This is a genomic window from Oscillospiraceae bacterium, assembly GCA_025757985.1.
In the GTDB taxonomy this organism is placed as follows: domain Bacteria; phylum Bacillota; class Clostridia; order Oscillospirales; family Ruminococcaceae; genus Gemmiger.
This window is the reverse complement of sequence record CP107210.1, coordinates 631417-688263: the sequence shown is the minus strand read 5'-3', so window position 1 is coordinate 688263 and position 56847 is coordinate 631417. Positions and strand designations below refer to the sequence as shown.

Sequence of the window (56847 nt, the reverse complement as noted above, 5' to 3'; positions counted from 1 at the left end):
CGCTGGCAGGCCCGGTCTGTGAGCTGCGGCCGATGTTTGAGGCAATGCAGGCACGCCCGGCGCTGGACTTCTGGGGCCTGACCCGTCACTATGCAATGAAAAGCCCGCGCTTCGGCGGGAATGTGCCGGAGCATATCCAGTCCCATTTCCTCGCGCTGCGGCCCCGGCTTTTCACCGGCGATGATTTCTGGCGCTACTGGCAGGAAATGCCCCTGCCAAAAAGCTACGAGGAGTCCGTTATCCGCCATGAAACGCGGTTCACGCCTTATTTTGCCGCCAAGGGGTATACATGGGATACCTATGTGCAGACGGAGGATATGAGGGGCGTCTTTGTCAACCCGATCATGGCCTGCCCACGGGAGCTGCTGGAAAAGCGCGGCTGTCCGTTCTTCAAGCGGCGCAGTCTGTTCACGCCCTACGGGGATGAGCTGCGCCGCACAGACGGCATGGCGGCGCGGGAGCTGTGCGCCTATCTCCATGAAAAAACCAGTTTCCCGCTGGATCTTCTGCTCGTGTCGCTGCTTAAGACCCAGCCGCTGGCGGCGCTGTCCAAAAACCTGCACTGGCGCTATGTCGTTGGGATGCCTACCCAAACGCAGGCTGACCCGGCTGTGCTGGGGCTGCGGCTGATCCGCTATGCGCTGCCAAAGACAGACCCGGTAACCGACTGGTATACCCGGCAGGCAGCCGCACAGGCGGATGCGCTGATGGAGCAGGCTGCCATCTGGTTTGAAAAGCAGCCGCTGCTCGGCATCCTCAGCCCCTCTGTGCCGCTGTACGCGGGCTGTGCTGCGGCGCAGCGCCGCCAATGGCTGGCGGAGAAAGAAAGCCTGCAAAGTCAGGCGAAGGTCCCTGTCGGTGAGGAGCCTCTGCCGGCACCCAACTGCGGCTGGATGCTGGTGCGGGAGTCTGCCTTCCCGCAGGGCATTCCGGACTGCAAAAACCAGCATGACGCCTGGCGGCTGGCCCTGATCGCACAAGCAAACGGCGCATACGCCGCCAGCTTTGAAACAGCGGCTCAGGCTGTGGCGCGCGCTGACATTCTCAATGTGTATGAAACAGCGGCTGCACAGCCGGCCGCTGTGGCAAAGCAGCTTGGGCGTCTGATCAAGCATCGGCTGCAAACAAAGTAAAAGGGGAGAACACCCATCAAAAAGCAACGCCTTTTTTATCTGGATCTGGTCCGTGCCGTGGCGCTGGGCTGCATCCTGACCGTGCATTTCAACGCCACGGTCACGGGGTATTTCACCCTGCCGCATAAGCTGTTTACCAGCACGCTGCCACTGGGCATCTATCTGGGGGATTTCGGCTCCACGCTGTTCTTTATCGTGTCGGGCGCTTCGCTGGCGCTGACGGTCCCGGAAAATCAAAGCCCTGCGCAGTTCTACAAAAAGCGTGCCGGGGCGGTCTACCCGCTCTTTTGGCTGGCATGGTTCGTTGTGTTCAGCTGGAGGTTTGTGACAAGGCCGGGCAGCTTTGCCGGGGCAAAGACGATCACGCTGGTGCTGACCTTCCTTGGGTTGGATAACTTTGCCGTGGCAGCGGGCTGGGTCGGTATGGATTTTGCCTGCGTGGGAGAGTGGTTCCTCGGCAGCATCCTGTTTTTGTATCTGCTGTTCCCGCTGCTGCAGCGGGCGCTGCGCAGAAACATCTGGCTGACCTGGGTCGTCACCCTTGCGGTGTGTATTCCGATCCATCTGCTGGGTTGGGATGCGCGTCTGGTCGCGGTGCATATCCCGGAATTTCTTTTCGGTATGACCTTTCTGATTATGCCGAAGCGTGCGCAGTACATCCTGCCTGCGGCGCTGCTGGCAGGTGCTGCCGCCGCCCGCAGCCTTGACGGCAAGATCACCTGCGCACTCGCCGGTGCCGCTGTTTTTATCCTGCTGGCGCTGGCGGCCCCGCTGCTGGACCGCCCGTGGCCGCGTGTGCTGGGCGCGCAGCTGGCAAAAATCTCCTACGCGGTGTTTCTTGTACATCATGTTCTGATTCAGGATATGGCCGCCCATTTTGATCTGGCGGCACTGTCCCGCCGGGATACGGCATTTTTGTATGTGGTCTATCTGGCCGCTGCGTTTGCGGCGGCGGAGGCCCTGCTCTGGCTGCAGAAGACCCTGCGCAGAGCTTTTGCTGCCCTGCGTCCTGTTTGATACTGTGTCTGCCCGCTGTTTTGTGAAAAACAGCGGGTATTTTTTTGCTTGTGTTCGCACGCGGCCTCTGTACAAAAACGGGCAATTACGGTATAATAAAACATAATGCTAAAAGAAAAGAGGCGTTCCACTGTGTCTGAGTTCTCCGTTTCCCTGGCAAAGCTGGCTGAGGAAGCCAACCTGACGATCGCCTACACCCCCTGTGAGCTGGAAAAGATCCAGGTCACGGCAACGGAGGTGTACCGCCCGGGCATCCTGCTGGCCGGTTACTATGAAAATTTCGACAGCAAGCGCATCCAGATCATCGGCCTGACCGAGATGTCCTATCTGGATGAATTGACCACCACCTTGCGCAAAACCCATCTGGAAAAGCTTTTCTCCTTCCAGCCGCCCGCTGTGGTGCTGAGCCGCGGCATGCAGCCGCTGTCAGAGATGATGCAGTACGGCAAAAAGTACGGTGTGCCGATTCTGATGTCTACCGAGATGACCTCCGCCCTGATGGGCCAGCTCATCACGACGCTGAACACCGAGCTGGCACCCCGCATCACCCGCCACGGCGTACTGGTGGAGGTCTACGGCGAGGGCATCCTGATCCTCGGTGATTCCGGTGTCGGCAAGAGCGAAACCGCCATTGAGCTGGTCAAGCGCGGCCACCGTCTCATTGCGGACGATGCCGTTGAGCTGCGCAGGGTCTCCTACCGCAAGATCCTCGGCACGGCACCCGCCAACATCCGCCACTTTATTGAACTGCGCGGCATCGGCATCATCAATGTTGCCCGCGTGTTCGGCATCGGCTCGGTGCGCTCCAGTGTGGAGGTTGAGATGGTCGTCCAGCTTGAGCCGTGGGATCGCACGAAGAACTACGACCGCACGGGTCTTGAGACAGAGTATTATGACATTCTCGGCGTCAAGGTGCCCAGTATGCTGATCCCCGTTATGCCGGGCCGTAATCTGGCGGTCATTCTGGAAACGGCGGCCATCAACAACCGCCAGAAGGAGATGGGCTATAACGCTGCCAAGGAGCTGCTGACCCAGCTGGGCCTGCAGGACGATATTACAAAGTAAAAAGAGGTTTTTTCATTCCATGCAGATGATTGCAGACCTGCACACCCACACGCTGTGCGCCACCCACGCCTACAACACCTTTGCGGAGATGGCCGCTGCCGCCAAGGCACTGGGCTATTGCGCCCTCGCCGTGACGGATCACGCCCCCGCGATGCCCGATGCACCGCATGCATGGCATTTCGGAAACTGGAGCGCCATGCCCCGCACCATGGACGGTGTGGTGATCCTCTACGGTGCCGAGGCCAATGTCATGGATACCAAGGGCGGGCTGGATCTTTCGCAAAGCCAGCTCAAGGCGCAGGACTGGGTCGTGGCGTCCATCCACAGCACCTGTGTGCCGGGGCTTCTGACCCGCAGGGAGGCAGATCGTCTCTGGCTGGCTGTGGCCGAAAACCCTTATGTGGACTGTATCGGCCATTCCGAGCAGGAAAACTACCGCTATGACTACGACCTTGTCACCAGAGCGTTTGCTAAAAACCACAAGGTCGTGGAGCTCAACGGCAACTCATTCAATGTCCGCAAGGACGGCATCCCCAATATGCGGGCGCTGTTGGCCGCATGCCTTGCCAACGGCTGCCGCATTGCGGTGGACAGCGATGCCCACAGCACATACCAGCTGCAGCACGGCCTGTGTGCCCTGTATGCCATGCTGGAGGAAATGCAATTCCCGCAGGAGCTGATCGTGAACGCAACGCGGGAAAATCTGGTTCGTGAATTACAACTGCACGGTAAGCCCTGTGCAGAAGAAGTAGGAGGAATTTTGTTATGAGCAAGTATACGATTGGTATTGATCTGGGCGGCACCACGATGACCGCCGGTCTGGTCAACGAAAAATTTGAGGTTGTCGGCAAGGTGACCTGGGCCACCCGTCTGCCCCGCCCGGCGCAGGATCTTGAGAAGGCTCTGGCAGACCTGTGCCGCACTGTGGCGCGCGAGAACAAGGTGGACTTTGCGGACATCCGCTATGTCGGCATCGGCACCCCGGGCAGCGTGAACTTCACCACCGGCTTTGTCGGCTTCAACACGAACTTCGGGTACTATGACTGGAACCTTGGCCCGGATATGGAAAATCTGCTGGGCTGCAAGGTCTATGTGGAAAACGATGCCAACGCTGCCGCGTTCGGTGAGTACATTGCGGGCGGCGCCAAGGGCTATCGTGATGCCGTCATCATCACGCTCGGCACCGGCATCGGCAGCGGCATTATCCTGAACGGCAAGATCCTGCGCGGCTTCAATTTTGCCGCCGGTGAGATGGGCCACAATGTCATCGTCAAGGACGGCATCCAGTGTACCTGTGGCCGCAAGGGCTGCTGGGAGCGCTATGCCTCCGCCAGCGCCCTGACCCGCGAGACTAAGAAGGCCATGCAGGAAAACAAGAACACCATCATGTGGCAGATGACGCAGGACATCGACCATGTCAATGCCAAGCTGGCCTTTGACGCCGCCGCCAAGGGGGACGAGACCGCACAAAAGGTCGTGGACAGCTGGATCGAGTATGTGGGCGTTGGCATTGCCAATGTCATCAACACCTTTGAGCCGGAGGTCATCTGCATCGGCGGCGGCGTTTCCAATCAGGGCGAGGTCCTGCTGGCACCTGTCCGCGCATATGCTGAGAATGAGACCCGCAACATCACCACCGGCAAGTTCCCGGCTATCTGTGCCTGCACGCTGCGCAACGATGCCGGCGTGATCGGTGCGGCGGCTCTGGAAAATTCTATTTGATGCAAGCGATTCTGACGGAGGACATCCATGCAGGAAAAGACGATCACAGCACTGTGCGATGCACTGACAAGGCAGCAGCTGCCCTTTGTGCAGGGGGAGCCGCTCGCGGCTCATACGACCTTTCGGATCGGCGGCCCGGCGGTGTTCTGGTGCGCGCCGCAGAATGCAGAGCAGCTGCGTGAAACGCTGCGCCTCTGCCGTGAAAACGGTGTGCGGGTCTACCTGCTGGGCAATGGCTCCAACACACTGTTTGATGATGCGGGCTTTGACGGCGCAGTAGTGGATATGCGCGGACTTTCCCAGATGGAATATTCCGATGCAGGCACCGATGTGGTGCGCATTACCGCCGGGGCCGGCCAGACCCTGGGCCGCCTGTGCAGCAAGGCACAGTCGCTTGACCTGACCGGGCTGGAGTTTGCCTGCGGCATCCCCGGCACGGTGGGCGGTGCCGTCTATATGAACGCCGGTGCCTACGGCGGGGAAATGAAGGATGTGCTGGAGAGCGTGACCTTTCTGGACGACACGCTTGAGCTGCGTGTGCTGTCGGCAAAGGATCTAGCCATGGGCTACCGCACCAGCGTGTTTGAACAGCACCCCGACTGGTGCATCCTGTCGGCTACGGTCGTGCTGCACCGCGGCAACGGTGCGGAGGTTCTGGCCCGGATGAAGGAGCTTCTCGGCAAGCGCAGGGAAAAGCAGCCCCTTGAGTGGCCCAGCGCCGGCAGCACCTTCAAGCGCCCGGCGGGGGCCTTTGCAGGCAAGCTGATCGAGGACTGCGGTCTCTGTGGCTTCACTGTGGGCGGTGCGCAGATCAGCGAAAAGCACTGCGGGTTTGTCATCAACCGCGGCGGTGCGACCTGCGCCGATGTGGTGGAGCTGACCGAGCAGGTCAGCCGTATCGTTAAGGAAAAGACCGGCTTCGTGCTGGAACGCGAGATCCGCGTGGTAAAATAAGAGAGCGGTGGGGAAGATGAATTTTCTGATCGTGACGGGGCTTTCCGGCGCGGGCAAGTCTATGGCTGTCAACGCACTGGAGGACATCGGCTTTTTCTGCATTGACAACATCCCGGTGGCGCTGCTGCCGCGTATCGTGGACTTCGCCCTGCAGGGCGAAAACCAGCTCAGCCGTGTGGCAGTTGTCATGGATGTGCGCGGCGTGCGCAGCATTGAGCAGCTCAAGGAGGCTCTGGCAGATCTGGACGAGAAAAAGATCGACTATGATATCTTGTTCTTGGATGCAAATGACGCCGTGATCCAGCGCCGCTATAAAGAGACCCGCCGCCAGCACCCCATCACCATCAGCGAAAAGGTCCCCATCACCGAGGCAATCGCCCGGGAGCGCAAGCTGCTGCAGCCGCTGCGGGACAAGGCAAAGTATGTGATCGATACCTCGCTGCTCTCGGCAGCGCAGAACCGTGAGCGCATCTGCGGACTGTTTCTGGATAAAGGGGAAAGCCCGATGGCCTTGACCGTGGTGTCGTTCGGTTTCAAGTACGGTCTGCCGCAGGAGGCCGACCTTGTGCTTGATGTGCGCTGCCTGCCCAATCCCTTCTATGTGCCGGAGCTCAAGCATAAGACAGGCCTTGATCAGGAGGTCGTTGACTATGTGATGGCATCGACCGACTCACAGGAGCTTCTGCGCCGCTATGAGCACATGCTGGAGTTTGCACTGCCGCTGTATGTCAAGGAGGGCAAAAGCCAGCTGATGATTGCGGTGGGCTGCACCGGCGGCAAGCACCGCTCGATTACCTTTGCACGCAAGATCGCTGCGTTTTGCGAAAAGCTGGGCTACGCCCCCAGTGTGCAGCACCGCGATGTAAAACGAAGTCTATAATAAGGAGTACACCGACTTGAGCTTTTCTCAAGAAGTGAAAAACGAAATACTGCGCCGTAAAATTGCAAAGCCCTGCTGTAACATGGCCGCCGCCTATGCGGTGGCCTGTTTTGGCAAATACTTTGATGACCGCGGTGTGGTCTTGCAGACCGAAAACGAGGGCGTGGCCGCCTTTGCGCAAAAGCTCTACCGCCGCTGCGGCGTGCAGAGCACTGTGCTGAGCAAGGAGCGCCCGACCGGCCCGGTATATGAATTCAGCGTCAAGGAGCCTGCCGAGGTGGCAAAGATGCTGGCGCTGTTCGGCCATACCGGCAAGGAGCCTACGCTGCGCATCCGGCCGGAGAATTTTAAATGCCAGAGCTGTATGCAGGCTTTTATCGCCACGGCATTCCTCTGCTGCGGCACGATGACCGACCCGGAAAAAAGCTATAATCTGGAATTTCTCTCGACCCGGCATTATCTGTCCCAGCAGCTGGAGGCTATGCTGGCCGAGCATGATTTCCACCCCCACCGCGCACTGCGCAAGGGCGCCAATACCATCTACATCAGAGTGGCAGATCATATCGAGGATCTGCTCACCTTCATGGGGGCGGGCGGCGCGGCCATGCGCATCATGGACCAGCGCCTTTACAATGAGATGCGCAATAAGACGAACCGCCTGTCCAACTGTGAAACGGCGAACCTCGGTAAAAGTGTACAGGCCGCCGTGCAGGTGCAGCTGGCTATTGAAAAGCTGCAGGCTGCGGGGGCTATGAACACCCTGCCGGAAAATCTGCGCCTGACGGCCAAGCTGCGGATGCAGTACCCGGACCTGCCGCTGGCTAAACTGGCGCAGAAGTTTGACCCGCCCGTCAGCAAGGCCGGGCTTTCCCACCGGATGAAGAAGATCCAGGAGGCGGCTGCCCGACTGGATGCTGCCGCAGCGCCCAATGAAAAGGAAACGACCCATGTCTGAAAACACCCCGAGACAATTTACCCACCTGCATGTGCATACCGAGTACAGCCTGCTGGACGGCGCCTGCCGCATTGACCGGATGTTTGACCGGCTCAAGGAGATGGGGCAGACGGCCTGTGCTATCACTGACCACGGTGTTATGTATGGCTGCGTTGCGTTTTTTGACGCTGCCAAGGCGGCGGGCATCAAGCCGATCATCGGCTGTGAGGTTTATGTTGCGACCCGCACTCGCTTTGATAAGGTGAACCGCATTGACGGCAACAGCCACCTGATCCTGCTGTGCAAAAACGAGACGGGCTACAAAAACCTGATCAAGATGGTGTCCGCAGGCTTTACCGAGGGCTTTTACTCCAAGCCGCGCATTGATAAGGAGCTGCTTGCGCAGCATCATGAGGGGCTTATCTGTCTGTCAGCCTGCCTTGCAGGCGAGATCCCCAGAGCGATTCTGGCGGGGGATTACGACCGTGCCAAGCAGACGGCGCTGTGGTATCGGGATCTTTTCGGCGAGGGCAACTACTACATTGAATTGCAGGATCACGGTCTGGAGGAGGATCGGGTCGTTTTGCCGCAGCTTATCCGCCTCGCGCGGGAAACCGGTATCCCGATGGCGGCAACCAACGATGCCCACTATATAACGAAAGAGGACGCCAAGATGCAGAGCATCCTGCTCTGCATCCAGACCGGCAAGACCATCAACGATGTGGATCGGATGGAATTTCAGACCGATGAGTTCTATCTGAAAAGCACCGATGAGATGTACGAGCTGTTCTCGATGGTGCCGGAAGCCTGCGAAAACACAAATAAAATCGCAGAGCAGTGCAACTTTGCATTTACCTTCGGCGAGACAAAGCTGCCGTATTTCAAGGCCCCTGACGGTATGGAGAATCAGGCTTACTTTGAGAAGCTCTGCTGGGAGGGACTGGAACGCCGTTACCCCGGGAAGGTGACCGATGCACTGAAGGAACGCCTGACCTATGAGATCAATGTCGTCAAGACGATGGGATACACGAACTATTACCTCATCGTCTACGACTTCATCAATTATGCCAAAAGCCACGATATTCCCGTGGGGCCGGGGCGCGGCTCCGGCGCGGGCAGCTTGGCGGCCTACTGCGTCGGCATTACCGACATTGACCCCATCCGCTATAACCTGATTTTTGAACGCTTCCTGAATCCGGAGCGCGTCTCGATGCCCGACTTCGATGTTGACTTCTGCTACGAGCGCCGTCAGGAGGTCATCGACTATGTAAACGAGAAATACGGCCGCGACCATGTAGCCCAGATCGTGACCTTTGGCACGATGGCCGCCCGCGCTGCGGTGCGCGATGTGGGCCGTGTTATGGGCATGGGCTATCAGGATGTGGATCGGGTGGCAAAGCTGATCCCGACGGATCTGAAAATGACGCTGAAAAAGGCGCTTGAGGTCAGCCCGGATCTGAAGGCGCTCTATGACGCTGACACGCAGGTCCATGATCTGATCGACACCTCGCTGAAGGTGGAGGGAATGCCGCGCCATGCGTCTACCCATGCGGCCGGTGTTGTCATTACCCGTGACCCTGCCACCGAATATGTGCCGCTTTCGACCAATGACGGTCTGCCTGTCACCCAGTTCAATATGGTGGAGATCGAGCGGCTGGGCCTTTTGAAGATGGACTTTCTGGGGCTGCGCACCCTGACAGTCATCCACGATACCGAGACGGCTGTGCGCCGCAAGCACCCGGATTTCCGCGTGGCAGGCATCGACTACGATGACCCTGACACCTACGCAATGCTTGCCAAGGGCGAGACGGAGGGCATCTTCCAGCTTGAATCCACCGGCATGACGCAGGTGCTGACCGGTATGCGGCCAAAAAATCTGGAGGATATCATCGCCCTGATTTCGCTGTATCGGCCGGGACCGATGGATTCCATCCCGACCTATCTGCGCAACCGCAAGGACCCCTCCAAGGTGTCTTACAAGACGCCCCGGATGGCCCACATTGTCGATGTCACCAACGGTGTTGTGATCTATCAGGAGCAGGTCATGCAGATCTGCCGCGAGCTGGCCGGCTTCAGCTTCGGACAGGCTGATAATGTGCGCCGCGCCATGAGCAAGAAAAAGCTCAAGGTCATGGAGGCCGAGCGGGAGCATTTTGTGCACGGCTGCAAGGAGCCCGGCAAAGAATGTGCAGGCTGCGTTGCCAACGGTGTGCCGGAAAATGTAGCAAATCAGATCTATGATGATATGATCAGCTTTGCGTCCTACGCCTTCAACAAATCCCACGCTGCCTGCTATGCCTATGTAGCGTTCCAGACGGCATACCTGAAATGCCATTATCCCCATGAGTTTATGGCGGCTCTGCTGACCAGCGTGCTGGATAACACCTCCAAGGTCATTGAATATACCACCGAATGTCAGCGCCTTGGCATCAAGGTACAGCAGCCGGATATCAATATCTCCCGCGGCGGCTTTACGGCGGACGGCGATCTGATCCGCTTTGGCCTGAACGCAGTCAAGAGCGTGGGCCGCGGCCTGATCGATGCCGTTATCAAAGAACGCGCGCAGCGGCCCTACCGCAGCCTGTACGACTTCTGCAAGCGGCTGCACGGCTCGGAGTTGAACCGCCGCGCCTTGGAAAATCTTATCAAGGCGGGTGCCTTTGATGCACTGGAGCCGACCCGGCGTGGTATGCTGGAAAGCGTGGAGGGCATCCTGAAAAGTGTGGAGACAGATGCCCGTCAGAATCTGGATGGGCAAATGGATCTGTTCGGCCTGATGAGCGGCGGCAATGAAAAGCCTGCCGATGATTATAAGGTGCCGGAACTGCCGGAATACGCCGCCTCCGAATTGCTGAAGATGGAAAAAGAGGTGTCCGGTCTGTACCTGTCCGGCCACCCGCTGGACGCCTACCGCAGTCAGATCGCTCAGGTGTCCACCTGTACGATCGCCCAGCTGCTGGGGGAGGATGCAAAGCAGTTCGACAACCAGAATGTCACACTGGTCTGCACCATCGTAAGGAACAAGATCATGACCACGAAATCCAACACGCTGATGGCGTTTACGACCGTGGAGGATCTGACCGGCAGTATGGAACTGCTTGTATTCCCGCGTATTTTGGCAGAATGCCGCGCCGCCCTGCAGGAAAATGCAGTTGTGGTGGCGAACGGCCGTGTCTCTGTCAAGGAGGATGAGGCGGCCCGCCTTATTGTGGAGGGCGTTCAGTCCATAGAGACCTATGACCCGGCACAGAGCTTCGGCCGCAACCGTGTGGAGCGCGTTAAGCGCGAAACGAGCGGGGGAGGGGCCGCCGGCTATTTCCTGACGGTGCCTGCGCGGGATTGCCCGCAGATGCATAAGGTGGAAAATCTGCTCTGCAACATTTTTGACGGGGGCACGGTAAAAGTTTATTTCCGCTTTCGGGATACGGGCAAGGCAATGCTGGCAAGGCACATGGCGGTGCGGGATGATCCGCTGCTGCGCGCAGAACTGGAGCGTATTTTGGGCAAGGACTGCGTAAAAATTCAAAATATTGAACAGTCTGCAAAATAAATCCATGTGTTTTGCGCGATTTATCCATAATTACCCGGGGCAAAGTGTGGTATAATGTGGGTAGTCACGAGTTTGTTAAAAAATTATTATAACGTGATGACCACGCCTGAATAAAACATGATGTTTCAGGCGGGTCCATAGTTCCCGAATAGGAGGGGCTCGCTTTATGGCTAAGGAAATCAAAACGATCGGTGTTCTCACCAGTGGCGGTGACGCACCCGGCATGAACGCTGCAGTGCGTGCGATTGTCCGTGCAGGCATCAGCAAGGGATACCGCATGATGGGTATCCAGCGTGGTTATAACGGCCTGATCAACGGCGAAGTGTATGAGATGAATGTGCGCAGCGTGTCTGAGATCATCCACCGCGGCGGCACGATCCTGTACACGGCGCGCTGCCTTGAATTCAAAACGAATGAAGGTCAGGCGAAGGGTCTTGCCCGCTGCAAGGAGCTGGGCATTGACGCACTGGTCGTCATTGGCGGTGACGGCTCCTTCATGGGCGCCCGTGCGCTGGCAAATCAGGGAATTCCCTGCATCGGCCTGCCCGGCACCATTGACAATGATATTGCCTGCAGTGAGTATACCATCGGCTACGACACGGCTATGAATACCGCTGTTGAGGCCATTGATAAGCTGCGTGATACCACCCAGAGCCATGACCGCTGCAGTGTGGTCGAGGTCATGGGCCATCACGCGGGTTATATCGCCCTGAATGTCGGCATTGCGACTGGCGCTGTGGCGGTTCTGCTGCCGGAGATTCCGTTCGATTTTGAGCGCGACATTCTTGACCGTATGCGCCAGACGCAGGTCACCGGCAAAAAACACTTCATCATCATTGTCTCTGAGGGCGTTATTGATGCCAACGAGTTGGCAAACCAGATTCAGGCAGCTACCGGCGTTGACTCCCGTGCTACGGTTCTGGGCCATATTCAGCGCGGCGGCTCTCCGACGGTCCGCGACCGTGTGAATGCGTCCCTGATGGGCTATCACGCCATTGACCTGCTGGACAAGGGCATCTACAACCGTGTGGTTGCTGTTTCCGGTGACAAGATCGTTGACTATGATGTTAATGTTGCGCTGTCCATGCACAAGACCATCGACCGTGACATGATCGAAATCGCCAACACGATTTCCATCTGACGAATCTTTACAGAGCTGTACTCCGAATGGAGTACGGCTCTGTTTTTGCAAGAACCGAAAAATGGGCAGGCAAAAAGCAAGGAAAAATATAAAGTTTTTTGCAAAAACCTGTTGACAATCCATGACAGCTTTGCTATAATAACAACCGTTGTCAGGAGCAAACGGCACTGACGGCGGCCAGCATGGGGGATTAGCTCAGCTGGGAGAGCGCTTGCATGGCATGCAAGAGGTCACCGGTTCGATCCCGGTATTCTCCACCACAACGACCCGACAGAGATTTCTGTCGGGTCGTTTTTGTTTATTTCGCGCGACAGGCAAAAAAACCATCGCCCTTGTCGCAGGCGGCATAGAACACCTCGCTGCGCTGTCCGATGCCTTCTGCGTGAAGGCGGGCATCAAGCCATCGCTCATCGCGTCCGGCTGCCCGCAGATTGTCCTGCATAAGCTGCCCATCAATGATAAGGTCATACCAGGCACTGGCGGCGGCAGGGTGCAACTGCATATCCTCCGGCGTCAGGGAACGGGCGCGGCTTTTGGGCAAAAAGCTGATCTGTCCGTTGGTTTCCAGAATCGCGGTCTCGATTTCGTTGGGGTCAAAGTATCCGGCCACACGGGCTTGGCCGAGGAATTCATTCAGGTCGATGGCGCACCGCTGCAGGTTGGCTTTTAAAATCGTGCCGCCGTCCATCAGAATCAGGCTGCGCCCGCTCCAAAAGCTGCGCATCCGGTTGCTTTTGCAGGCACTGTAGTGGACGAACCATGTCACAACACCGTATACGATCAGCGCGGAGAAGGGGCGCAGCCATTGCTCGAGATTTGTAGCAAGCTCCGCACCGATGGACCCCACCGTGACGGCATTCAGATAGTCGAACGGACTCATCTGGGCAATCTGCCGCTTGCCGCCAGCGCGGGTAAAAATGAACATGGCGGCCAAAGAGAGCAGGCTCGTCAGCACGACCTGCCCGATCTCTGTAAAAATGTCAGACATAAAAACACACCCTCCTGCGGGTAGCTTTTGCGCAGTTGCGCTTTTTTATACGGAAAACCGTTGACAAGACGGGCAAAACGGCATATAATAAGCCTGTAAAAGGAAAAATAGCGATGAAAGGGCCAATGCCGCCTCTCCGCTTCTTAGAGAGAAAACCGCACGGTGCAAGGTTTTCAGCGTGAGTACGGCAGAGCCACCCCGGAGCTTTCGGCGTAGAGCTGAGCGTACCTGCGGCGTTAACGCAGACACAAAGCGGCGGTGCGCAGTGCGTATCGCAAACTGGGTGGTACCACGGAAGCATAACAGCCTTCGTCCCTGCAGTGGGGCGTGGGCTGTATTTTTTTGTGGCGGCGCGATCGCAATTTTATGGATGGGAGAACAATACCTATGCAATGGACCGGATTGAACGAACTGCGTGAGAAGTACCTGCACTATTTTGAGACGAAGGATCATCTGCGCCTGGGCAGCTTCCCGCTGGTGCCGAAGGATGACCCCAGCCTGCTGCTGATCAACAGCGGCATGGCCCCCATGAAAAAGTGGTTCCTTGGTCAGGAGGAGCCGCCGCGCCATCGCGTGACTACCTGCCAGAAGTGCATCCGCACCCCGGATATTGAGCGTGTCGGCATCACGGCCCGCCATGGCTGCTTCTTTGAGATGCTGGGCAACTTCAGCTTTCAGGACTACTTCAAGAAGGAAGTTATCCCTTGGGCATGGGAATTCCTGACCAAGGAACTGGAGATCCCCGCTGACCGCCTGTATATTTCCGTGTATCAGGAGGATGACGAGGCTTACGACATCTGGACGAAGCAGGTCGGCATCCCCGAGGATCACATGGTCCGTCTGGGCAAGGAGGATAACTTCTGGGAGCATGGCTCCGGCCCCTGCGGCCCTTGCTCGGAGATTTACTTTGACCGCGGCCTGAAGTACGGCTGCGGCAAGCCCACCTGTGGTGTCGGCTGTGACTGCGACCGCTTCATGGAGATCTGGAACCTTGTGTTCAGCCAGTACGATGCTGACGGCAAGGGCAACTATGAGCTGCTGGCCAGACCCAACATTGATACCGGTATGGGTCTGGAGCGTCTGGCCGTTGTCATGCAGGATGTTAACAACCTGTTTGAGGTCGATACCGTTGCCGCTGTTCTGCACCATGTGGAGCGCATTGCAGGCAAGAAGTACGGCGATGACGAGAAGGATGACATTTCCATCCGCGTTATCACCGACCACATCCGCGCCACGGTCTTTATGGCATCCGATGGCATCCTGCCCTCCAACGAGGGCCGCGGCTATGTTATGCGCCGTCTGCTGCGCCGCGCTGCGCGCCATGGCCGTATGCTGGGCATCGACCGCCCGTTCCTGACCGAGCTGGTAGACACGGTTATCGAATCCAGCGAGGCAGGCTACCCCGAGCTGCGCGAGCATGAGTCCTATATCAAGAAGGTCATCGGTACCGAGGAGCAGCGTTTCGGCCGTACCATTGATGCCGGTCTGAGCATTCTGAACGGCATGATGGGCCGCCTGAAGGAGGCGCATGAGAAGGTTCTGTCCGGCGTTGAGGCATTCAAGCTGAATGACACCTTCGGCTTCCCCCTCGATCTGACCCGTGAGATTGCTGCGGAGGCCGGCCTTGCAGTCGACGAGGCAGCCTTCCATATTGAGATGACCAAGCAGCGTGAGCGCGCCCGCGCCGAGCGTCTGGCAAAGGATATTTCTGGCTGGAGCGCCGACCTGTTCGGCGAGCTGACGGCAGAGCCTACCCGCTTTGACGGCTATGAGACGCTGAGCGAGAAGGCCAGGGTGCTGGCACTGTCCGACGGTGAGGAGCTTGTGGACGCCATTGCCACCGATGAAGCCGGCGAGGTCAAGGAGGGCGTGCTTGTCGTGCTGGACAAGACCCCGTTCTATGCCGAGATGGGCGGTCAGGTCGCAGACCACGGCTACCTTGTCAGCGGTGATGCCAAGCTGAAGGTCACGCAGGTCAAAAAGACCCCGAAGGGCTACTTTGTCCATACCTGCGAGCTGCTGGACGGCACCATCCATGTTGAGGATGAGGTCACTGCCTCTGTGGACGAGAAGCGCCGCGCCGCTATCTGCCGCAACCACACGGCTACCCACCTGCTGCAGAAGGCTCTGCGCGAGGTTCTGGGCGAGCATGTCCATCAGGCCGGCAGCTATCAGGATGACCGCCTGACCCACTTTGACTTTACCCATTTCAGCGCTGTGACTCCCGCCGAGCTGGCCGAGGTCGAGCGCCGCGTGAATGAGAAGATCTACGAGGCCCTGCCTGTCACCGTGAAGAACCTGCCCATTGAGGAAGCCAAGAAGATGGGCGCTATGGCACTGTTCGGTGAGAAGTACGGCAATGTCGTCCGTGTTGTCGATGCAGGCGGCTGGAGCACGGAGTTCTGCGGCGGCACCCATGTGACCAACACCGCACAGATCGGCTGCTTCAAGATCCTGAGCGAGTCCAGCGTGGCCGCCGGTATCCGCCGTGTCGAGGCTACCACCGCTTTCGGTGTGCTTGACCTGCTGGATGACCGCACCGAGACGCTGGCCAAGACGGCGGTTGCCCTGAAGGCCAACAACCTCAAGGACGCTCCGGCCCGCGCCGAGGCTCTGGCCGCCGAGCTGAAGGAAACTGCCAAGCAGTTGGATATCCTCAAGGCACAGGTTGCTGCCTCCAAGATCGACGGTCTGTTTGAGGATGCCGCCGATGTGGACGGCGTGCGCATCGTTTCTGCCTATCTGACCGGTACCGGTGCCGATACCCTGCGCGATATGGTCGATAAGGTCCGCGACAAGGCCCCCAACGCCGTGACGGTTCTGATCGGCAGCGATGGAGCCAAGACGATGATGGCTGTCGGTGTTTCCAAAAATGCCATGGCCCGCGGCCTGAAGGCTGGCGCCCTCGTTAAGAAGATCGCGGCCATCGCAGGCGGCAACGGCGGCGGCAAGCCGGACTTTGCAATGGCCGGTATCCGCGATGCCTCCAAGATCGATGAGGCGCTGAACGCTGTGCCGGAGATCGTCAAGACCGAGATGAACCATTGATCTGGTTCTCATAAAATCCAATGCAAAGGAGGGATTCCGGATGGAGGATTGTCTGTTTTGTAAAATCGCCGCAGGCGAGATCCCCTCAAACAAATTGTATGAGGATGACACCCTGCTGGCCTTCTACGACATCGACCCGCAGGCCCCTGTGCATTTCCTTGTCATCCCGAAGCGCCACATTGCGTCTGCTGCGGCACTGACAGAGGATGATGCCGCCCTGCTGGGCCATATCTATGCCGTGATTGCGCAGCTTTGCCGCAAGCTGGGTGTGGATGAGAGTGGCTACCGCGTTGTCACCAATGTGGGTGAGGACGGCGGCCAGAGCGTGAAGCACCTGCACTTCCATGTGCTGGCCAAGCGCAGCCTCGCTTGGCCTCCGGGCTGATGGCGAAGGCTGCAGCGCATTTGTAAAAGTAAGGAGAGGTAAAACCATCATGGCAGATACCTATACATTGCATATCGCGGGCCTGACCCGTGAACTGCCCATCTGCAAGGTCAATGATCACTTGGACATTGCTGCTTTTATCATGTTCAGCGATGTGGAGCTGACCGAGGCCTGCGCCGCTGCTCTGCTGAAAAAGGCGCCGGAGTTTGATGTGATCCTGACCGCCGAGGCCAAGGGTATTCCTCTGGCCTATGAAATGGCACGCCAGAGCGGCAAATACTGGATCCCGGCACGCAAGGGCCCGAAGCTGTATATGCGTGAGCCGGTCATCATTGAGGACCAGTCCATCACCACCGAGGGCAAGCAGAAGCTTGTCATCGACAAGAAGGACATCGAGTATATGGATGGCAAGCGCATCCTGATCGTGGATGATGTCATCTCCACCGGCGGCTCTCTGCACGCGCTGGAGACGCTGGCGGCCAAGAGCACCGGCACCGTTGTGGGCTGCTGTGCCGCTTTGGCGGAGGGGGATGCCGCCAAGCGCACCGACATCTTCTTCCTGGAGCCGCTGCCGCTCTTCCTGCACTAAGCAATGAAACGAAAGCTCGGTTGGTTCGGTCTCGGCTTTGCCGGGGCTGAGCTTGCTGCGGCCAATCTGCCGCCGCTGGTCTGTGTGCCCGCGGCGGCATTTTTGGCATTGCTGGCATTTTGGAAAAGGCGCAGGGATGTAAGGACTCCTCTGCTGGGGGCGCTGTGCGGGCTGGCATGGTTTGCACTGTTTACGCTTATCTTTGTACAGCCATGCCGGGCGCTGGCGGGGCAGACAGTCACCTGTACAGCTGTGGTGGAGACAGACGCAGAGGCTTCCTACAGTGATAGCCGCCTGCGCGGCACATTGCGGCTGACTGAGATCAACGGTAAGCCCGCCCGGCTGCGGGTGCAATGCTCGTCCTTTCCCGGGGAAAGCGCGGGAGAGCGTTTTGAGGCAAGCTTTGCGCTGAGCAGTCTTCCGGACAACCGCTACCGCCTGAGCCGCAACAGCAAGGGCGTCTACCTGCAGGCGGAATATCTCGGCAACTACCGCGGCCTTGCGGCCAGCAAGGCGCCGCGATTTGCTCTTTTTCGTCTGCGGCAACGCTGGAGCGCCGTGCTGCGGCGCTGGCTGCCGAAGCGGCTGGACGGCATGGAGGCGGCGATGCTGCTGGCCGATAAAAGTCACCTTGAGAATGCCGTACAGCAGGCGTTCCGCGCCGCAGGGGTGTCGCACCTGCTGGCGGTGTCCGGGCTGCATCTGGCGCTGCTCTGCGGGCTGCTGGGCTTCGGCCGGCGGTGGCGGTTCTATAAGCCGCTTATCCTGCTGCGCGGTGCGGCGGCGCTGTTTTATCTGCTGCTGACCGGGGCACCGGTGTCGGTGCTGCGCGCGGGGCTGGTGCTGGCGGTAGCGCTGGCGGGGGAGTTTCTTCTGCAGCCTGTCGATCTGCTGACATCCACTGGCTTTGCCGCAGTCCTGATAGGATTGCAGAATGCCTACGCACCCTGTGATATAGGCTTTCAGCTGTCATTCTGTGCCGTGCTGGGCGTGCAGGCTGCGGCGGCTCTGACCGAGGCTGAGCGGCGTGCGGCGGCGCAAGGCAAGTCGGCCGCTTTGCGTTTGGTTTGCCGCCTTGCGGAGCCTGTACAGGTGGCGGCACTCGCCAGCCTTGCCACCCTGCCGGTGCTGGTAGCCCATGGCATGTCCACCAGTCTTGTGGGCATTGTCTGCAATGTGCTGGTCGTGTGGATGCTGCAGCCCGCCCTGCAGATGGGTATCCTGCTGTTGATTTTCAGTGCCGTGCCGTTTTTACTGCCGCTTGTAAACCTTACGGGGCTGGTACTCAGCTTTTGGCTTAAGGCAATGCTCGGAATCGTTGAGCGCTGTGCGGCACTGCCGTTTGCGTCTGTCTATTTACCGCAGCGGTACACGCTGTTTGTGCTGGCGGTGCTGGGCGCGCTGGCTCTATACTACTGGCATGGAAAAGGGATGCGGGTGTATCCGATTGCTGCGCTGATCTGCACAGCCGCCGCCGTTGTCATGGGGATATGGATGCAGCGGGATGTGGTGGAGATAAATCTTGTCGGCGCGTCCAACAATCCCTGCGTGGTCTGTGTGCAGAACGGGCAGGCAGTGGTGCTTTTCCGCGGCGGCGAAAGCAACCTGAGCGCCGTTGAGAGGTATCTTGCCGGGCGCAGCAGACAAGAACCTGCCCTGCTGGTGGATCTGCGCGCCAGACCTACGGCACTGGACTTTACGGCGGCGGAGGTCGTGACGATGCAGGCCCAGCCGGAATTTGATACCCGCACGGTGCTTGACGGATTGACGCTCGACCTGTATCATAATAAAAGCGCGAGTCTGGCGGTGCTGGGCATCGGCGACCGCCATATTGCGGTGGGGGCAGGCAGCATACAGTTGGCCGAACCGATCCGTGTGGATGTACTCTGTGCGCCGGGGGCGCTGTCCGATGCCGTGCAGGCAGACACGATCCTGACTGCGGTATGCCACCCAAAATGGCTGGATGAAATCGAAAGCTGCGAGCTGCGCTATGGCGATGAGGCGCCGGGCCTGACCCTGCGACCCGGTCGCAGCATGATCTGGGAGGAGGCACAGACGATTGCTATACAGTGAAAAAGAACTTGAAAAACGCCTGCAGTCCGGCTGCGCACTGTACTATTTTTATGCATCGGATGAGGCCCTTGTCCACGCCGCTGCACGGAAGGCCTTAAAATATCTGAACCGCGATGACCCGGAGACGACCGTGCTGGACGGCCCGACCCCCTCGGTGGAGGAGATCGTGCTGGCAGCGGGTACGATCTCCTTCTTTGGCGGCAAGCGGCTGGTGCTTATGCCGCTGATACGCCCATCGACCTACTCAGACAAGGACCTGCAGGAGCTTTGCGATACTTTGTCGGACACGGAAAATGCGATCTTTGTCATGACGGGGGTCGTAGAGGAGGCGTACGGCAAGCTGCGCCCCGGCAAGCGGGAGCAGAAGCTTATCGGCTGCTGCGAAAAGCTGGGGTACTGCGTGCAGATCAACCGTCCCACAGGGGCGGCGCTGCAGGCGATGGCCCGCGATTGGGCAAAGCAGGCTGGTGCTGCCTTTGCGCCGGGGGCGGAGGCTGCCCTGCTGGTGCGCTGCGGTGAGGATCAGTTCCTTTTGAAAAACGAGATCGAAAAGCTGGCGGCTCTGTCCGGCTACGGCACGATCACACAGCAGATGGTTGGCCAGCTGGGCACTGTGACGCTGGATGCGGATACCTTTGACATGGTAAAGCTGCTTACCGGCGGCCAGACCGATAAGGCACAGCAAAAGCTCAAGACGCTGCTGGCGCTGCAGAATGACCCGATCATGATCACGGGCGCGCTGATCAGCAACTATCTGGATCTGTACCGCGTGCTGCTGGGCCGCCGCAGCCGCCGCAGTCTGGGGGATGTAGCCAAGGATTTCGGCTATAAGGGCAACTGGAACTACCGGCTCAATGCAACGGAAAAAACGGCGGCGCGGTTCAACCGCAGCCAGCTGGAAAGCTGCCTGCGCATCCTGCAGCAGCTGGACACCGATCTGAAAAGCAGCAAGCTGGACGCCGACCTGCTGATGCAGAAGGCGCTGTGTGAGCTGGCACTGGCCGGGAGGAAAGCATGATAAAAGTAGAGCAGGCCCTGCTGGTGGAGGGAAAATACGATGCCGCCCGGCTCGCCAATATCGTGGACGGCACGATCCTGACAACGGACGGTTTCCGTGTCTTCCGGGACGCTGCGCTGCAAAAGCTGCTCAAGCGAATAGCCGCTGCGCAGGGCCTCATCATTTTGACAGATTCCGATGCGGCAGGCTTTAAGATACGCCACTATGTGACAGGTCTGGTAGGGGCAGAGCATGTCCTGCAGGCCTATGTGCCGGCGCTGCCGGGCAAGGAGGCGCGCAAGGCAGAGCCCGGCAAAGAGGGCCTGCTGGGCGTTGAGGGCGTACCCGATGCATTGATCCTGCAGGGGCTGACGACGGCGCTGGAGAGTGCTGTGCCTCGCGCAGACACCGCAAAAAGCCGCGCCATCACCTACACAGACCTGTATGACTGGGGTATCTCCGGCACGGCCAACAGTGCGGAAAACCGCCGTGCGCTGCTGCATCGGCTGGGCCTTCCGCCGCGGCTTAGCAAAAAGGAGCTGCTGCAGGTGCTGAACACGCTGTACACCTATGATGCCCTCTGCGCAGAAATCAAAACCCTATAAAAATATCCCGGAGTCAAAATGACTCCGGGATGCTTTTTTGCTGCAGTCAGATCAAACCTCGAGCTTTTCCAGCTCGGCCATCCACAGGGTGTTGCAGGCATCGCTGGGCATACGCCAGTCACCGCGGGGGGACAGCGTGACCGAGCCGACCTTAGGCCCATCGGGCAGGCAGCTGCGCTTGAACTGCTGGGCAAAGAAGCGGCGATAGAAGTTCTTTAACCAAGCCAGCAGAACCTCCGGCTCATACTTGCCGTCAAAGGCGGTGCGGGCCAGATGATAGATTTTTGCCGGGCTGAAGCCAAAGCGCAGCACATAGTAGAGATAGAAGTCGTGCAGCTCATACGGGCCGACCAGCTTTTCCGTCTGCTGGGCAATGGTGCCGTCCTCGGCGGTGGGCAACAGCTCGGGGCTGACTGGGGTGTCCAGAATGTCAAGCAGCACCCCGCGCAGCGTGTCGCTGCCGCAGGTGTCTGCTACATACTGCACGATATGCCGCACAAGCGTCTTGGGCACGCCGGCATTGACGCCGTACATGCTCATGTGGTCGCCGTTGTAGGTGGCCCAGCCCAGTGCAAGCTCGCTCAGATCGCCGGTGCCGATGACAAAGCCACCATTCTTGTTGGCGTAATCCATCAGCTCCAGTGTGCGCACGCGGGCCTGACAGTTTTCAAAGGTGACATCGTATTTGTCGGCAGGCTGACCGATGTCTGCGAAGTGACTTTTGACAGTCTCCGTGATATTGATCTCGGCGAAGGTCACGCCCAACGCCTCGCACAGAATCTCGGCGTTGGAGCGGGTGCGCTTTGTGGTGCCGAAGCAGGGCATTGTCAGCGCTACAATGTCCTTGGCATCGCGGCCCAGAACCTTGCAGGCGCGCACGGCCACCAGCAGGGCCAGACAACTGTCCAGCCCGCCGGAGATGCCGATCACCCCGCATTTGGCGTGGGTATGCTCCATCCGCTTGGCAAGGCCCTCGGCCTGAATGCGCAGGATCAGCTCACAGCGCTCGGCGCGGGTGGCAGCGTCCTGCGGCACGAAGGGCGTGCAGGAGACAGGGCGCGTCAGGGCAAGGCTGATCGGCGGCAGATCAAATTCTACCGTGGTATAGCCAGCCGTTTCCGGCATAAAGGTCGTGTTGCGCTGGCGCTCCTGCACCATGCGGCCAAGATCCAGCTCGGTCACGGCAGCCTCACCTGCAAAGGGGGCGGTGTCGGCCAGCAGACTGCCGTTTTCGGCAATCAGATTGTGCCCGGCAAAGGTCATATCGGTGGTGCTTTCCCCATGGCCGGCATCGGCGTAGAGATAGGCGCAGAGCAGCCGCGCACTCTGCCCGCAGACGAGCGCCCGGCGGTAGGCGGACTTGCCGACGGTCTCATCACTGGCGGAGAGATTTGCCACCACCGTGGCCCCGGCCAGCGCGTGGGCGCAGCTTGGCGGGACAGGCGCCCACAGATCCTCGCAGACCTCGGCGGCCAGCACAAAGGCAGGCATCTGCTTGCAGGCAAACAGCAGGTTGGTGCCGATCAGCGTCTCCTGCCCGGCCAGCTCGATGCACTCCGGCGAACGCATACCGGGGATGAAGTGGCGCTTTTCATAGAACTCACCGTAGTTGGGCAGATGCAGCTTTGGTACAAGGCCCAGCAGCTCGCCGTTGCACACAACGGCGGCGCAGTTGTACAGTTTGCCGGTGCAGCGCACCGGCAGACCGACCAGAACCACAAGGTTGAGGCCCTGACTGGCCTTTAAGATGGCAGCGAGGCCGTCCTCCGCCCCGCGCAGCAGGGTGTCCTGCAAGAATAGATCGCTGCAGGTGTAGCCTGTCAGGGCAAACTCCGGCAGGCAGAGCAGCTGAACATTTTTCTCGGCGTATTCGCGCATGACGCCGATGATCTGCTCGGCATTATACACACAATCGGCCACGCGCAGGGCGGGGCTGGCTGCGGCGGCGCGGATAAAACCGTTTTCAAAAGCGGGAAAGCTGTACTTCATAGCCAAACTTCCTTTATCATAGTATATAAAATTATCATAGCACAGCGCGCGCCGGGCCGCAAGTGCTGCTTTTACAAGCAAAAAATATCATTCAAAAAGTAATATATACTTGACATAATGTAAAGCACGCGATATAATAAAGCCACCGTAAGAAGAAAGGACAAGCGACATGGCAAAAAACTTGAAGCTGAAAGCCGCCCGCGCCGTGCGCGATATGACGCAGGCGGATCTGGCGGCGGCGGTAGGCGTGTCCCGCCAGACCATCAACGCCATTGAAAAAGGGGAGTATAACCCTACGATCAACCTTTGCCGCAGCATCTGCAAGGTGCTGGGCAAGACATTGGACGAGCTGTTCTGGGAGGAATGAGCGATGAACATAAAAGAATTTTTTAAGCGCGACAATCTTGATGAAATGCAAAAGCAGACCCTTTTAAAAATTGAGTCCTGCGGCTTCTGGGCGCTGTGGGTGCTGTTGCTGGCGGCGCTTATCATCGAAAGTCTGCTGGGCTTTACCCCGCGGGAGATGGCGGCAGAATGGTTTATCTTTATGCTGGGGTGCGCCTATGCGGTCATAAGTGATCTGCGTGCCGGTATCTGGGACCGCCACCTTAAACCGAATACGAAAACCAATGCCGTTGTGTCCGTTGTGGGCGGTGCTGCCGTGTTTGTGTGGGGGCTTATCAAATTTGCAGAGTTTGGCGCGGGCATTGCGGTGCTGCAGGCGGTCATCATGGGGGTCTGTACCTGGGTGCTGTGCTTTGCATTGCTGCAGCTCAGTATGAAGGCTTACAAAAAGCGCCACGCTGAGTTGGAAAACCCCAAGGAGGACGACGATGAAAACGAATAAAAAAGAGCTGACTGTCTTTGCGCTCTGTGCTTACGCAATTCCGTTTCTGATGATGCCGCTCTTATACATCTGCCTGCAGAACGGGCAGGATACAAGCATTTTTGCCAACGCCCAGATGTTCTACCCGGCGGCGGGTGTCATGCTGGCCTTCCTGCTGGCGCGGCGGCCGGATACGCCCAAGCGGTTTTACATATTGCACCTGCTGGTTACAGCTATTATGCTGATCATGAGTGCGCTTTCCGCCGCTGCGCCGCAGGGGGAGTGGTTATATATCGCCAACCTTGTTATTGTTATCGCATCGGTGCTGGGTTGGATTTTGCTGCTGACCGAGAAAAAAACAAAGCGCGAGGCCTGCGGCCTGCGCCTGCACGGCAAGCTGCTGACGGCTCTTGGTATCTGCGTCTATTTCCTTGCGGTCAAGACCGCTATGGTCTTTCTTTCGATGGCGATGCAGGGCGGTGATAGCTGGGCTGAATATCTGGCCTACTGGCGCACATCTGCACCGTGGGTTATGGCAGTGGTGCTTGTGCCGAACTTCTTTCTGAGCTTTCTGCCGTTTTTTGGCGAGGAATACGGCTGGCGCTATTACCTGACGCCAGCCCTGCAAGGCCGCTTCGGCGCACGGCGCGGCGCACTGGCGGTAGGCGTGCTGTGGGGGCTGTGGCATCTGCCGCTGAATCTTTTCTTCTACAGCCCCGACACCTCACTGCAGAGCATTGCCGCACAGCTTGTTGTCTGCGTGACACTCGGTGTATTTTTCACCTTTGCGTATGAGAAGTGCGGCAAAAATATCTGGCTCCCCGTGGTGCTGCACTACCTCAACAACAACATGGTCTTAGTCTGGACTGGTACGGCGGATATTTCAAATCAGATCATCAGCTGGACCGATGTGGCAATCAGCGCCATCATGTATGGGGTTGTATTCCTGCCATTTCTGGCAGCAAAGTGCTACCGCAAGAATAAATAAAAAACAGGTGCAGCCCTTTAAATGGGGCTGCACCTGTTTTTTGATTGCCGTCAGACTGCAAACGCCTTGTGCAGGGCTTCGAGGGCGGCGTCCTCGTCCTGCTGGCGAATCAACAGCGAAATGTCGAGGTCGCTGGTCGTGATAAGCACGATCTCGATGCTTGCCCCGGCCAGAGCGGCCAGCGCACGGGCGCCGACACCGCAGCTGGTGACCATATCCTCGCCAAAGAGGTTGATCTTGCTGTAGCCGCCGGAGACCAGCGGGGGATTGGCCTTGGCCGCAGCAGGCAGTGCCCGCATAACAGCGGCAAAGTTGTCATAGCTGGTCGTGAAGCTGAAATCCACCGCAGAGCCGCGGGGCGCACTCTGGCAGATCATATCCACCACGATACCTGCCTTTGCAAAGACATCCAGATGCTCGGCCAGACTCTGGGCACTGTACTGGGCACCCGGGAAGGTGGTGAGCATAATGTTCTGCTCACTGGTGATCTTGCTGACGCCGTACATAAACAGTCATCCTTTCTTTCAATCGAATGTAATAAACTGCTCATCGATAGAATTGCGGAGCACGCTTTCAATGTATTCGCGGGAGAGGGTAAACTCGCCGTGGGCGGCACCCAGTTCATCGGTGTACATGCTGTAGGGGTAGACACGGATATCCTTATACCCGGCCTCATATTGGCTTATAACACAGTGCAGCTTGGGGTCAAGCATGGCAACGGTGCTGCTGCCGTCGGGCTGGGTGGTTTTCTCAAAGGTTATGTCCAAAATCGCGCCGATGACATTATCAGACGAGGACTGCGCATTGATGAAGTTGCCCAGACTGTATACGACAAGGGCAGTATTGCCGTTGGCACCCGTCAGCCATGCGGCGTTTTGGGTCACATGGGGGTGGGTGCCGATGATCAGGTCAACGCCCTGATCTGCCAGCCACTGGGCGGTATCCTTCTGAAAATCGTTGACAACATGGGTGCCCTCGGTGCCCCAGTGCGCGCTTACCACCAGCACATCACAGTTGGGGCGCATAGCGGCGATCTGCCGGGCAATGGTATCGCGGTCATCGAGATAAACCACGCCGTAGGTAGCCCCGGAGGGGGTGGGCAGCCCGTTGGTATGCTCCGTATAGGACAGGTAGCCGAAGGTGATGCCGTTGACGGTCTGATAGACATAATCGTCATAGGTGTCAAGATTATAAAAGCCCATCGAGACAACATCATCCGGCATGGCGGCCCAATGCTCACGCGAGGCATCAATGCCTGCAGCGCCCTTGTCATAGCTGTGGTTGTTGGACAGGCTGAACACCCGGAAGCCAAGGCTGTACAGCGTATCGGTGATCTCACCGGGGGTGGAGAACATCGGGTAGCCGCTGGGGGCGAAAGCGTCATTGACCAGCGTTTCCTGATTGAGCCAGTTTACATCGAACTGGGTGTAGAAGTCCCGCATGTTCTCATAGGCAAAGGAAAAGTCATAGTGGTCACCGCCGCGCTGTTTAGCCTGCAGGAAGATGCCGTCATGGATCAGGTCATCTCCTGTGGCAGAAAAGCGCACGGTCTCCACAACAGGCTGCGGCTCAGGGGTAGGCTCCGGTGTGGCAGCGGGCTCGACAGCCGCCACCGGCTGCGGTTCCGCAGCGGGCAGGGCCTGCTCCTGATTGCCGACACCCAGCAGAGAGCCGGCAAGCACACCGCCCACGCCCAGCGCAATCACCAGACAGGCGGCAATGTCGTTTCCCTTCATTCGCATAACAGCTTACCCCGCAGCAGATCGGTCATGGTATAGTAGCCCGGGGCAAGAGCCGCAATGTAGAGCGCAGCCTGCACGGCACCGTCAGCAAAGACACCGCGGCTTCCCGCGCTGTGGCTCAGCGTGACGACCTCGTCAGGGCCGCAGAAAAGGACATCGTGCTCGCCTACAATGCCGCCGCCGCGCACCGAGCTGATGCCCAGCTCCTGCGCGCCGCGCTTTTGGCGGACCTGAGTGCGGTCGTAGACATACTCATACCGGCCGTCAGCCTCGGCGTTGATGGCATCGGCAATCATCAGTGCGGTGCCGCTGGGGGCATCCAGCTTGTTATGGTGGTGCTTTTCGATGATCTCGATGTCAAACTCGCCGCCCAGAAGCTTTGTGGCCTGACGCGCCAGCTCGATCAGTACATTGACGCCCACCGACATGTTGGCGCTGCGGAAGATCGGCGTTTTGGCGCTGGCGGCCTCCAGCACGGCCTCGTCCGCCTTGGAAAGACCGGTGGAACAGATCACGCAGGGCAGACCGTTGGCTGCGCCATACTGTGCTGCAGCCACAGCCCCGGCGGGAGAGGAAAAGTCGATGATAACGCCGCGGCAGGGCAGCGCATCAAAGTCGGAGAAGATGGGGATCTCGCCCAGATGCCCCGGCTCGCGGTCCACACCGGCGACGACACGGCAATCGTCCCGTACACCGATTTTCTCCAGCAGGGCGCGCCCCATGCGGCCGCAGATACCCTGAATGATGATATCCGTCATTGTTGCCATTCCTTTCACAAAAACACAAAAAGCCGACCCGTACCGGACGGAGGGTCGGCTGCGAATTATTTCAGCAGGCCGAAATCCTGCAGAGCCTTTTCCAGCTGTGCCTGTACGGCTGCGCAGGGGGCCACAAGCGGCAGACGGCATTCGCCGGCCTGCCATCCCAGACGGTTCATGGCCCACTTGACCGGGATGGGGTTTACATCGGCAAACAGGGCCTTGATGAGGGGCAGCGCCTTCAGCTGCATCGCAAGGCTCTCATCAAAATCACTGGCAAACCACTTGGCGCAGATGTCGTGGGTGTACTGCGGTGCCACATTGGACAGCACGCTGATAACACCCTTGCCGCCCAGCGCCAGCAGCGGGACGATCTGATCATCATTGCCGGAGTAGAGGTTCAGCTCATCACCGCAGAGGGCGGCGATCTCCGCCACCTGACTGATGTTGCCGCTGGCCTCCTTAACGGCGTTGATGTTGGGGTGCTTGGCAAGCTCCGCCAGCGTGGCCGGGGTCAGGTTGCAGCCGGTGCGGCTGGGCACATTGTAGAGGATGCAGGGCAGATGCACAGCATCCGCAATGGCCGTGTAGTGGGCAATCAGGCCCGCCTGACTGGCCTTGTTGTAGTAGGGGGTGACCAGCAGCAGGGCATCGGCACCATCGGCCTCGGCCTGCTGGGATAGCCAGATCGCATACTTTGTATCGTTGGAGCCGGTGCCCGCCACTACGGGAACGCGCCCGGCCACTTTTTTGACGGCATAGCGGATGCACTCGGTATGCTCCTCGTCGGTCATCGTCGGGGACTCACCGGTAGTGCCGCAGATGACAATGGCATCGGTGCTGTGGGCAATCTGATCCTCGATAATGCGGCCCAGCTCGTCATAGTTGACGCTGCCGTCCGCGTGCATCGGGGTAATGATGGCCACAGCGGCTCCTGTAAAAACGGGTTTCTTCATACAAATTCTCCTTACACCAAAGCGTTGCTTTGTATCGAATCAGTCAAAATAGCCCTTGGCGGCCAGCAGCTCGGCCAGCAGAACAGCGCCGCCTGCCGCGCCGCGCAGTGTGTTGTGAGACAGGCAGACAAATTTGTAATCGTACTGGTTATCCTCGCGCAGGCGTCCGATGCTGACAGACATGCCGTTCTCCAGCATACGGTCAAGCTTCGGCTGCGGACGGTCGTTTTCCTCAAAATAGTGCAGGAACTGCTTGGGGGCGCTGGGCAGATTCAGATCCTGTGCGGGGCCGTGGAATTCCTTCCATGCCTGCAGAACCTCTTCCTTGGTCGGCTTATTTTCAAAGCGTACAAAGACGGCGCCCATGTGGCCGTCAGAAACGGGAACACGCAGGCACTGCGCCGTGAAGCGGGGGGCATCTGCGGACACAATCCGATCGCCCTCGATATGACCCCACAGCTTCAGCGGCTCCTGCTCGCTCTTTTCCTCTTCGCCGCCGATGTAGGGGATGACGTTGTCGAGAATGTCGGGGAAGGTTTCAAACGTTTTGCCGGCACCGGAGATAGCCTGATAGGTGCAGACCAGCACATCCGAGATGCCGTATTTGCGCAGGGGATGCAGGGCAGGCACATAGCTCTGCAGGCTGCAGTTGGACTTGACGGCCACAAAGCCGCGCTTGGTGCCCAGACGCTTGCGCTGTGCGGGGATGATCTCGATATGGTCGGCGTTGATCTCAGGCACGACCATCGGCACATCAGGGGTAAAGCGGTGTGCGCTGTTGTTGGAGACAACGGGGCACTCGGCCTTGGCGTAGGCCTCCTCCAGTGCCTTGATCTCCTCCTTCTTCATGTTGACGGCGCAGAAAACGAAATCGACTTTGGATGCGACCTCCTCAACATTGGCGGCATCCAGCACGACCATCTTCTTGACGCTCTCGGGCATGGGGGTCGTCATGAGCCAGCGGCTGCCGACGGCCTCCTCATAGGTTTTGCCTGCGCTGCGTGCGCTGGCTGCAAGGGTAACCAGATTGAACCAAGGGTGATTTTCCAGCAGCGTGATAAAGCGCTGACCGACCATACCGGTTGCACCGATGACACCAACATTGTACTGTTTCATCCTGACTAAGACCTTCCTTTCACAAACCCTTCCCAATATCTATGCAGTCCAAACGAAATTTTGCACAGATAATAAAAAAACCGGCTTGAAAACCGGCACAAAATGCAATATAATATCATATTGCATATAACACAGCGCAACACACCGTTTTGCGGTGTGACAGTCCCGCACCTGTTCGGCTACGGACCCAGGAAGATGCGTGCCGCGCATCCCCTTCGGCGAAGGACCCTTTCCCGTTTCCGCCCTTGGCAGGGAATAAAGAAACCGGTACTGATGCACTTCGCGCCTCTGTGTTTGGATTCATTATAGTATGCCCCGGAACGAATGTCAAGATAATATCGCTTTAAAGTGAAAAAGGATGAAAAATCATGTTGAAAAAAGATTTCTGGTATGACCTGCCTAAAGAGTTGATCGCGCAGGAACCCGCTGACCCGCGGGACGCTGCCCGCCTGATGGTGCTGGACCGCAAGAACGATAAGATCCTGCACTCGGTATTCCATGAGCTGCCCCACTATCTGGAAAAAGGCGATCTGCTGGTGGTCAACAACTCCAAGGTCCTGCCCGCCCGCCTGATGGGCACCAAGGTTCCCACGGGTGCGGTTTGTGAGCTGCTGCTGCTGCGTCAGGTCAAGGGCGATACATGGGAGTGTCTGGCCCGCCCCGGCAAGCGGATGCAGCCCGGCACAAAGGTGGAATTCGGTGACGGCAGCCTGACTGCCGTGGTGGACGAGACGCTGCCGGACGGCAACAAGCATGTAACTTTCAGCTATGATACAGAGACTTTGTATGAGAAGCTGGACGAGTTCGGCAAAATGCCGCTGCCGCCCTACATCACGAAGCAGCTTGAGGATCAAAGCCAGTACCAGACCGTCTATGCCAAGGAGCTTGGCAGTGCCGCCGCGCCGACGGCCGGCCTGCATTTTACCCCGCAGCTGATGGATACTATCCGCTCCCGCGGGGTGAACATTGCCGAGGTTACGCTGCATGTCGGGCTTGGCACCTTCCGCCCTGTGAATGAGGAGGACATTGAGGACCATCAAATGCACAGCGAGTGGTACTCTGTCAGCGAGGAGACTGCGAAGCTTATCAATGAGACCCGTGCGGCGGGCCATCGCGTGATTGCTGTCGGCACAACCAGCTGCCGCACGCTGGAAGCCGTCTGGGATCGCTACGGTAAGATCGTGCCCTGCAGCGGCAACACCAGCATCTTTATTTATCCCGGCATCGAGCTGCACGCCATTGACGGCCTGATCACAAACTTCCATCTGCCGGAAAGCACCCTTATCATGCTGATTGCCGCCTTCTACGGCTATGATAAGACGATGGCTGCCTATAAGACCGCTGTTGAGCAAAAATACCGCTTCTTCAGCTTCGGTGATGCGATGTTCATTCGCTGATTGCCGGTTGACGAATCATCGGTTTTCTTCTATAATATTCTATTAGGCGGTGCGGGGAAAAGCCCTCTGCGCCGCTTTTTTCGGACAATATATAAAATGGAGATAGTATCTATGCCTTACCGCCTTATCAAACAGGAAGGTGCCGCCCGCCGCGGTGAGTTTACCACGGTCCACGGTACGGTACAGACCCCCGCGTTCCAGAATGTTGCCACGGCCGCTGCCATCAAGGGCGGTCTTTCGGCGCTGGATCTCAAGGATATCCGCGCACAGGTCATGCTGTGCAACACCTATCATCTGCATCTGCGTCCGGGTGATAAGCTGGTGGCCGATATGGGCGGCCTGCACAAATTCACAAAATGGGGCGGCCCCATCCTGACGGACAGCGGCGGATTTCAGGTGTTCAGTCTGGCCAAGCTGCGCCAGATCACCGAGGAAGGCGTGACCTTCAACTCTCATCTGGACGGACACCGGATCTTTATGGGCCCGGAGCAGAGCATGCAGATCCAGGCTAATCTGGGCTCCACCATCGCCATGGCCTTTGATGAGTGTGTTGAAAACCCGGCAACCTATGAATATGCCAAAAACAGCTGCGCCCGCACGGCGCGCTGGCTGCTGCGCTGCAAGGCGGAGATGAACCGTCTGAAGCATGAAGAAAAGGCAGTCAACCCGGATCAGCTGTTGTTCGGCATCAATCAGGGCTGCACCTTCGCGGATCTGCGTGTAGAGCATATGAAGCAGATCGCGGAGTACGATATGGACGGCTATGCCATCGGCGGTCTGGCTGTGGGTGAGCCTGCAGAGGTAATGTACGACATCATCTCTGCGGTGGAGCCGTTTGCCCCCAAGGACAAGATCCGCTACCTGATGGGCGTCGGTACGCCCGGCAATATCATCGAGGGCGTATACCGCGGTGTGGATTTGTTTGACTGTGTTATGCCCAGCCGCAACGCCCGCCACGGCCATCTGTTTACTTGGGACGGCGTCATCAACATCAAAAATCTGAAGTATGAGCGCGACGAATCGCCTATCGACCCGCACTGCGACTGCCCGGTCTGCCGCAATTTCTCCCGCGCCTACATCCGCCATCTGCAGAAGGCGGATGAACTGCTGGGCATGCGTCTGGCGGTTATGCACAACTTGTATTTCTACAATCACCTGATGGAGCGCATCCGCGAGGCGCTGGACAACGGCACCTTCCAGCAGTTCCACGATACCTATGTGCATAAACTTGACACCCGCATCTGATTTTTTGACAAAACGCTTGCACAATGCACACTGATTCGATATAATAGAAGAAATCGTTATTTTTAAGGAGTATACTTGCTATGATCCAGTTTTTGAATGCCGCTGCCGGCACGGCCACTACCGCAGAAATGCTGATCAGCTTCCTGCCGATGGTTCTGATTATCGTCTTTATGATCGTTCTGATCTACCTGCCGCAGAAGCGTCAGGACAAGAAGGATGCTGCCATGCGCAACTCCATTGAGATCGGTGACAAGGTCACCACCATCGGTGGTATTGTTGGCATTGTCTGCGCCATCGCCGACAAGGACGACACCCTCGTTATCGAGACCGGCAGCGACCGCACCAAGATCCGCTTCCGCCGCTCTGCAATTTCTTCTGTGGAGAAGCTGGACACCGGCAAGGACAGCAAGTCTGCCCCTGTCAAGAAGTAAGCAGGCATAATACACACGCCCCCTTGCATAGTGTTGACTGTGCAAGGGGGCGTTTTTTATGGCTGGAAAAAATCTGCGCAAGCCGCCCAGAGCGGCGCGCCGAAAAACAACGGCTGCTGTGCTGTTGGCTGCCTTTGGCTGCGGTGTGGGAAGCTGTATGCTGTTGTTGGCGGCGTGTGCGTTTTTGCTGACGCATACGGCGCTGCCGCTGGGCCTCGTGCGGCCGATGGCCTGTATGGCAGCTGCAGCGGGGGCGGCAGTATCCGCTGCAGTTCTGGCGCATCAGTGCAGGGAAAAGCTGCTTCTGTGCGGGCTGGGCTGCGGTGTGTTTTATACGGCTTGTCTGCTGGGAGCATCACTGCTCGCGGGCGGAGAGGTAAACTGGCAGGGCAGTAATGTGATGCTGCCGATTGCTCTGCTTCTGGGAGGTCTGCTGGGTAGTGCGGTAACAGCCCTGCGGACAAACCGCTGATGCGGGCGGCTCGGACGGCACTGCGTCTGCCTGCGCTGCCGCAGCTGCGAACCAAGGAGCCGAAGCGTAAAACCGTGTCGGGGCGGCAGCCGGACTGCGTTGTCTGGCTTGGCGCGGCGTTTCTTGCTGGGTATCTGCCGGGTATATGGATGGGCCGGGACGGCGCCACGGCACTGGGCCAACAGCTGGCAGTCTGGTACACAGAAAGCCCCGAAGGCACAGCTTTTGCGGCGGCTTTCGGGGCACGGTTTGCGGTGGGGGCACTGCAGCTTTGCGCAGTGCTTTTGTGCGGGTTCTGTATCTGGGGCATTGGCCTGCTGGTGCTGTTTTTTGCGGCGCGCGGGGGATTTCTCGGCTTCTGTGCGGCCTCCGTGGCAGCGGCTGACGGTGCGGCAGGACTGCTGCGCTACCGCTGCGATACGGCTGTATCGGATGTTGCTATGCTGCTGTTGTGTCTGTGGCTGGCCGGGTGGTCGGCGCAGTTGGCGGCACAGCTGTTCTGTGCTGCGCGGGGTCGCGCCACAAGGGAAACGCCGGGGACCGTGCGGCGGCTTTTGAGCCGTTTTGCGGCTGCAATAGTTTTGTCAGCGGCCGTCAGTGCTGTCGGGGGCGTCCTCGTCCTCGCTGTCGGCAGCGGGCGATGAGGGCTTTTCCTCCACATACTTCTGGCTGGCCAGCGGGGAGGCGGCAACGGCTCTTTTCAGCTGTTCGCGGTTGATGTGGGTGTAGATCTGCGTGGTAGAGACATTTTCGTGCCCTAATATTTCTTTCAGCGCCAGCATATCAACGCCGCCCTGATACATAAGCGTGGCGGCGGTATGGCGCAGCTTGTGCGGGGAAAATCCGCGACCGCTCAAACCGGCACTTTGCAGGCAGCGGGCTACGATCTGCTCGACCCGGCGCGCCGAAAGCCGCTTGCCGGTGCGGTTGGAGATAAACAGTGCATCCTTGTCTACAAGATTCGGCAGGGAAGCGCGGTCCTTCCGGTAGCGCTGCAGGGCGTCCAGACAGGCGTTGTTCAGATAGACGAGCCGCTCTTTATTGCCTTTGCCGGTTATGCGGATGGTGTCATCGCGGAAATCGCCCATGTTGATCGTGACCAGCTCGGCCAACCGCATACCACAATTCAAAAACAGCGTTATAATGCAATAATCCCGCGTGTAGAAATCACTTTGTATATGGCTCAGCAAGGTGACGGCCTCGGTCTCGGTCAGGTATTTGGGCAGCGCCTTTTGGGGTGTGCCGAGGCTGATGTTTTCCGTGGGGTTGGTTGTCAGCTTGTTGACCTGCGTACACATATAGTGGAAAAAGCCCCTCAGCGAGCTCAGCTTACGGGCGCGGGCCTTGGGGCCGTTGTCCGCGTTGCGGGCGTGATCCAGATAGTCAAAGAGGTCTCTTTTGGTAATCTGCGCAATATCGGCGGTGGTGATGCTGGTCAGCGTGATCTCATCGGGCGGCGTGGTATCGGCCACGCGCTGCCAGCGCTGCATCATAAAGCGGAAAAAGCCGCGCAGGTCAAGATAGTATCCGTTGACAGTGCGCGGGGAGCGCAGCTTTACAAAATCCAGATAGTGAAGATATTCAATTACATCATCGGGAATATCCAGATACGGCGCATGACGCTCCGGATGGGCCACATCAATATAACTGCTCACGATCGAACCTCAAAATATAAAATCAGAGTGCGGAATCATGCAGAAATGCTGATTCCGTTTTTTATTGTAGCACAGATAGGCGGCAGGCGTCAATTTCACAAACTTATAAGAAATGCAAACCATCACACATATTACAATACGTACAGAAAACGAAAGCGCATGAATATTCATGCAAAACAGCCAAGGCGGAGGCGGCAACAGAAAAGTGAGCGAAAGGGCGGGTGCTTTTCTCTGCTTCTATAACTTCGCTAAATTACAGTTTAGCGAAATACAGGGAAGGCGTTGTTGCGATTTTGGACTCTTGCATGGTTTGGGGTTTGTGTTCGGTCTGTTAGCTGCTTTTTGCGGACCTGCGGATGGTGTCTGCTGCGATCCCATTGCGGTAAAGACACGCGTCCTTTGTATCGGTGTATCCGCTGCTGCGAGATCGGCGCAAGCACTTACAACATTCGTATGGACGATGCTCTTGCAATTTGCAGGAAATCTGGTATGATAAATAAAAAAGGAGTTGGCATCATGAGCAAGGATGCGATAATGAGCAAGGATGCGATAATGAAAATCCTGATCACGATTATTGCGCTGATGGTATTTATATGGCTTTGGCATATAATCAGCCGTATGATCATCGGGACACTGATCCTTACGACCTCGCTTTTGTCGGCATTGATTTCCCTGTTGATTCAAATCGTGGTTCCGGCGGCAATCATTGTGTATGCTGTTAAATGGATCACAAAGGTGAAGAAATGAGCGGTGTTTGGTATGGGATTCTTTGGTAACAAAAAGCAGGCTCCGATGCCTGAGGCATCCGAAGCAATCGGTCTTTCTCTGACGCCGGATGAAATTGATCTGCTGCGTGAGTGCATGAAACGCACCGAGGACTATTACCGCGGGCTGTTGCTGCTCAAGCAGGACTGGAACGCCGAGAAAAACGAAGCAGCCATCGCCATGATAAAGATCAGGTTGAATATGATCGACAAGCTACAGGAAAAAACACGGTATGACGGACAATCTGACTACTATAAAAATCTACAGTAACGAAAAAAGCCCTTCGCAGAACCGATCTTCTGCGAAGGGCTTTTGTATAAACAGTTTTTTCAACGGTTGATTGATTGCGCCATCTTGTGGTAAGTATGCCGCTCGCCACGAATTGCAATCGAATACGCCATGATGTTCTGCGGCAGTGCCATGCCGGGCACGCCGGTGTCGCCGATGTGGTGGATATCTGCACCGGCCATCTTGCACATCAGCGCAATCTGACGAATCGTGGCGGTGTCGGCACCCTCCTGAGAGGTTCCGATGGCTGTCAGCGCCAGTTTACCGTGTGCGTGTACAGCTTCAATCAGGCGGTGGGCATAGTCCTGTGTGATGCCCGGTACAGTGCCCGGTGCAGGCAGCAGAATGATATCCGCGCCCGCTGCAATGAAGGCCTCGGCATCGGCGGGGGTCATGATTTTCTCCCCGCCCTCCCCTGCTACGCCGGAGGCATGCATCTTTCCGGCAGCCAGCATAACGCGGTCACCGACAGCGGCAGAAATCTCCTTCAGCGATGCTACGATCAATTCGTTGCTGACGCCGTTGCCGGGGTTGCCGGTAAGCACGATCAGGTCAACGCCCATATCGGCGGCGCGGCGCGCGTTTTCTACCGTAGCCAAGCGGCCGCTGCTCATCTTCCACAGCGTACCATCGTTGCTTTTTGCGGCCTCGGGGTCGCATGGCTCCAGATTGATGCCGATGACACGGCCTGTCAGACGCTTGAGCTCCCGCACGGTCTCTGTCTCGGGAACCTTCGGCAAGGCGTTGATGACTGGATGCTGCACATCAAACATGTTCAGCAGCAAAATGTCTGCGCTCAGAGCAGCTGCGTATTCGGCGTTTGTCACATCGACCAGCAGCGGCGGTGTCAGGCCGATGGTCTCACAGGCCAGCACACGCCCCTCGCTGCCGGCAATGGCGTCCAGCAGGTCAGTCTTGCGGTAGGCGGCTAAATCGCTGGGGGTGCAGTCCAGCAGGCGTTTTACGCTCATTCGTCGTCATCCTCCTCGACTACGCGGCCAATGCCCTTGCGGTAGAACGGCTCGCTGCCGCGCATACCCTGCTGGCCCATGGGAGAGATCGAGGTGGTGATGTTCAGATCCATCTTTTTCTCGCGGCTCAACAGATACGGGCGGGCGGCCTGTGCTACGGCTGCAAAGAGCTTATCGTCCTTGGGACCGTCCAGCACCAGCAGATAGCTGCGGGCCTCGCCGTTGACGATCATGACCGACAGATAGGCAGAGCCGACACCGGGGGCACCGGCCAGAATCTCGCAGATGGGGTCTACCATGGCATCGGGCAGAATGCTCGGCTCAACCAGGGTGACCTTGTCACCGGGATGGATACGGTGAGCCTCGCGCTGTGCTACGGCGTCCGCAATCTTATGTGCGACCTCGTCCTTCTGCTTTTTGACCGACTCGATGAGCGGGCGCTCCAGACGCAGGCTGTTCTCGCCGGGATTGATGACCAGCCCGCACGCAGCCTCGTTTTTAGCGATCATGTTGGCATAATCATCAAAGCGCAGCAGGACGATCTGCTGGGCAGCCTTTGCCTGCTTTGCCTGCCATTCATGCGCGGCATCCCAATCACTGAAGCCCAGATAATAGTGCTTGCCCTCGGGGCTTGTGACCATCATAAGGCTGATTTTGGTGTCCTTGGGCAGTTGTACACGGCCGTCCGGGCCGGGCTTGGGGGCGGGCTGGCCCTGCAGGTCAAATACAGCCGGGGCCAGCAGCGGCGAGCGCACCAGTTCGTTCAGAATATCGTTCAGGTTTTTGGGGCTGTTTTCCGCCTTGAAGGCTGCAATGGTTTCCTTGATTTTCGGGTTGAAAACGGGTGCTTTCGGATCTTTCTGTTCAGGCATGGGTTCGTTCCTCACTTTAATTTTATTGCATTGATGGCTTCCCGCAGGTAGGATACGCCCACCAGCTTCAGGCCGGGAAATTGCGAAGGATCAATCATCTTTAAATTGTGCTTGGGTACGATAGCGGTGTCAAAGCCAACGCGCTGTGCCTCCCGCAGGCGTGTTTCCAGATGTGTAACGCTGCGTATCTCGCCGCCCAAGCCGACCTCACCGATGGCCATGGTCTTTTCGTTCACCGGCAGGTCCAGCAGGCTGGATGCCAACGCGATGCATACAGGCAGATCGCAGGCAGTCTCATCCAGCTTCAGGCCGCCGATGATATTGATATAGACATCCTGACTGTAAAAGGCGTATCCGGCGCGCTTTTCCAGCACTGCCAGCAGCAGGTACATCCGGTTATAGTCAAAGCCGCTGGCGGTACGCCGCGGGCTGGGAAAGCTCGTCTTTGTTGCCAGTGCCTGTATCTCGCTCAGCACCGGGCGGGTGCCCTCCATAACGCAGGCTACGCAGGTGCCGCTGATGCCGAGCGGCCGCCCCTCCAGCATGACCTGAGACGGGTTCTCAATCTGCGCCAGACCGCGGCCGGTCATATCGAACATGCCGATCTCGTTCGTGGAGCCGTACCGGTTCTTGACAGCGCGCAGTACGCGGTAGGGCAAGGTCTTGTCACCCTCAAAATAAAGCACGGTGTCCACGATATGCTCCATGACCTTGGGGCCGGCAATGGCACCGTCCTTATTGACATGGCCAACAATGAAGGTCGGAATCTCAAGCGTTTTTGCGACATTCAAAAACCGGGCGGAGCTTTCCTTTACCTGACTTACTGTGCCGGAGGAGGAGGAAATGTCAGTACAACGCATCGTCTGGATCGAGTCGATGACAACAAGGTCGGGCTTCATCGACTCAATCAGGCCGCAGATCTCATCGACATCGCTCTCCGCGACCAGTGAGATATTGTCCTGCGGCACATCCAGACGGACGGCCCGCAGCTTGATCTGGCGGACAGATTCCTCGCCTGTGACATACAGCACATTTTTGGTTTTGCTGACCTCGCCGCAGAGCTGCAGCAAGATTGTGGATTTTCCGATGCCCGGCTCACCGCCGATGAGCGTCACACTGCCGATGACAATGCCGCCGCCCAGCACCCGATCCAGCTCACTGATACCGGTGACGATGCGGCTCTTTTCCTCGGTGGTGCTGATGCTTTTCAGCTTTTGCGGCACAAGGCTGGTCTGTCCCGCAACGCGCGGTGCAGCGGCTGCCTTGCCGGAGGCTGTTTTCGCGGGCTCGGCCACTACATCCTCCGTCATGGTGTTCCATGCGCCGCAGGAGGGGCAGCGCCCCAGCCAGCGGGGGCTGGTTTCGCCGCACTGGGTGCAGACATAAATGGTTTTCAATTTTTCTTTAGGCATGGATGCCTCCCGAAAGTCTATACTTTTTCTATTATATCCCAAAACGCGCGCGGGGGCAAGTATGCGTGGCAGAAAAACATTTGTAGCCGCAAAAACGACTTTTTCTATTGCTATTTTTTGAACATTGTGTTAAAGTTAGGAAAATACTTTAATTTACCGTATTAAAGTATGAAACTGGGAAGGTGTGATGTTATGGAGTTCAATGTAAACGCGCCGATCTTATTTGTGCTGGTCGGCATTATTGTGGCGTTCGTGCTGGCGCAGTCAGCGTTCTTTCTGTGGCGTGCCGTAAAACGCGCTAAGGAGATCGGTCTGCCGCAGAAAACTGTTCGCAAAACCATCTCGGCAGCAGCCATTTTTACGGTGGCCCCCGCAATCGCAATTCTGGTGGGTGTCATTTCCTTAAGCAAAAGTCTTGGCATCGCGCTGCCTTGGCTGCGGCTGTCGGTGGTAGGCTCCCTGACCTATGAGACGGTCGCAGCCGGTACATCCCTGACAGAGCTGGGACTGAACACGAATACCCCTATTCCCACGGCCTCGGATTATGTAACGGTGGCTGCTGTCATGACGGTGGGAATCATGGTTGGCCTGATTCTGGTCCCGCTGCTGACAAAGCGCATTCAGGGCGGCATGGTCAAGCTGGGTGCCAAAGACAGCCGCTGGGCGGATATTTTCAACAATGCCATGTTTCTGGGCATGATCAGTGCGTTCCTCGGCTATGTGTTCAGTGATGTGATGAATGTGACGCACGGTGACTTTACGGGTCTTATCCCGGTGTTTGTTATGCTGACTTCGGCATTGGCAATGGTTATCTGCGGTGTGGCGGCCATGCGCACCAAAAAGCGCTGGATTCAGGACTATGCCCTGCCCATCAGTATGCTGTGCGGTATGGGGGCATCCATTCCGCTGACAAGCTGGCTGAGCTAAAGGGAGGTGCGCAATATGGAAAAAACGGTTTTGCAGCAAAAAGAAACATACATGGACAGTGTACACCGCTGGGGCCGCATCTGGGGCCTTGGCCTGATGCTGCTGATTTTGGCATACCCGATTACGGTTTCCCTGATCTTCCACGCGCAGGTCAACTGGCCTGCGTTTGTGAAGGGCTTTATTGCCATCGGCCCGATGTACTGGGCTGTGGGGATTGTGGAGATTTTCACCTATGTGCCGATGCTCGGCGCGGGCGGCAGCTATCTGTCGTTTGTGACGGGCAATATCTCGAACCTCAAGCTTCCCTGCGCCCTTGACGCCATGGAGCGCGCCGGGGTCAAATCCAACAGTGAGGAGGGCGAGATCATCTCCACCATCGCCATCGCAGTATCCAGCATTGTGACAACGCTGATTATTATAGTAGGCGTTGTGCTCATCGTACCGCTGACGCCGCTGCTGTCCTCCCCTGTCTTGGCACCTGCGTTCTCGCAGCTGCTGCCCGCGCTGTTCGGTGGTCTGGCGGTCGTGTTTATCTCTAAAAATGTCCGCCTGTCCATTGCGCCGGTCATCCTCATGCTGGTGCTGTTTATCTTTGTGCCGGCGCTCAATGCGTCCACGGTGGGCATTATGGTTCCGGTCGGCGTTGTTTTCAGCCTTGTTGTGGCGCGAATTCTGTACAAAAAGGGTCTTGTCTGACCTGATAGGAGGAATACAAAATGTTCGTTTTATGGCTGATTTTGGCGGCACTGGCTGTATTGGTCGCTGTTGTGCTGGTGCGCACGGTGCGCTTTACCCCCGGCCCCGCGCCCGCCGTGCCTGCGGGTGAGGAGACCATCGACCGCGATAAAGCTGTCGAAAACCTGCGCACACTGGTTCGCTGCCGGACGGTCTCGAACACGGACCGTGCGCTCGAGGATGAGGCCGAGTTTGAAAAGCTTATCCGCACCCTGCCGGAATTGTATCCGAATGTGTTCAAGGTCTGCAAATTTGAAAGACTGGAGGACCGCGCGCTGCTGTTTACATGGGCGGGCAAGGCACATACCGATCCGACTGTCCTGATGGCCCACTATGATGTTGTCGATGTCGATGAGGCGGGCTGGAAAAAGCCGCCGTTTGATGCGGTGCTGGAGGACGGTGTTGTCTGGGGCCGCGGCACGCTTGATACCAAGGTCACCTTCAACGGAGTCCTGACGGCGGCCGACAAGCTGATCGGCGAGGGGTATGTCCCCGCACAGGACATCTACTTTGCCTTCAGCGGTGGGGAGGAAGTCAACGGTCTCGGCGCGGTGCATATCGTTGATTGGTTTGAGGCAAACCACATCACCCCCGCGCTTGTTGTGGACGAGGGCGGCGCAGTCGTGGAGGATGTATTCCCCGGCGTCAAGCAGCCCTGCGGCCTGATCGGCATTGCGGAAAAGGGTATGCTGAATGTGGAGTATAAGGTCAAGTCCGGCGGCGGCCATGCCAGCGCGCCCAAGCCGCACAGCCCGCTGGTGGCGCTGAGTGAGGCCTGCACCAAGATCGAAAGCCATCCCTTCAAGGCACATGTAACCAAGCCGGTTGCGGAGATGTTTGACACACTGGGCCGCTATTCCAACTTTACCTACCGTATGATCTTTGCCAACCTCTGGCTGTTCGGCGATGTGCTGGACTCCATCTGCCGCAAGAGCGGCGGTGAGCTGAACGCCCTGATGCGCACAACGGTGGCCTTCACGCAGGCTAAGGGCAGCGCGGGACGCAATGTTATCCCGCCGGAGGCAGCCTTTATCAGCAACCTGCGCCTGAACCCTGAGGACACGATGGACAGTGCCCTTGCCTACTTAAAGGAAACCATCAATGACCCTGCCGTTGAGATCACAAAGCTGGAAGGCATGAACCCGAGCCGCATCAGCGAGACGAACTGCCCTGCATGGGATAAGGTCGCCAGCGCTGTGGCAGGCACCTGGAAGGGCTGTCTGGTAGCACCGTATCTGATGGTGCAATGCTCGGACAGCCGCCACTACGGCCGTATCAGCGACCATGTGTACCGTTTCTCGGCCATGGATCTGACCGCCGAGGAGCGCGGCACCCTGCATGGCAACAACGAACGCATCCGCGTTGAGACCGTTGGCCGTGCCGTGGAGTTCTATGTCCGTTTGATGCGGCAGTGCTGAGAAAATAAGCATACAAAGAGGTGCAGCCCGTTTGAAGTGCTGCACCTCTTACTGTTTATATCCCCAAATGTATAGAGGGCGGCACTCTCGATGCCCAATCATACAAACTGGAATTTGCCCCCTCGGTCAAATTGAATTTACCTCTTATCAAATTCCAAAGGTTTCTGGTGGGATATCTATTCCAATCATTCGTCCAAATGCAAGTCCCCATTTCACAAAATTATATGATATGGATGTAATTATATTATCTGTAATAATATATCCCTCTTTAACTGGAGATTCTAAGTTGGCATCCCACCCTACCATCTTTTCTAAATCTTGTTCGGTAAAACCTTCTTCCATGATTTCTTCTTTATTTACACCTGCCATAAATGGTTTACCACTCAACAAACCTGCTTTAACAAGCATGAGCGGAGCAATAGAAATTGCTCCAATCGTTTTATTTTCAAACTTACGGATAAATTCTATAACTTCTTCATTTTCTATTGCTTCCCTAATATCCATAGCTCCTGGCAAGATTAAGCTATCATACTCATCAATATTTATTTCAGAAATTGTCTGGTTAGGCAAAACCATCAATCCATCTTCACTCTTAACAGCTTCCTTTGTATGTGCAAATATTACAACCTTTTTTTCTGCTAAAGCAAGTATTTCAAGAGCCACACTAAATTCAAAATTACAAAAAGAATTATAAATCAATACTGCTGTTTTCTTCATTATATCCTCCGTCATCTTCAAATTTTCATCTGTTCGACCTATTGAAATGCGCAAATTCCGATTCATAATGTAAGAGTAAGGCCTATCCGGCCTTGCTCTTTTCCTTTAAAATGGAGGTATGGTCTGACGAACTTTCCGATTGGGACACCACGCCCGCAGACAAATGTGTCAGCCAGCCTCCATTGTTTTGTGCTCGATTCAGCAAGTTGGGACATAGCTCCCGTTTCACGATTGAATATGTGCGTACTTTGGAAAAGCTGGATAGCCATAAATCGAAACGAAAGAAGGAATGTCAATGCTCGCAGTAGGAATCGATATTTCCAAGTCAAAAAGTGTAGCAGCCATCTTAAACCAAGACGGATCAATGCACACAAGTCCTTTTGAGTTCCACCATACGCAGCCCGAACTAGACGCTTTCATTAAGTATATTTTGAATAGCAAGCAATCTGCAACCATCTTAATGGAAAATACCGGGCATTACCATTATCCTGTTCTGAAAGCGTTGCAGGAAGCCGGGCTCCCTGTTTGTATGGTTAATGCCTATCAAATCAAGAAATTCGGAGACATGGATCTTCGCAAGGCCAAAACAGACAAGAAAGATGCAGTGCGGATTGCCAGATATGCATTGGAAAAGAGTTATTCTCTGGTTCCATATACATCTATGGAGCAGAAATACGAAGATTTGAAATTTTTGGCACGACAGTATAATCAGCGAATGCTTACCCTTAAAACCAACAAAGTATTTCTACTTAATCTATTGGATGAAACGATGCCTGGCATAACCAACATTCTGCCTCTAACGACCAGAACGCCAGAAACCAGTCTTTCCGTTCTCTTTATCAATCGTTTTAAATCCTACGATCGTATAAAGAAAATGGGAAAAAGTCGTTTCCTTGACGCATTTGAAAAAATCGCAAGAAAATCTCGAAATCGCCAAACCAAAACATATGGGTTGGCAATTTACGAAGCTGCATTACGCAATATCACAACAAGGGGAGAAAACGAATACACTCTTGCGGCTCAAAATCAATGTCTTGAACTTGTCTGTGAATCACAAAAGGCCACTGATTCAATTATTCTAAAAATGCAAACATTAGCTGAAACGTTGCCCGAATACGCTGTTCTGCGCTCTATGGCTGGTGTTGGGGATCGACTCGGTCCCCTTATCCTTGCTGAAATTGGAGATATCCGCCGCTTTCACAGTGGAAAAGCACTCAACGCTTATGCTGGTAACGATGCGCCTCCATATCAGTCTGGAACATTTGAGAGCCACAATCGCCACATATCAAAACGTGGGAATGCGGCTCTCAGAAAGTATTGCTTTGAGGTTATGCAGGCACTCAAACTTACACGACCTCAAGATGACCCTGTCTACCTTTTTCTGCTCAAAAAGGAACAGGAAGGGAAACCGTATAACGTAGCTAAAATGGCCGGAGTCAACAAGTTTCTCCGCATCTACTACGCGAGAGCGATGGAAACGCTCAAGCAACAGTAACCACTGACTCTATTATATATCTTTTTCAAAAATCCACAACTGCTGTGGGTTCAATTTAATGCGCCCTTTTTCCAAAAGAAAATCGGAAAATCTATAAAAAACTCTTGACAAATACATTAGCAAGATTTGTTCCATTATACTACACCAAAAGCCCCCTGTCCAACAACGTTTGCCGTGCGGACAGGGGGCTTGTTTGCTTATAGTGTGTGATGAAATTGACTGTGAAGCAACTTTGCTTTACAGCGTAACCTTGTGATAAACTTTCTTGCCCTTCTTGATGACGACGCCCTTGCTCAGTGCGTCAACGGTCAGAACTGCCTTCGGGTCGGTGACCTTCTCACCGTCAACAAGGACACCGCCCTGCTGGACCAGCTGGCGGGCCTCACGGTTGGAGCCGCACAGACCGGCGGCTACCATGGCAGCTAGCAGACCGACAGCACCGTCCTTGACAAGCGCTGCATCCAGCGCCGTGCTGGGCATGTGCTCATGATCAGCAGCACCGCTGAAGAGGCCGCGGGCGGTGGCCTGCGCCTTCTCGGCTTCTGCCTCGCCGTGGACCATCTTGGTCAGCTCGTAGGCCAGAATCTCCTTGGCCTTGTTCAGCTGCTCGCCCTCCCAGTGATCCATCTCATCGATCTGCTCCAGCGGCAGGAAGGTCAGCATACGGATGCACTTGAGAACGTCCGCGTCGCCGACATTGCGCCAGTACTGGTAGAACTCGAACGGGCTGGTCTTGTTGGGGTCAAGCCAGACAGCGTTGCCTGCGGTCTTGCCCATCTTCTTGCCCTGAGAGTCGGTCAGCAGCGTGATGGTCATGGCGTAGGCATCCTTGCCCAGCTTGCGGCGGATCAGCTCGGTGCCGCCCAGCATGTTGCTCCACTGGTCATCGCCGCCAAACTCCATGTTGCAGCCGTAATTCTGGAACAGATGGTAGAAGTCGTAGCTCTGCATGATCATGTAGTTGAACTCGAGGAAGGACAGGCCCTTCTCCATGCGCTGCTTGTAGCACTCGGCGCGCAGCATGTTGTTCACGCTGAAGCAGGGGCCGACCTCGCGCAGCAGCTCGATGTAGTTCAGGTTCAGCAGCCAGTCAGCGTTGTTCAGCATCATAGCCTTGCCGTCACCGAACTCGATGAAGCGCTCCATCTGACGCTTGAAGCACTCGGCGTTGTGGTCGATGTCCTCCTTGGTCAGCATCTTGCGCATATCGGTACGGCCGGAGGGGTCGCCAATCATCGTTGTGCCGCCACCGATCAGGGCAATCGGGCGGTTGCCGGCCTGCTGTAAGCGCTTCATGAGGGTCAGGGCCATAAAATGACCGGCGGTCAGGCTGTCGGCTGTGCAGTCAAAGCCGATGTAGAAGGTCGCCTTGCCGTTGTTGATCAGCTCCTTGATCTCCTCCTCGTCCGTGACCTGTGCAATCAGGCCGCGGGCTTTCAGTTCATCGTAAATCGTCATGGGTTTTACCTCCGTTTGTTGCGGCAAGGGCAAAAAATAAAAGCCCCTGCCAAATGTGAATTTGGCAGAGGGCGAAATATCGCGGTACCACCTCTGTTTGCCCGTGCCTCACGGCGGCGGGCCTTCGCGGGTGCGGCGGCCAAAGGGTAAGCCTGCGACACCCAAACGCTGTAACGTGCGCACACGGCACAGCCTACTAGCTTGCGCGTTCAGCCTGCTGCTCCGGGCTGTATTCGCCGTCAACCTCTGCTGACCCCTTGCACCGACCGGGGCTTCTCTGTAGCATGGCAGACGGGTACTGGGTCCCATCACTGCATTTAACAAAAATTACTCTATCATATTCTGCGCGGGTTGTCAAGCATGGGCCACGAGTTTTATTTTGCGTGAATTTATAGGGGCGAAGGGGTTATTTGGACTTCTCGATAAGCTCCCGCGCGCTGGCAAGGCTCAGTTCACTGACCTTGTCACCGGAGATCATCCGCGCCAGCACCTCCACGCGGCCGTCCATATCAAGGGTATGGATCTCGGTAAAGGTACGGTCGTTGCGGACATTTTTCTGGATCAAAAGCTGGTTGTCTGCAAAGGCGGCAACCTGCGGTGTGTGGGTGATGCACAGCACCTGATGCCCTTTGGCTGTCTGGTGCAAAAGCTGGCCGATACGCCCCGCCGCCAGACCCGATACGCCTGTGTCGATCTCATCGTAGATAACGGTAGGCAGGGCATCACGGTCGGACAAAGCGCTCTTGAAGGCCAGCATAATGCGGGAAAGCTCACCGCCGGATGCAATCTTTGCCAGCGGCTTTGGCTCCTCACCGGGGTTGGTGGAAATCAAAAATTCCACGGTATCCTGCCCGTGGGAGGACAACGGCCCTCGCGCATGCTTGAGTGCAAAACGAATACCCGGCATGTTCAGAAATTCCAGCGCGGCCTTCATCTGCTTGTTCATGGCGGCAAAGCCCTTCAGGCGGCTTTGGGTCAGCGCCTCGGCGGCCTCCTTGGCGGCGGCATACAGCGTCTGCATCCGGGCCTTCAGCTCGGCGATCCGCTGGCCGGAGGACTGGAAGTTCTCTAACTCGGCGGCGGCTGTGTCGCGCCGTGCCAGAAGCTCCTCTACCTCCATACCAAACTTTTGCTTGATGCGGTAGATCGTATCAAGGCGGGATTCGATCTGATCCAGTTCCCCGGCGTCAAAGCCATAGGCATCCAACCGGTCAGCCAGATCGGTGGCAAGATCCCGGGCGCTGTAGTACAACTCGTTCAGCCGCTCGGACATGGCAGCAAGCGATTCATCGAGCCGGGCACTGTTCTGCAGTCCGTCCACAGCACCGCCCAAAAGATCCGCTGCGCCCGCCTGCTCGCCGTCCTCATCCCCGGCCAGCGCAAGGTGGGCGGCGGTGATGCCCTCCAGAATGCTCTGAGCATGGGTGATGACCGTTTTGCGCTCCTGCAGGGTCTTTTCCTCGCCGGGCTGCAGCGCAGCGGCGTCAATGGCATCGATCTCGGCGGTCAGGGCTTCTATGCGGCGCTGCTTGTCGGCCTCGCTGGCGTTTGCGGTATCCAGCTGGCGCTTTACCGTGACCAGCTCGCGGTAGCGGCGGTAATACTCGGCAAACAGCTCGCGGTTCTGGGCGTACTGATCCAGCAGATCCAGATGCAAGGCAGGGTTTGTCAGGCTCTGGCTGTCGTGCTGGCCGTGGATGGACAGAAGTCCGGCGGAAATATCCCGCACGACGGCAGCGGTGGCAGGCATACCGTTGATACGGCAGCTGCCCTTGCCCTCGGCGTTGATCTCACGGTACAAAAGCAGGTCATCGCTGGCCTCGTAGCCGCACTTCTCAAGCTGCTTTTTGACAGACGCCGGTATAGCCTCAAAGGTGGCCCAGATACACGCCTTCTGAGCGCCGCTGCGCACAAGCTCGCGGGAGGTACGGTTACCTAGAATGGCGTTGATGGAGTCGATCAGGATGGACTTACCGGCACCTGTCTCACCTGTCAGCACTGTAAAGCCATGGGTGAAGTTGACCTCGGCCTTTTCAATAACCGCAACATTTTCAATTTTCAGGTTTGCCAGCATGGGGCGGCTCCTCCCTGTCGTTAAAATTACCCGCGGCGGGTATACTGCTGCAGCTGCTTGCAGATGACGGCAGCATCCTCTTCATTGCGCATCAGGATAAAGAAGGTGTCATCACCGGAAAGGGTGCCGACGACATTGTCCCACTGTTTGGCGTCAAACACCTCGCAGGCGGCGTTGGCCATGCCGGAAAAGCACTTGACCAGCACCATATGCCCTGCGTAGTCCACCTTGAGAACGGACTCCCGGAAGATCATCTCAAACCGGCTGGGCGAGTGTGTCACCTTGCCGGAGGCAGAGGCCGGTACATAGCGGTAGCGTCCGTCAGCGGTAGCCGTCTTGACCAGCTGCAGCTCACGGATGTCGCGGGATACGGTGGCCTGCGTTACATCAAAGCCTTCCTCCCGCAGATGTGCCAGCAGATCCTCCTGCCGGTCGATAGGATGCTGTTCGATCAGGTCCAAAATCGCCTGATGGCGTGCACTTTTCACAGGGATCATCTCCTCATCAATTTGTTTTCTATGGCATGAAACTGTTCGGCGTCATCAAATGTAATCAGCTGCAGATGCTGCCCGCCGCCGGTCACCAGCAGGCTTTCCCCGGGCAGCAGGCCGCACTGGTTGCTGCTGTCGGCGCAGGCAAAGCTGCCGTCACGGTTTTCGACATCGGCAATGATCTCCAGCTTTCGGCTGGCAGCAAACACCAGCGGGGCTACATGGGCGTTATGAGCACAGACCGGCGTCAGAACCATGACATCGGCGGCAGCGTCCAAAATAGGGCCGCCTGCCGAGAAGGAATACGCAGTGGAGCCGGTCGGTGTGGCCAGTATCATGCCGTCGCTGCGGTAGCCGCCTACAAAGGCACCATCGCAGTATACTTTATAATCCATCGGATGCAGGCGGGTGTTGCCAAAAAGCACAATGTCGTTGATGGCATCGGCCGCCCAGTCGTGAGCGGGCACGCGGGCATGCAGCAGTCCGCGCTCCACAAGGGTGAAATCCCCTGCCGCCAGTCGGTTCAGCTTGGTGGCAAGCTCTCCTACTTCACAGGTGGCAAGAAAGCCTGTGCGGCCAAGGTTTACGCCCAGAACGGGCTTGCCGTGCGCCAAACAGTCCAGCCCGGCGCGCAGCAAGGTACCGTCACCGCCGATGGTCACGACCTGCTCGGCGGCGCGGTAGGCCTGCTCCTCCGGCAGGAAACGCACACCATCCAGCCCATCGGCCGCCGCAAAGGCCTGCGGCATCAGGACCGGGATGCCCCGCCCGGCCAGCACAGCAGCGGCCTGCCGCGTAACGGCAAGCCCGGTGTCCTTGGTCGGGTTGGGAATCAGTAAAACCGACATAGCGTCAGGTTCCTTTCTCAGTGGTGGTTGGGGGTCTTGTCAAGCGTCTCGTGGGAGGCTGCCACGACCTTTTCAATCAGGCCGTCCGGCAGCGGCTGCGGGGTCTCGCAGTGCTGGACATACAGCAGATATTCAATGTTGCCCTCGGGTCCCTTGATGGGAGAAAAATCCAGACCTGCCGGGGTAAAGTGGTTTGCCATGGCGTACCCCTCGGCCATCTTCAGCACCTCGCGGTGGGTGGCCGGGTCACGGACGACGCCCTTTTTGCCGACCTTTTCGCGGCCGGCCTCAAACTGCGGCTTGACGAGGCATACACCGACAGCCTCCGGCGTGCAGATCGCGTCTGCGACCGGGAAAATGTGCTTGAGAGAGATGAACGAAACATCGACACTGAAAAAGGCTACCGGCTCTGACAAGTCCTCGGGCTTTACATTGCGGATGTTGGTGCGCTCCATATTGATGACGCGCTCGTCCGTGCGCAGACTCCAGGCCAGCTGGCCGTAGCCGACATCAACGGCATAGACCTTGACCGCGCCGTTTTGCAGCATACAATCCGTAAAGCCGCCGGTGGAGGCACCGATGTCCATGCAGACCTTGCCGTCCGGCCGCATGGGAAAGACCTGCATCGCCTTCTCCAGCTTGAGGCCGCCGCGGCTGACATAGCCGATATCGTGGCCGCGCACCTCGACCTTGGCATCGGGTGCGATCATCTCCCCGGCTTTGTCCGCCTTTTGCTCATTGACAAAGACAATGCCGGACATGATAAGCGCCTTGGCGCGCTCACGGCTCTGCACCAGACCGTTCTGGCACAGGTATTGATCCAGGCGTATCTTGCTCATGCCTGCTTCTCCTTTAGATGGTTCAGTATATCCGTGCAGAGCGCGGCTGCATCGAGCTGCTGATCCTTGCGCAACTCGGGCACATTGGCATGCAGCAGATGGGTGTTATCCACCGCATGCAGCAGATAGCGGCCCTGCCAGCCGCATTGCTGCAGGGCAAAGCCCAACTGCTCACCGATGCTGCCGGTCCGCACGGAATCCTCGGCAAAGAGGATCGTGTCGTAGGGCTTAAGTGCATCGCACAGCCCATCGGGCAACGGGTAGATCTGGGTCAGCTTTACACAGTCTGCCTGCTGCCTGTTCTGGGCCAGCAGATCGCGGGCGGCGATGATCTCCTCCGTCTCGGCACCGTAGCTGACCAGTGCGATGCGCGCACCGGCGCCAGGCTCCAACAGGTCAAAGCGCTTGCCTGTGCAGGGCAGCGCAGCCAGCGCGGGGTTCTCCTCCCCGCGGGCATAGCGGATCGTGCGGGGGCCGCGGGCCTCCCGCACAAGATAAGTCAGCCAGTAGCGCAGCTCAGCATAGTTGGCCGGGGCAAACACAGGAATATTTACATTGGAGAAGAACGCCACATCGTAAATACCCTGATGGGTGGCGCCGTCACCGGGCACAAGCCCCGCGCGATCCACGGCAAAAAGAACATCAAGCTGCATCAGATTGACATCGTGGATGATCTGATCATAGGCGCGCTGGAAGAAGGTCGAATAGATCGCAACGACCGGCAGCAGGCCCTGACTGGCAAGACCTGCCGCAAAGCTGACGGCATGTTCCTCCGCCATGCCGACATCAAAGAAGCGGGCGGGATGGCGGTGCTTGAAAAAGTTGAGGCCGGTGCCGTACTTCATGGCGGCGGTGATGCCGCACAGACGCGGCTCGTCATCGCCCAGATCGGCCAGCGCACAGCCGAAGGTCGAAGAAAAGGAGTCCTTCGGCGAAAGCTCGGGGTTGGTCAGATGGTTGAGATCAATGGACGATACGGCGTGAAATTCTCCGGGATTTTCCTCGGCAGGCTTCAGGCCCTTGCCCTTCTGGGTGACGATATGCAGGAATACGGGGGCATACTGCTCGCGCAGGTTGGTCAGGGTGTGGGTCAGCATATCGACATCATGGCCGTTCACCGGCCCGATGTACTGGAAGCCCATCTCCTCAAACATCGTGGATTTGTAGATGCCGCGGCGGATCAGCTGCTTGCCGCCCTGCAGCACCTTGACCATGGCATCACCGGCGACCGGGATGCGCTCAAGCACCGTTTCCATGTGCGCCTTGACATGGGAATATTTCGGGTCGGTGCGCAGCTTGGTCAGATAGTTGGCCATCTGGCCGACATTTTTGGAAATCGACATCTTGTTGTCGTTCAAAATGACGATCAGATTGTTCAGCTTGCTGACATTGTTCATGCCCTCGTAGACCATGCCGCCCGTAAAGGCGCCATCACCCACAATGACCACGACCTTGCCCGGCTCGTTTTTGAGCTTTTTGGCCCGGGCGATGCCGATGGCCGTAGACAGCGCAGCGCTGCCGTGCCCGGCAATGAAAGCGTCACAGTTGCTCTCCTCCGGGCTGGGAAAGCCCGAGATACCGTTCTTGCGGCGCAGCTGCGCAAAACCGGCCCGGCGGCCGGTCAGCAGCTTGTGGGTGTAGCATTGGTGGCCTACATCAAACAGCAGCTTGTCCTGCGGAAAATCCAGCACACGGTGCAAAGCGACCGTCAATTCCACAACACCCAGATTGGAGGACAGATGGCCGCCTGTCTCGGAAACGCTTTTGATCAGGAACTGCCGGATTTCCTCGCACAGGGCGGGCATCTCGTCTGCGGGCAGATTTTTAATTTCTCCGGGCGCATTGATACGCTCCAGCAAGGGATAGCTCATATACGCACCTCGTTTTTATACCATCGGCATGACAAAGCCCAGCACAATGCCGAGCGCCGCGCCGGTCAGAACTTCGATCGGTGTATGACCGACCATTTCCTTGAGCTTTTTGCCATGGGGAAACTGAAACTGCTCGATCCCCTGGTCCATCCATTCGGTAAAAAGGCGGTTCAGAACCTTTGCCTGCTCGCCGGTCTCATAGCGCACACCCATGGCATCGTACATAACGATGATGGACAGCACAGCCGCAATGGCGAAGGTGGGCGAGCTTACACCGCAGTACCGCCCGGTGGCAACAACCATGGCGCAGACGGTGGCCGAGTGGGAGCTGGGCATGCCGCCCGCCCCCCACATGCGCTCGGCAATAAAGCGGTGGAAGATAAAAAGATTCAACAGTACTTTGATAAGCTGTGCCAGCAGCGATGCACAGACCGCTGTTACCAGCACAAAATTCCAACTCAGCGCAGCGCGCAGCAGTGGCATAGGAATCACATCCTTATTTCTTACGTTCCAGCAGCTCCGCAGCCAGCAGGCGCAGAAAGTCTGCTTTGGGGCCAAGCGCATCCAGCGCGGCCAGCGCTGCGGCGTTGTGGCGCTCCGCCTTTTCGTGGGCGCCCTGCAGGCCGTACAGCGTGATAAAGGTAGTCTTGTCATTGTCGGCATCGCTGCCAACGGGCTTGCCCAGTTCTTCTGTCGTAGAGGTGACATCCAGAATATCGTCAACGATCTGGAAAACCAGACCAAGCTCGGCGGCGTAGCGCACCAGCGCCTTGCGGGTGTCCGTGTCGGGGCGCACACCCGCGGCGGTACAGCCCAGCTCGACGGCGGCAATGATGAGCGCACCGGTCTTGTGGGCGTGCAGGGCCATCAGATCCTGCTCGCTTGCGCGCACCGTCTCAAAATGCTTGTCCAGCTCCTGACCGTAGAGCATGCCGCGGTCACCGCCGCCCCGGGAGAGAAGCCGGACTGCCTCAATGCGGCTTTCGGCAGACAAACCGGCGTTGGCAAGCACCTCAAATGCTGCCGTGACAAGGGCGTCACCGGCCAGCAGGGCGGTCGCCTCGCCAAATTGCTTATGGCAGCTGGGGCGGCCCCGGCGGAAATCATCGTTGTCCATGCAGGGCATGTCATCGTGAATGAGTGAGTAGCAGTGCAGCATCTCGAGCGCGCAGGCATAGTCGAGCGCATCGGCGGCATCGGCACCGCACAGCTGGCAGGCAGCCAGCGTCAGCACGGCGCGGATGCGTTTGCCGCCGCACAGCTGGCTGTAGCGTGCTGCCCGGCCCAACTCGGATTGCTGCGGCAGATAGGTGTCACACAATTCCGTCAGGCGCTGCTCGGTCAGCTGCGTCCAGGCATGGAACTGCTCCTTGTATTCCTCATGCTTCATGGGATACCTCCGCGTTCGGGGTCAGGCTTGCATCGATTTCCTCGACCTGCAGCTTGGCCTTGTCCAGCGCTGTATTGCAGTAGTGGATCAGCCCGGCGGCCTCCGCATACAGCTTGACGGAATCCGCCAGCGGCGTGGATTCGTCCTGCAGCTGCCCTAAAAGGCTCTGCAGGCGCTCCATGCCCTCCTCAAAGGATTTTGGCTGCTTCATCGGGCATCACTCCCCTGTCTGTTTTTCCAAATTATGCACCGCTTCTATGCGGCATTCGGCGGCGGCCTTTGCACCGCGCAGGGTGACGGCCTCGCCGGGGTGCAGCGCTTCTACACTGCAGGGTACGCCGTTGCGCTCGGTCAGCGTATAGCCGCGGGCCAGCACAGCGTAGGGACTCAGCGATTGCGCCACCGATGCCGCGTGCTGCAGGCTGCGCTGTGCATCCTGCATACGGTGCTGTGCGGCCTGCTGTACAGCGGCCTGCAGGCCGGCAAGCTCCCGCTCCCGGCGGGCAAGCTGCTGATGCTGGCGCTGCAGGAGTTGGGCAGTGGCAAGCTGATCAAACCTATTATAGCATAGTTTGCAGCGATTCTGTATATTTTTTTGAATATTTTGCTGTAAAATGAATATTTTCTGCCGGACATCGCTCTGGTCGGGCACACACAGCTCTGCTGCGGCAGAGGGGGTCGGTGCGCGCAGATCGGCCACATAATCCAAAATCGAGGTGTCAATCTCATGGCCGACAGCAGAGACGACCGGCTTGCGGCAGGCAGCGGCGGCACGGGCAATACGCTCGGCATTAAAGACCCACAGATCCTCCTTGCTGCCGCCGCCGCGGGTCACAAGGATCAAATCGGGCCGCGGGTCGCGGTCAAGCCGCCGGATCCCCTCGGTGATGCTTCTTTCGGCCTCAATGCCCTGTACGCTGACAGGGGCGAGCAGCAGCTTTACCATCGGCCAGCGGCGGCGGATGACATTCTGCACATCCTGCCAGGCAGCACCGGTTTTGCTGGTCACGACCCCGATGCACTGCGGCACGGCAGGCAGCGGGCGCTTGCGCTCGGGTGCAAACAGTCCCTCGGCCTCCAGCTTTTTGTACAGGGCGTCAAAGGCCATCTGGGCAGCCCCTGCGCCGAACGGCTTCATATAATCGGCATACAGCTGGAACGCACCGTCCCGCTCGTAGATCGTGGCACGGCCGTAGACCAGCACCAGCATGCCGTTCTGCGGCTCAAAGTTTAAAAGCTGCGCCTGTGAGCGGAACATCACCGTCTTGATGCTGGCGTTTTCGTCCTTCAGGGTAAAATACAGATGCCCGCTCTTATAATGGCGGGTAAAGCCGGAAATCTCCCCGCAGACGATCAAATCATTGAGAGGGTCGCACTGGGCCAATACCTGTTTGGCCAGCCGGTTCAGGCTGGTTACATTGATGTAGTCGGCCATGCGCCACACTCCCTTGCCGCCAGGATCGAGATGCCAATGGCGTTATCGCTGGCAAACCGGCCCGGCACAAAATGCGCCCCCGGTACGCGGTTTGTCACATAGGTGCGGATCAGATCGCTGCTCATGACGCCGCCTGCAAAGACAACAGGCAGGCCCGGATGCTCGGCCAACGCATTGTTGGCCATGCGCACGAGTGTTTCGCCTACACAAAGCAGGCAGTATTTGCAGACATACGCGGCATCCCGTCCCTCGGCCAGCAGTCTGGTACACTGGTTCTCCAGCCCGGACAGGCTGCAGGTAAGGCCGTGTACGCTGACTTTGGGGCGGACTTTTTCGGTGCAGAGGGCAGCCTGCTCACTGACATAGACACCCGCCGGGAACGGATAGCCAAGCTTTACGCCCAGTCGGTCAACGGCCTGCCCTGCATAAAGGTCGCTGCTGGTGCCCAGCGGCGTGATGCGCTCAGCCCCATGGCAGAGCAAAAGGTCAGTCGTGCCGCCGGAAACATGGAACACCAGCGTCTCCTGATCGAACAACTCCGGCTGGCCTGTGGCGTACAGCGCCGCCGCAATATGCCCCTGCTGATGCGTCAGTTGCACAAGCGGCAGCGCGCGGGAAAGCGCAAATGCAGTGGCGGCACTGACACCGGCCAGAAAGCACGGCATATACGAGCCCTCGACCGGGCGGGGCTTGGCGGAAACGCCGACGGCGGCAACCTTGGTCAAATCAGCCTTGCCGGAAAGCTCGGCCAGCATCTCCGGCAGGGCCGCCGTGTGGTGGAAAAGGGCGTCGCTCTGGCGCAGACCGAGCTGCCCCTCTTTGACGGGCAAAAACTCTTTGCAATCGCAAACAACCTCTCCGGCGTCTGTGTCAAACACTGCCAGAGAGGTTGCGTAATTGCTGGTGTCGATGCCCAGCGTCAGCATTTGGGTTCATCGGTCTCGCCGCGCTCACGCGCAACGGCACCCAAAAGGCCGTTGACGAACTGGTAGTCATCCTCGGCACCGTATTTCTTGACCAGCTCCACGGCCTCATTGATGGCAACACCGGGCTTCTGCTCCTCGCCGTAGAGCATCTCGGCCAGCGCAAGGCGCAGGGCAACCAAGCTCACACGGGGTACGCGGGGCAGCGTCCAGCCCTTCAGATGGGCGGTGATGATCTCATCCAGCTCGGCGGCATGGTCATTCATGGCAGCCAGCAGCTGGTTCGCAAAGGCATCGGGCGCGGGATGCTCCTCCGCAGGGAGGGTGGGCTCCTCGGGCTCAAAGGTAGCGGCGAAGGCCGTCAGAAAGGCCGTCTCGCGGGATTCGCGGCGGGTCAGCTTTTTCTCCATACTCAAAGTTCCTGTCTTTCCTTATCTTGTCTTATTTTTTCTCGGCAGGGGTCTCTGTCAGGCCCACGACCAGCACATCCACACGGGCTACGGTAATGCCCGTCATGTTCTGGATCGCCTGCTTGACATTCTCCTGCACTTTTTCGCACAACGGCATGACCTTGTTGCCGTACACAACGGTGATATGCACCGTCACGGTGGCAATGCCGTCCTCCATGACGACGGCGACCGGCTTCTGCAGACCGGTGCGGCCCAGAAGCGAGCGGACATTCTGGCTGGTGCCGGTGGCTACATCGGCAACGCCGTCAACCTCCAGCGCGGCCAGACGCGCAATTTTTGCGATAACCTCAGTCGAGATCTGTAAGCTGCCGCCGATGGTATTGTGTACATCCATAGTGTGTACCCTCCCGTTGCAAACGGCCATTTGGCCATAGTTCTACTAATATAAATCAGTGTACCACAAAACGGGGCTGTTTGCAACAAAATATTGGCGCTATTTTACTTCCACAATGGTGATGTCCTGTGCGGTCAAGCCCTTGCACTGGCTCAGCAGGGCATCCCGGACACGGGTGACCTCCTCGGCTGTCAGGGCATCATTTTCAGTCATAACGGTAACATTGGCCTTGCTGCCCTCCAGATTGACCACGCAGTCGGGGAAGCCCTTTGACTTGATGAGGGTCTCCAGCTTTGTCTCCAGTGTGATGTTGCTGATGCGCGCGCTCAGCTCGGCGGTCAGGGCGTCCTTTTCCTCCTTAGTCAGGCCGGCATCCTTGAGGGATTTCTTCAAGGTGTCCAACGCTTCGTCACGGGCCTTGCTGCGGGTAAGTCTGGCAGATTCAAAAAATTCTGTGC

56 protein-coding genes, 1 tRNA gene, 1 riboswitch and 1 other annotated feature (2 of these 59 cut by a window edge) are annotated in these 56847 nt (G+C 57.5%); of the genes, 31 read left to right on the top strand and 26 right to left on the bottom strand.

The window, feature by feature from the left end; translation table 11 throughout:
• The 11 genes from OGM67_03445 to OGM67_03395 all read left to right on the top strand — a co-directional run.
• Window positions 1–1133, top strand: partial view of a rhamnan synthesis F family protein gene (locus tag OGM67_03445; GenBank protein ID UYJ35403.1) — the 3' portion only. The gene continues 277 nt to the left of window position 1, outside the view; the window shows 1133 of its 1410 coding nt (coding positions 278–1410); its start codon lies beyond the left edge, outside the window; the stop codon is at window positions 1131–1133.
• A gap of 57 nt (window positions 1134–1190) precedes the next feature.
• Complete coding sequence (locus OGM67_03440) at window positions 1191–2150, top strand: acyltransferase family protein (GenBank protein ID UYJ35402.1); 960 nt, start codon at window positions 1191–1193, stop codon at window positions 2148–2150.
• Between the two features lie 132 nt (window positions 2151–2282).
• Window positions 2283–3215: an HPr(Ser) kinase/phosphatase gene (gene hprK, locus OGM67_03435; GenBank protein UYJ35401.1), complete on the top strand. Its 933-nt coding sequence runs from the start codon at window positions 2283–2285 to the stop codon at window positions 3213–3215.
• 19 nt (window positions 3216–3234) lie between these two features.
• Window positions 3235–3984 carry a PHP domain-containing protein gene (locus OGM67_03430; protein UYJ35400.1) on the top strand — a complete coding sequence of 250 codons (750 nt, stop codon included), beginning with the start codon at window positions 3235–3237 and terminating at the stop codon, window positions 3982–3984.
• Window positions 3981–4937, top strand: coding sequence for an ROK family protein (locus OGM67_03425; protein UYJ35399.1), 957 nt, complete (start codon window positions 3981–3983; stop codon window positions 4935–4937). Before OGM67_03430 ends, OGM67_03425 begins: the two co-directional genes overlap by 4 nt.
• 27 nt (window positions 4938–4964) lie before the next feature.
• Window positions 4965–5891, top strand: coding sequence for a UDP-N-acetylmuramate dehydrogenase (gene murB, locus OGM67_03420; protein ID UYJ35398.1), 927 nt, complete (start codon window positions 4965–4967; stop codon window positions 5889–5891).
• A gap of 16 nt (window positions 5892–5907) precedes the next feature.
• On the top strand, window positions 5908–6771 hold the full coding sequence (gene rapZ, locus OGM67_03415) for an RNase adapter RapZ (protein UYJ35397.1): 864 nt from the start codon (window positions 5908–5910) through the stop codon (window positions 6769–6771).
• A 34-nt stretch (window positions 6772–6805) separates the two neighbouring features.
• Window positions 6806–7726 carry a DNA-binding protein WhiA gene (gene whiA, locus OGM67_03410; GenBank protein ID UYJ35396.1) on the top strand — a complete coding sequence of 307 codons (921 nt, stop codon included), beginning with the start codon at window positions 6806–6808 and terminating at the stop codon, window positions 7724–7726.
• A complete protein-coding gene (locus OGM67_03405; GenBank protein ID UYJ35395.1) occupies window positions 7719–11255 on the top strand; it encodes a DNA polymerase III subunit alpha in 3537 nt (1178 codons plus the stop codon). Before whiA ends, OGM67_03405 begins: the two co-directional genes overlap by 8 nt.
• A gap of 166 nt (window positions 11256–11421) precedes the next feature.
• Window positions 11422–12396 carry a 6-phosphofructokinase gene (pfkA, locus tag OGM67_03400; GenBank protein UYJ35394.1) on the top strand — a complete coding sequence of 325 codons (975 nt, stop codon included), beginning with the start codon at window positions 11422–11424 and terminating at the stop codon, window positions 12394–12396.
• Window positions 12397–12580: 184 nt separating this feature from the next.
• Window positions 12581–12656 (top strand) — tRNA-Ala (locus OGM67_03395).
• Between the two features lie 38 nt (window positions 12657–12694).
• On the opposite strand, the gene OGM67_03390 is transcribed toward OGM67_03395, so the two are convergent.
• The gene (locus tag OGM67_03390; GenBank protein ID UYJ35393.1) at window positions 12695–13384 is read right to left on the bottom strand and encodes a DUF421 domain-containing protein; all 690 of its coding nucleotides are present in this window, start codon (window positions 13382–13384) and stop codon (window positions 12695–12697) included.
• Window positions 13385–13771: 387 nt separating this feature from the next.
• Here OGM67_03390 and alaS point away from each other — a divergent pair, with 387 nt between their 5' ends.
• From alaS to OGM67_03360, 6 genes are read left to right on the top strand one after another with little or no spacing between them, the layout of a single operon-like run.
• Entirely contained in the window at window positions 13772–16432 is a 2661-nt protein-coding gene (gene alaS / locus OGM67_03385; protein ID UYJ35392.1) for an alanine--tRNA ligase, read from the top strand.
• Window positions 16433–16472: 40 nt separating this feature from the next.
• Window positions 16473–16817 carry a histidine triad nucleotide-binding protein gene (locus OGM67_03380; protein UYJ35391.1) on the top strand — a complete coding sequence of 115 codons (345 nt, stop codon included), beginning with the start codon at window positions 16473–16475 and terminating at the stop codon, window positions 16815–16817.
• 49 nt (window positions 16818–16866) lie between these two features.
• A complete protein-coding gene (locus OGM67_03375; protein ID UYJ35390.1) occupies window positions 16867–17406 on the top strand; it encodes a phosphoribosyltransferase family protein in 540 nt (179 codons plus the stop codon).
• A 3-nt stretch (window positions 17407–17409) separates the two neighbouring features.
• Window positions 17410–19479, top strand: a complete 2070-nt coding sequence (locus tag OGM67_03370; protein UYJ35389.1) for a ComEC/Rec2 family competence protein — start codon at window positions 17410–17412, stop codon at window positions 19477–19479.
• Window positions 19466–20497, top strand: a complete 1032-nt coding sequence (holA, locus tag OGM67_03365; protein ID UYJ35388.1) for a DNA polymerase III subunit delta — start codon at window positions 19466–19468, stop codon at window positions 20495–20497. Before OGM67_03370 ends, holA begins: the two co-directional genes overlap by 14 nt.
• The gene (locus OGM67_03360) at window positions 20494–21081 is read left to right on the top strand and encodes a DUF4093 domain-containing protein (GenBank protein ID UYJ35387.1); all 588 of its coding nucleotides are present in this window, start codon (window positions 20494–20496) and stop codon (window positions 21079–21081) included. The genes holA and OGM67_03360 overlap by 4 nt, the downstream gene beginning before the upstream one ends.
• Before the next feature lie 51 nt (window positions 21082–21132).
• Here OGM67_03360 and OGM67_03355 read toward each other — a convergent pair whose 3' ends face one another.
• Window positions 21133–23070 carry an NAD(+) synthase gene (locus tag OGM67_03355; protein ID UYJ35386.1) on the bottom strand — a complete coding sequence of 646 codons (1938 nt, stop codon included), beginning with the start codon at window positions 23068–23070 and terminating at the stop codon, window positions 21133–21135.
• Between the two features lie 169 nt (window positions 23071–23239).
• Here OGM67_03355 and OGM67_03350 point away from each other — a divergent pair, with 169 nt between their 5' ends.
• The 3 genes from OGM67_03350 to OGM67_03340 are packed head-to-tail and all read left to right on the top strand — an operon-like array spanning window position 23240 to window position 24884.
• Window positions 23240–23437, top strand: a complete 198-nt coding sequence (locus OGM67_03350; GenBank protein UYJ35385.1) for a helix-turn-helix transcriptional regulator — start codon at window positions 23240–23242, stop codon at window positions 23435–23437.
• 3 nt (window positions 23438–23440) lie between these two features.
• The gene (locus OGM67_03345; GenBank protein UYJ35384.1) at window positions 23441–23917 is read left to right on the top strand and encodes a hypothetical protein; all 477 of its coding nucleotides are present in this window, start codon (window positions 23441–23443) and stop codon (window positions 23915–23917) included.
• The gene (locus OGM67_03340) at window positions 23904–24884 is read left to right on the top strand and encodes a CPBP family intramembrane metalloprotease (protein ID UYJ35383.1); all 981 of its coding nucleotides are present in this window, start codon (window positions 23904–23906) and stop codon (window positions 24882–24884) included. The genes OGM67_03345 and OGM67_03340 overlap by 14 nt, the downstream gene beginning before the upstream one ends.
• Before the next feature lie 50 nt (window positions 24885–24934).
• On the opposite strand, the gene OGM67_03335 is transcribed toward OGM67_03340, so the two are convergent.
• The 5 genes from OGM67_03335 to asd all read right to left on the bottom strand — a co-directional run bounded on the left by OGM67_03335 (window position 24935) and on the right by asd (window position 29456).
• Entirely contained in the window at window positions 24935–25390 is a 456-nt protein-coding gene (locus tag OGM67_03335) for an ACT domain-containing protein (GenBank protein UYJ35382.1), read from the bottom strand.
• A gap of 18 nt (window positions 25391–25408) precedes the next feature.
• Window positions 25409–26626, bottom strand: a complete 1218-nt coding sequence (locus OGM67_03330) for a CapA family protein (protein ID UYJ35381.1) — start codon at window positions 26624–26626, stop codon at window positions 25409–25411.
• Window positions 26617–27384, bottom strand: coding sequence for a 4-hydroxy-tetrahydrodipicolinate reductase (dapB, locus tag OGM67_03325; protein ID UYJ35380.1), 768 nt, complete (start codon window positions 27382–27384; stop codon window positions 26617–26619). The genes OGM67_03330 and dapB overlap by 10 nt, the downstream gene beginning before the upstream one ends.
• Before the next feature lie 65 nt (window positions 27385–27449).
• Window positions 27450–28340 (bottom strand): 4-hydroxy-tetrahydrodipicolinate synthase, encoded by an 891-nt coding sequence (gene dapA, locus OGM67_03320; GenBank protein ID UYJ35379.1) that lies wholly within the window; start codon window positions 28338–28340, stop codon window positions 27450–27452.
• A 39-nt stretch (window positions 28341–28379) separates the two neighbouring features.
• Window positions 28380–29456, bottom strand: a complete 1077-nt coding sequence (gene asd / locus OGM67_03315; GenBank protein UYJ35378.1) for an aspartate-semialdehyde dehydrogenase — start codon at window positions 29454–29456, stop codon at window positions 28380–28382.
• Between the two features lie 124 nt (window positions 29457–29580).
• Window positions 29581–29755: riboswitch (Lysine riboswitch) on the bottom strand.
• Between the two features lie 69 nt (window positions 29756–29824).
• Here asd and queA point away from each other — a divergent pair.
• From queA to OGM67_03290, 5 genes are all read left to right on the top strand, one after another.
• Window positions 29825–30853, top strand: a complete 1029-nt coding sequence (queA, locus tag OGM67_03310; protein UYJ35377.1) for a tRNA preQ1(34) S-adenosylmethionine ribosyltransferase-isomerase QueA — start codon at window positions 29825–29827, stop codon at window positions 30851–30853.
• A gap of 111 nt (window positions 30854–30964) precedes the next feature.
• Entirely contained in the window at window positions 30965–32098 is a 1134-nt protein-coding gene (gene tgt, locus OGM67_03305) for a tRNA guanosine(34) transglycosylase Tgt (GenBank protein UYJ35376.1), read from the top strand.
• A gap of 80 nt (window positions 32099–32178) precedes the next feature.
• Window positions 32179–32529 (top strand): preprotein translocase subunit YajC, encoded by a 351-nt coding sequence (yajC, locus tag OGM67_03300; GenBank protein UYJ35375.1) that lies wholly within the window; start codon window positions 32179–32181, stop codon window positions 32527–32529.
• 58 nt (window positions 32530–32587) lie between these two features.
• Window positions 32588–33001 (top strand): TIGR04086 family membrane protein, encoded by a 414-nt coding sequence (locus OGM67_03295; GenBank protein ID UYJ35374.1) that lies wholly within the window; start codon window positions 32588–32590, stop codon window positions 32999–33001.
• Window positions 33001–33645, top strand: a complete 645-nt coding sequence (locus tag OGM67_03290) for a hypothetical protein (GenBank protein ID UYJ35373.1) — start codon at window positions 33001–33003, stop codon at window positions 33643–33645. The genes OGM67_03295 and OGM67_03290 overlap by 1 nt, the downstream gene beginning before the upstream one ends.
• On the opposite strand, the gene OGM67_03285 is transcribed toward OGM67_03290, so the two are convergent.
• Window positions 33586–34656: a tyrosine recombinase XerC gene (locus tag OGM67_03285; GenBank protein UYJ35372.1), complete on the bottom strand. Its 1071-nt coding sequence runs from the start codon at window positions 34654–34656 to the stop codon at window positions 33586–33588. The two genes, OGM67_03290 and OGM67_03285, sit on opposite strands and share 60 nt — an antisense overlap.
• Window positions 34657–35109: 453 nt before the next feature.
• On the opposite strand from OGM67_03285, the gene OGM67_03280 reads away from it, so the two are divergent.
• Together OGM67_03280 and OGM67_03275 are read left to right on the top strand one after the other, a co-directional pair.
• Window positions 35110–35403 carry a hypothetical protein gene (locus tag OGM67_03280; protein ID UYJ35371.1) on the top strand — a complete coding sequence of 98 codons (294 nt, stop codon included), beginning with the start codon at window positions 35110–35112 and terminating at the stop codon, window positions 35401–35403.
• Between the two features lie 12 nt (window positions 35404–35415).
• Window positions 35416–35691 carry a hypothetical protein gene (locus OGM67_03275; GenBank protein UYJ35370.1) on the top strand — a complete coding sequence of 92 codons (276 nt, stop codon included), beginning with the start codon at window positions 35416–35418 and terminating at the stop codon, window positions 35689–35691.
• A 59-nt stretch (window positions 35692–35750) separates the two neighbouring features.
• Here the strand turns inward: OGM67_03275 and OGM67_03270 are convergent, their stop codons facing one another.
• The 3 genes from OGM67_03270 to radA are packed head-to-tail and all read right to left on the bottom strand — an operon-like array spanning window position 35751 to window position 38964.
• Window positions 35751–36680 carry a haloacid dehalogenase-like hydrolase gene (locus OGM67_03270; protein UYJ35369.1) on the bottom strand — a complete coding sequence of 310 codons (930 nt, stop codon included), beginning with the start codon at window positions 36678–36680 and terminating at the stop codon, window positions 35751–35753.
• The gene (locus OGM67_03265; GenBank protein UYJ35368.1) at window positions 36677–37552 is read right to left on the bottom strand and encodes an enhanced serine sensitivity protein SseB; all 876 of its coding nucleotides are present in this window, start codon (window positions 37550–37552) and stop codon (window positions 36677–36679) included. Before OGM67_03265 ends, OGM67_03270 begins: the two co-directional genes overlap by 4 nt.
• A gap of 11 nt (window positions 37553–37563) precedes the next feature.
• Window positions 37564–38964 carry a DNA repair protein RadA gene (gene radA, locus OGM67_03260; protein ID UYJ35367.1) on the bottom strand — a complete coding sequence of 467 codons (1401 nt, stop codon included), beginning with the start codon at window positions 38962–38964 and terminating at the stop codon, window positions 37564–37566.
• Between the two features lie 168 nt (window positions 38965–39132).
• Between radA and OGM67_03255 the strand changes: the two genes are divergently transcribed.
• From OGM67_03255 to OGM67_03245, 3 genes are read left to right on the top strand one after another with little or no spacing between them, the layout of a single operon-like run.
• Window positions 39133–39891, top strand: a complete 759-nt coding sequence (locus OGM67_03255; GenBank protein UYJ35366.1) for a DUF5058 family protein — start codon at window positions 39133–39135, stop codon at window positions 39889–39891.
• Window positions 39892–39906: 15 nt separating this feature from the next.
• Window positions 39907–40587 carry a hypothetical protein gene (locus OGM67_03250; GenBank protein UYJ35365.1) on the top strand — a complete coding sequence of 227 codons (681 nt, stop codon included), beginning with the start codon at window positions 39907–39909 and terminating at the stop codon, window positions 40585–40587.
• A 20-nt stretch (window positions 40588–40607) separates the two neighbouring features.
• A complete protein-coding gene (locus OGM67_03245) occupies window positions 40608–42044 on the top strand; it encodes a M20/M25/M40 family metallo-hydrolase (GenBank protein ID UYJ35364.1) in 1437 nt (478 codons plus the stop codon).
• A gap of 147 nt (window positions 42045–42191) precedes the next feature.
• Here OGM67_03245 and OGM67_03240 read toward each other — a convergent pair whose 3' ends face one another.
• The gene (locus OGM67_03240; GenBank protein UYJ35363.1) at window positions 42192–42761 is read right to left on the bottom strand and encodes a DJ-1/PfpI family protein; all 570 of its coding nucleotides are present in this window, start codon (window positions 42759–42761) and stop codon (window positions 42192–42194) included.
• A 295-nt stretch (window positions 42762–43056) separates the two neighbouring features.
• Between OGM67_03240 and OGM67_03235 the strand changes: the two genes are divergently transcribed.
• Window positions 43057–44256, top strand: coding sequence for an IS110 family transposase (locus OGM67_03235; protein UYJ35362.1), 1200 nt, complete (start codon window positions 43057–43059; stop codon window positions 44254–44256).
• 237 nt (window positions 44257–44493) lie between these two features.
• On the opposite strand, the gene tyrS is transcribed toward OGM67_03235, so the two are convergent.
• The 14 genes from tyrS to OGM67_03165 all read right to left on the bottom strand — a co-directional run.
• Entirely contained in the window at window positions 44494–45714 is a 1221-nt protein-coding gene (gene tyrS, locus OGM67_03230; GenBank protein ID UYJ35361.1) for a tyrosine--tRNA ligase, read from the bottom strand.
• Between the two features lie 64 nt (window positions 45715–45778).
• Window positions 45779–46035: a binding site (T-box leader), on the bottom strand.
• An 85-nt stretch (window positions 46036–46120) separates the two neighbouring features.
• A complete protein-coding gene (gene recN, locus OGM67_03225; protein UYJ35360.1) occupies window positions 46121–47788 on the bottom strand; it encodes a DNA repair protein RecN in 1668 nt (555 codons plus the stop codon).
• Window positions 47789–47814: 26 nt separating this feature from the next.
• On the bottom strand, window positions 47815–48285 hold the full coding sequence (locus OGM67_03220) for an arginine repressor (protein UYJ35359.1): 471 nt from the start codon (window positions 48283–48285) through the stop codon (window positions 47815–47817).
• Entirely contained in the window at window positions 48282–49127 is an 846-nt protein-coding gene (locus tag OGM67_03215; GenBank protein ID UYJ35358.1) for an NAD(+)/NADH kinase, read from the bottom strand. The genes OGM67_03220 and OGM67_03215 overlap by 4 nt, the downstream gene beginning before the upstream one ends.
• A 17-nt stretch (window positions 49128–49144) precedes the next feature.
• On the bottom strand, window positions 49145–49966 hold the full coding sequence (locus OGM67_03210; GenBank protein UYJ35357.1) for a TlyA family RNA methyltransferase: 822 nt from the start codon (window positions 49964–49966) through the stop codon (window positions 49145–49147).
• Window positions 49963–51837: a 1-deoxy-D-xylulose-5-phosphate synthase gene (gene dxs / locus OGM67_03205; GenBank protein UYJ35356.1), complete on the bottom strand. Its 1875-nt coding sequence runs from the start codon at window positions 51835–51837 to the stop codon at window positions 49963–49965. Before dxs ends, OGM67_03210 begins: the two co-directional genes overlap by 4 nt.
• A 15-nt stretch (window positions 51838–51852) precedes the next feature.
• Window positions 51853–52320 (bottom strand): divergent PAP2 family protein, encoded by a 468-nt coding sequence (locus OGM67_03200; protein UYJ35355.1) that lies wholly within the window; start codon window positions 52318–52320, stop codon window positions 51853–51855.
• Between the two features lie 13 nt (window positions 52321–52333).
• Window positions 52334–53227, bottom strand: coding sequence for a polyprenyl synthetase family protein (locus OGM67_03195; protein ID UYJ35354.1), 894 nt, complete (start codon window positions 53225–53227; stop codon window positions 52334–52336).
• Window positions 53217–53438, bottom strand: a complete 222-nt coding sequence (gene xseB / locus OGM67_03190) for an exodeoxyribonuclease VII small subunit (GenBank protein ID UYJ35353.1) — start codon at window positions 53436–53438, stop codon at window positions 53217–53219. The genes OGM67_03195 and xseB overlap by 11 nt, the downstream gene beginning before the upstream one ends.
• A 6-nt stretch (window positions 53439–53444) precedes the next feature.
• Window positions 53445–54662, bottom strand: coding sequence for an exodeoxyribonuclease VII large subunit (gene xseA / locus OGM67_03185; protein ID UYJ35352.1), 1218 nt, complete (start codon window positions 54660–54662; stop codon window positions 53445–53447).
• On the bottom strand, window positions 54641–55588 hold the full coding sequence (locus OGM67_03180) for a glycoprotease (protein ID UYJ35351.1): 948 nt from the start codon (window positions 55586–55588) through the stop codon (window positions 54641–54643). Before OGM67_03180 ends, xseA begins: the two co-directional genes overlap by 22 nt.
• The gene (nusB, locus tag OGM67_03175) at window positions 55582–55995 is read right to left on the bottom strand and encodes a transcription antitermination factor NusB (protein UYJ35350.1); all 414 of its coding nucleotides are present in this window, start codon (window positions 55993–55995) and stop codon (window positions 55582–55584) included. The genes OGM67_03180 and nusB overlap by 7 nt, the downstream gene beginning before the upstream one ends.
• Before the next feature lie 31 nt (window positions 55996–56026).
• Window positions 56027–56389, bottom strand: a complete 363-nt coding sequence (locus OGM67_03170) for an Asp23/Gls24 family envelope stress response protein (protein ID UYJ35349.1) — start codon at window positions 56387–56389, stop codon at window positions 56027–56029.
• A gap of 99 nt (window positions 56390–56488) precedes the next feature.
• A protein-coding gene (locus OGM67_03165; protein UYJ35348.1) for a SpoIIIAH-like family protein crosses the window boundary here: on the bottom strand, window positions 56489–56847 show its 3' portion. 292 nt of this gene lie beyond the right edge of the window; the window shows 359 of its 651 coding nt (coding positions 293–651); its start codon lies beyond the right edge, outside the window; the stop codon is at window positions 56489–56491.

Bases quoted from the DNA above. Each gene is read 5' to 3' on its own strand.
- OGM67_03370 (UYJ35389.1), top strand. From the start codon at position 17,410: ATGAAACGAAAGCTCGGTTGGTTCGGTCTCGGCTTTGCCGGGGCTGAG.
- OGM67_03270 (UYJ35369.1), bottom strand. From the start codon at position 36,680: ATGAGCGTAAAACGCCTGCTGGACTGCACCCCCAGCGATTTAGCCGCC.
- OGM67_03275 (UYJ35370.1), top strand. From the start codon at position 35,416: ATGGGATTCTTTGGTAACAAAAAGCAGGCTCCGATGCCTGAGGCATCC.
- OGM67_03170 (UYJ35349.1), bottom strand. From the start codon at position 56,389: ATGGATGTACACAATACCATCGGCGGCAGCTTACAGATCTCGACTGAG.
- OGM67_03200 (UYJ35355.1), bottom strand. From the start codon at position 52,320: ATGCCACTGCTGCGCGCTGCGCTGAGTTGGAATTTTGTGCTGGTAACA.
- dxs (UYJ35356.1), bottom strand. From the start codon at position 51,837: ATGAGCTATCCCTTGCTGGAGCGTATCAATGCGCCCGGAGAAATTAAA.
- OGM67_03180 (UYJ35351.1), bottom strand. From the start codon at position 55,588: ATGCTGACGCTGGGCATCGACACCAGCAATTACGCAACCTCTCTGGCA.
- OGM67_03195 (UYJ35354.1), bottom strand. From the start codon at position 53,227: ATGAAGCATGAGGAATACAAGGAGCAGTTCCATGCCTGGACGCAGCTG.
- OGM67_03350 (UYJ35385.1), top strand. From the start codon at position 23,240: ATGGCAAAAAACTTGAAGCTGAAAGCCGCCCGCGCCGTGCGCGATATG.
- tgt (UYJ35376.1), top strand. From the start codon at position 30,965: ATGCCTTACCGCCTTATCAAACAGGAAGGTGCCGCCCGCCGCGGTGAG.
- OGM67_03425 (UYJ35399.1), top strand. From the start codon at position 3,981: ATGAGCAAGTATACGATTGGTATTGATCTGGGCGGCACCACGATGACC.
- OGM67_03220 (UYJ35359.1), bottom strand. From the start codon at position 48,285: ATGATCCCTGTGAAAAGTGCACGCCATCAGGCGATTTTGGACCTGATC.
- OGM67_03280 (UYJ35371.1), top strand. From the start codon at position 35,110: ATGGACGATGCTCTTGCAATTTGCAGGAAATCTGGTATGATAAATAAA.
- radA (UYJ35367.1), bottom strand. From the start codon at position 38,964: ATGCCTAAAGAAAAATTGAAAACCATTTATGTCTGCACCCAGTGCGGC.
- OGM67_03430 (UYJ35400.1), top strand. From the start codon at position 3,235: ATGCAGATGATTGCAGACCTGCACACCCACACGCTGTGCGCCACCCAC.
- dapA (UYJ35379.1), bottom strand. From the start codon at position 28,340: ATGAAGAAACCCGTTTTTACAGGAGCCGCTGTGGCCATCATTACCCCG.
- murB (UYJ35398.1), top strand. From the start codon at position 4,965: ATGCAGGAAAAGACGATCACAGCACTGTGCGATGCACTGACAAGGCAG.
- OGM67_03245 (UYJ35364.1), top strand. From the start codon at position 40,608: ATGTTCGTTTTATGGCTGATTTTGGCGGCACTGGCTGTATTGGTCGCT.
- rapZ (UYJ35397.1), top strand. From the start codon at position 5,908: ATGAATTTTCTGATCGTGACGGGGCTTTCCGGCGCGGGCAAGTCTATG.
- OGM67_03235 (UYJ35362.1), top strand. From the start codon at position 43,057: ATGCTCGCAGTAGGAATCGATATTTCCAAGTCAAAAAGTGTAGCAGCC.
- OGM67_03335 (UYJ35382.1), bottom strand. From the start codon at position 25,390: ATGTACGGCGTCAGCAAGATCACCAGTGAGCAGAACATTATGCTCACC.
- OGM67_03240 (UYJ35363.1), bottom strand. From the start codon at position 42,761: ATGAAGAAAACAGCAGTATTGATTTATAATTCTTTTTGTAATTTTGAA.
- yajC (UYJ35375.1), top strand. From the start codon at position 32,179: ATGATCCAGTTTTTGAATGCCGCTGCCGGCACGGCCACTACCGCAGAA.
- tyrS (UYJ35361.1), bottom strand. From the start codon at position 45,714: ATGACGATTTACGATGAACTGAAAGCCCGCGGCCTGATTGCACAGGTC.
- pfkA (UYJ35394.1), top strand. From the start codon at position 11,422: ATGGCTAAGGAAATCAAAACGATCGGTGTTCTCACCAGTGGCGGTGAC.
- OGM67_03210 (UYJ35357.1), bottom strand. From the start codon at position 49,966: ATGAGCAAGATACGCCTGGATCAATACCTGTGCCAGAACGGTCTGGTG.
- OGM67_03290 (UYJ35373.1), top strand. From the start codon at position 33,001: ATGCGGGCGGCTCGGACGGCACTGCGTCTGCCTGCGCTGCCGCAGCTG.
- dapB (UYJ35380.1), bottom strand. From the start codon at position 27,384: ATGACGGATATCATCATTCAGGGTATCTGCGGCCGCATGGGGCGCGCC.
- recN (UYJ35360.1), bottom strand. From the start codon at position 47,788: ATGCTGGCAAACCTGAAAATTGAAAATGTTGCGGTTATTGAAAAGGCC.
- OGM67_03340 (UYJ35383.1), top strand. From the start codon at position 23,904: ATGAAAACGAATAAAAAAGAGCTGACTGTCTTTGCGCTCTGTGCTTAC.
- queA (UYJ35377.1), top strand. From the start codon at position 29,825: ATGTTGAAAAAAGATTTCTGGTATGACCTGCCTAAAGAGTTGATCGCG.
- OGM67_03405 (UYJ35395.1), top strand. From the start codon at position 7,719: ATGTCTGAAAACACCCCGAGACAATTTACCCACCTGCATGTGCATACC.
- OGM67_03360 (UYJ35387.1), top strand. From the start codon at position 20,494: ATGATAAAAGTAGAGCAGGCCCTGCTGGTGGAGGGAAAATACGATGCC.
- xseB (UYJ35353.1), bottom strand. From the start codon at position 53,438: ATGAAGCAGCCAAAATCCTTTGAGGAGGGCATGGAGCGCCTGCAGAGC.
- OGM67_03375 (UYJ35390.1), top strand. From the start codon at position 16,867: ATGGCAGATACCTATACATTGCATATCGCGGGCCTGACCCGTGAACTG.
- OGM67_03355 (UYJ35386.1), bottom strand. From the start codon at position 23,070: ATGAAGTACAGCTTTCCCGCTTTTGAAAACGGTTTTATCCGCGCCGCC.
- xseA (UYJ35352.1), bottom strand. From the start codon at position 54,662: ATGGCCGACTACATCAATGTAACCAGCCTGAACCGGCTGGCCAAACAG.
- alaS (UYJ35392.1), top strand. From the start codon at position 13,772: ATGCAATGGACCGGATTGAACGAACTGCGTGAGAAGTACCTGCACTAT.
- OGM67_03295 (UYJ35374.1), top strand. From the start codon at position 32,588: ATGGCTGGAAAAAATCTGCGCAAGCCGCCCAGAGCGGCGCGCCGAAAA.
- OGM67_03215 (UYJ35358.1), bottom strand. From the start codon at position 49,127: ATGTCGGTTTTACTGATTCCCAACCCGACCAAGGACACCGGGCTTGCC.
- OGM67_03255 (UYJ35366.1), top strand. From the start codon at position 39,133: ATGAAACTGGGAAGGTGTGATGTTATGGAGTTCAATGTAAACGCGCCG.
- OGM67_03265 (UYJ35368.1), bottom strand. From the start codon at position 37,552: ATGCCTGAACAGAAAGATCCGAAAGCACCCGTTTTCAACCCGAAAATC.
- OGM67_03380 (UYJ35391.1), top strand. From the start codon at position 16,473: ATGGAGGATTGTCTGTTTTGTAAAATCGCCGCAGGCGAGATCCCCTCA.
- asd (UYJ35378.1), bottom strand. From the start codon at position 29,456: ATGAAACAGTACAATGTTGGTGTCATCGGTGCAACCGGTATGGTCGGT.
- OGM67_03390 (UYJ35393.1), bottom strand. From the start codon at position 13,384: ATGTCTGACATTTTTACAGAGATCGGGCAGGTCGTGCTGACGAGCCTG.
- OGM67_03330 (UYJ35381.1), bottom strand. From the start codon at position 26,626: ATGCGAATGAAGGGAAACGACATTGCCGCCTGTCTGGTGATTGCGCTG.
- OGM67_03250 (UYJ35365.1), top strand. From the start codon at position 39,907: ATGGAAAAAACGGTTTTGCAGCAAAAAGAAACATACATGGACAGTGTA.
- nusB (UYJ35350.1), bottom strand. From the start codon at position 55,995: ATGGAGAAAAAGCTGACCCGCCGCGAATCCCGCGAGACGGCCTTTCTG.
- OGM67_03345 (UYJ35384.1), top strand. From the start codon at position 23,441: ATGAACATAAAAGAATTTTTTAAGCGCGACAATCTTGATGAAATGCAA.